Genomic DNA, 57671 nt, shown 5'->3' with positions numbered 1-57671 from the left:
CCTTGCTGTTATTGGTCCTCGATGCGCAGCGTGAAGAGGATCGCCGCTTCCAGTCTTCTTAAGGATTCAGGCGACAAGTCAGCCGTCCGAATGGTATTCGTGCTCGTTGCTTGCATGCCCCATACAGGCACCGCGTCATCTTTGTGGAAGGTACGTGGTTCATACTCGCTGAGCAGTCCCAGTGAAGTGTATTTTTTATCCCATGGGATGGTAAAGGTCATTAGGCTGGATCCAGTTGCATGGGTGATTCCGACTTTCACCTTGATCTTCTTTTCTTGTCCTTCGGATGCGTAGTAATCCGTATCCATTGATATCATGACTTCCATTTCGTTATCTTCTTCGTTCGGGCTAAAGAACAAATCCCCAATAGAGCCGGAGGAGGCTGTTTTTTTTCCGTCTTTCCATAGATCGATATCTAGATTAGCATTAGGCCTTTTCCCCTCATAACGTAGTTTGAATGCGCCGGACATGGTGCCAAGAAATGGTTTCAATTTCGCAGCGTTACCGCTGAACATGTCGACAGGCGTTAATGTGATGGTGGTAGGCCCGTTCTTGCCAGAGTCTGATGCACAGCCTGTTAATATAAACATAATGATTAGAACACATGATATGTACCGCATATCCCCACCTCTCTCCGTCATATTTTACCATTTTTAATCTATGTTTTCTATTTATTGTTTGACTTTGATCGCGCTTACCAATCTTCTCTCGCCATGCGATCGTATGTTTGCTATAATGAAGTACTCCGTTAGGAGAATACAATACACCATAGCAGAAACGCGGAGGATGGAATTATGCTTCAGAAAACACACAGCCTAGCCGGCGTGCTTGCCGCCGAAGGTGTTATGATTTATTTTCAGCAGCCGCTCATCTCTTGGGAATCTGGTGCAGCGCTGCTGATCGGATGTCTCGCCGGGCCGTTAGCGGATATCGATAAGAAAGGGTCGACGATGGCCAAGGTTTTCTTGCCTCTATCTTATTTGCTGCAATTCCTCGGCGTGAAGCATCGAACCTTAACGCACTCGATTGTTGCACTCATTGCACTCGGTTTTCTTTTATCGCCCTTACCGGACTTTTTCTATTGGACCTGTCTCTTAGCGTATGCATCCCATCCCCTCATTGACTTGTTGAATGAACAGGGTGTAGCATTATTCTGGCCATGGAAGAAGAAATTCCGTATTCTGCCGAGGTTTATGGCGATCGATACAGGGTCTTTTGGCGAAAGTGTATTCTGTATGATCTTACTGGTTGTCGTCATTGTCATCCCGTTCGTATATTTGTTACCTAAGGGTATGCTATAACTGAGTGAGGAGTCAGGAGGTTGAATAATGATTACAAATGAACAAATCAAAGCGTCGGAAGTGAAGCTGACCGGTGTGAATGGCGAGGATCTTGGAGTCGTGGCGACGGTCGAAGCGCTTCGGATGGCGAGAGAGCTGAAGGTTGATCTTGTCTGTCTCTCGTTAATGTCGAGCCCGCCGCCGTGTAAGCTCGTAGCGAAGAACGTACATAAGCAAGAGAAAAATCAACAGAAACAGCAAGAGAAGAAAGCTTCAGCACCTGCCAAAGTTAAAGAAATTCGCGTGACGTCGGCGATCGAGGAGCATGACTACGACACGAAGAAGCGTCAGGCGGAGCGCATTCTCAGCACCGGGAACAGTGTTCAGTTGACGGTACTCGTTGACCGCAAGCAGACGGACCCTGCGAAGCGGGTTGCTGAAGATATGGTCCGCGACTTGTCTGAATCCGGCCAGTTAGAGCGGGGGATTCAAGTCAGCGGCAAGCAAGTGATTGCGATCATTAAGCCAAGAGCCTAAGAAGGAAGTGACAGCGATGAGTGGACAGTTACGCGCGAATATTCGCCCGGGTCTCGAAGTGGAGATCGTGCTGAAGCAAGATCAGCGGACAGGTGCCCTGACAGCAGGGACCGTGAAGGATATTCTAACGAATTCCCCGCAGCATCCGCATGGGATTAAGGTGCGACTAACGAACGGACAAGTTGGACGCGTGAAGAACATTATATCGAAGTAAGGCATAGAGCATCGACCGAGAGGTCGATGCTCTTTTTATTTGACGTGCGAGCATAACCCATTTCCATTTGCGTGATCATGCAGTGAAGGTGATCCTTCACTTTTTTTTGCCCCTATAGATAGAATTATTGTTGAACCTACCGCAATTTTGCGATAACATCAAAAAAGAAACAAACATAAACAACAAGAAACAACATAAATAAATTGTATCACCTGTTTTAATCAGAAATTCATGAATATTGAAGAACAAGCACGCTTATAGTGAAATAAGTCTCTGCATACGAGAGTCGCAGCACCCGATCCAGTTACCGCTCTGATTCCGGGATTCACGGAGTTGGGTTGTATAGATTTAATTCTAGCGATATGGGGAGAGGTGGAAGTATGAAGTCTTGGAGAGGTATGAGATTCTTCACAATTCTTGCACTTACGGCGGCGCTAACGAGCATGACTTTACTTGCAGCTTGTTCATCAGGTACGAAGACGGGGGATGATTCGGGTTCGAACGGAAACGGAGGCAAGACGCTAACGCTGCAAGAGCTGGTACCGCTCGCGCAGAAGGAAGGGAAGTTAGCCAGCGTAGGGATGCCGGACTCTTGGGCGAACTGGAAAGGGACATGGGATGACTTGCTCAGCAAATACAAAATTGAGCATACGGATACCGACATGTCCAGCGCGGAAGAGCTAGCCAAATTCGAGACGGAGAAAGGCAACCCGCCCGATATTGGCGACGTTGGCATTGCCTTTGGTCCGGTCGCAGAAGAGAAAGGGTTAACGCTCAAGTATAAGACGGAATTCTGGGATGAAGTCCCGGCATGGGCGAAGGATGATGACGGAGACTGGATGGTGGGGTATACCGGGACCATCTCCTTCCTCTGCAACAAGACATTGGTCGATAAGTGCCCGACGAGCTGGGCCGATTTGAAGGAAGGGAATTACAAGGTTGCCCTCGGTGATGTGGGCAAAGCAGCGCAAGCGCAGCATGTCGTGCTCGCCGCGGCGCTGGCGTTCGGCGGGGATGTGACCAACCTGAAGCCTGGACTCGATTACTTCGCGGATCTGGCGTCGAAGGATCGGATCTCCAAGGTGGATGCGACCGTGCCGAATATTCAGAAAGGCGAGATCCAAGTGGTTACGCTATGGGATTTCAACTCCTTGGGGTATCGGGATCAGATCGATCCGGCAAAATTTGAGATTCATATCCCCAAAGAGGGCAGCGTAACGAGCGGTTATGCTTCCGTCATTAACAAAAATGCGAAGAATCCGAATGCGGCGATGCTGGCACGGGCTTATATTTTTAGCGATGAGGGTCAGATTAACCTAGCCAAAGGGTATGCGCGTCCGATCCGTTCCAGCGTGAAGCTCCCGGATGATGTCGCCTCCAAATTGATTAGCAGTGATGAATATGCGAACGCCAAACCGATCAGCGACTTCAAGGCTTGGGAGAAATCGATTAAGGAGCTGCCGCAATTATGGCTAGAACAGGTCCAATCCAAAATAAAATAATGCTGCTCGTCTGTCTTCCGTTATTGATTTGGATTGCCGCGTTTGAATTGCTGCCGATTGCTGGCATGCTCGTGATGAGTTTCCAAGATGATAGCGGCCAAGGGTTTTCCCTTGGCCAATACATAAGAGCCTTCACGAGCGATATCTATCTGCAGGCCATATGGAATAGTTTGAAGGTGGCGCTCATCTCGAGCATTGTCGGGATCATCATTGCCTTGGTGTGCGGGTATGCCATTACCCGTCTCTCCGAAGGGTTTCGCGATCGGATGCTGATGGTATCCAACATGATTACGAATTTCGTTGGGGTGCCGCTTGCCTTTGCTTATATGATCATGCTCGGCAACAACGGAGCGTTTACCCTGCTGTTCCAGCGGCTCGGTCTAGACACACTTGCAAAGTTCGATCTCTATACCGAGAACGGGCTTCTCTTGCTATACATCTACTACCAGATTCCGCTCGCGATACTGCTCGTCTATCCGATCTTTCACGGGATTCGTGAGGAGTGGAAGGAAGCATCGGCACTGCTCGGCGCATCCGCATGGCGGTTCTGGCGGCATATTGGGATCCCGATGATGCTCCCTAGCATTCTAGGGACATTCAGTATTCTTATTGCGAATGCACTCGGCGCCTACGCGACGGCTTACGCCTTGACCGGCAGCAATTTCAACCTCCTGTCGATTCGAATCGCCGCTCTTGTATCGGGGGATATCTTCCCGAACTTCCAGCTTGGTAGCGCACTTGCGGTGATTCTCGCGATCATCATGCTGCTCGCGATGTTCCTCAATGAGTGGATGACACGGTATTCGGGGAGGAGAGGCTTATGAGGGGATCTTCGCAGCCGGAGGCTGCTCGCAGAAAGGGAGCAGGGCCTACGATCATCATTTCTGTACTCTTACTCTATCTATTTCTGCCGATCGTTGCGACGCTGCTCTTCTCCATCGCGAAGGATTGGCAATCTAGCATTTTGCCTACGAGCTATACGCTATCGTGGTATGGGCATATTTTCAGCGATCCGAGATTTTTGTTCGCTGTGCTGCGTACGCTGCTCGTTGGCGTATTGACCGTATCTTTGGGGCTAGCGGTAATGGTGCCGGTGATTTTCGTCCTCGCCGTGTACTTTCCCAAGTGGGAGAAGCTGCTTCAGATTTCTGTGCTGCTGCCGTTCGCCTTTCCGCCTGTTGTGGCAGCGATTGGTCTGATTAAGCTTTATTCCGGCGGTCCAGTCCCATTAACAGGTACGATCTGGATTCTGATCGCGGTCTACTTCATTCTCATCCAGCCGTTTATCTATCAGAGCGTACGGAGCAGTCTGCGGACGATCCATGCACAGGATTTGATGGAAGCGGCAGAAGTGCTCGGGTCGGGAAAAATGAACGCGTTTCTCCGGATTATTCTCCCGAATATATGGTCGGGGACGCTGGTCGCTTGCCTATTATCCTTCTCGATGGTATTCGGCGAGTTCGTCATGGGTCGGATGCTTGTTGGCGGGGAGTTCGAGACGGTCCAGCAGTATTTGTATAATGCGATGAAAGTGTCCGGCCCATCGGCGAGTGCGGTTGTTGTGACGTACTTTTTATTTATTTTCTTGATCTCAGGCATCGTGCTGAAGCTGGGCAAGCGGAAGCCAAAAGGCTATCTCGCACATCCGAAACCGGGGGGAGAGGATCAATGAGCTACATTCATATTGATGCGGTGCTTAAGACGTATGAAGGACAGACCGTGCTGAGGGATATCGATTTTACGATCGAAGAGGGCGAGTTCCTCACGATGCTGGGTCCATCGGGCTGTGGGAAAAGCACGCTGCTTCGCGCCATCGCGGGTCTGATCTCGATCGACTCGGGTTCGATCATGGTCGGCGGACGCAACATCACGCATTTGTCGCCGAAGGAGCGGCAGGTCGGGATGGTGTTCCAATCGTATGCGTTATTCCCGAATATGTCCGTCTTCGAGAACATTGCCTTTGGGCTCAAGATGGAGAAGATGACGAAGCGTGACTATACTCCTCTCGTGGAAGAGATGATTGCATTAATCGATTTGCGCGGCAAAGAAAATCAATACCCTGCGCAATTATCTGGCGGTCAGCAGCAGCGGGTCGCACTCGCTCGCGCGCTTGTGAAACGCCCGAAAGTATTGCTGCTGGATGAACCTCTAAGTGCGCTTGATGCCAAGATCCGCCGGCATCTGCGGCATCAGATACGCGACATTCAGCGGAAGCTGAAGATGACGACCATCTTCGTGACCCACGATCAGGAAGAGGCGCTTACGATCTCGGATCGGATCGTGGTGATGAATAACGGCATCATGGAACAGCAAGGAACGCCGGCAGAGATCTATACGGCGCCGGCAACCGAATTCGTCGCGAAGTTCATCGGCAGCTATAATGTCTGGCGCAAGGAGGAACTCTCGAAGAGTCAGCTGGCACAGATGCCGCCTGGGGAGCTGTACGCCGTGCGGCCGGAATCGATTCGGATTGTTCCTACGGAGGAAGAAGACGGCTTGTTCGATGCGGCATGGATGCGCCTCGGCGAAGGAAGGGTGGAGCGCAGCATGATTCTTGGCAATGTTATGCGGTATTTCATTCGCGTGCAGGCCATGCAGGTGATCGTCGATCGATTGCATGATCAGGATACAAGGCGGGTTGGGGAAGGTACGAATGTACGGCTGTTCCTCCCAGTGGAGGATTGCCGTGTTTTGAATGCGTTAGCATGATGATGGGTAAAAGGGAGATGCCAGGTGAACACGACATATGATCCAATGATTTGGCACATTAGCAATCTAGAGATGACCATTCGTTTGTTGCTTGCCCTTCTGCTGGGCGGTTTGATCGGACTGGAACGCGAGCTTGGCGGCCATTCTGCGGGGTTTCGAACGCATATTCTCGTCTGTCTGGGTTCTGCTGCGATCGCGTTATTATCAATGTATGGCTTCGCAGCATTCGCGGCTGACCCGAATGTGCGTCTCGATCCCGCACGGCTTGCTGCCCAAGTGATCAGCGGGATCGGTTTTCTTGGCGCAGGGACAATACTACGGACGGGGCTGACGATCTCGGGACTTACGACAGCGGCTTCGCTATGGGTGGTGGCAGCAATCGGGTTATCAGCTGGCGCGGGGTTCTACTACGGAGCGGGCATTCTAACCCTGCTCGTCGTCGTCAGCTTGTTCTTCTTGAATAAGATGGAGAAGCGGTTCTCACGGACTAAGGCAACAAGGCAGTTGGTCCTGAAGATGGCCCGGGGGTCCTCAAGTCTGAACCAAGTTGTGGATTACTTGAGTGATAAGGGCATTCAGATGAATAAGCTGGTCGTCGAGAAAGAAGAAGGTGAAGTTGTCGATTCGGATGGATTATTGATTGTAAGACTACATCTGAAGCTGAAGCGAGTGAATCGATATGAGGAGGTGGTCGTGACTTTAGCCGAAATGGAAGGTATCTATGGACTTGAGACCGTAGGAGATTCGCTCTAATACGGCAGACAAGTCCGATGACGAATGGACAAGCGCTTAAGCGCTCAATCACAATATGAATATAGAGGAGTTATGGGGAAATGACGACACTACAATTTCGTGAGGATCGTACGTTCAAAATTGTTCAATTTACGGATATTCATATTCACCAAGGTGATGCAAAGGATGAGCAGACCTGTGCATTAATTGGCCAAATCGTCGATGCGGAGCAGCCGGATCTTGTTGTATTCACAGGCGATGTCATTGAGGCACATCATTGCGTGGATGGACAATTGGATTCATTTCAGTTGGTTGCTGAGGTCGTTGAGGAGCGTCAAGTGCCTTGGACGGTCGTATTCGGCAACCATGACACTGAAGTCAATATTACGCGGGAACAGCTGATGGAACAAGCAATGAAGAACCCGCATTGTCTCGCCGTTCCGGGTCCAGCATCCATCGCGGGCGTCGGCAACTATTGTCTGGAAGTCGTGAATGCGCAAGGCGTACCGGCAGCGCTGCTCTATCATCTGGATTCCGGAAGCGTATCGACGGTCTCTCACGTGGATGGCTATGGCTGGATTGATCGCAGCCAGATCGCGTGGTATGAGCAGGAATCAAGGGCCTATACGGCCAAGAACGGGGGCACACCATTGCCAGCGCTGGCGTTCTTCCACATTCCGCTCCAAGAATATGTCACTGCATGGGAGCAAGGCAACACGGTAGGCGATCGGTTCGAACCAGTCTGCTGCCCTCGTATTAATACCGGGTTCTTCGCCGCGATGGTTGAGATGGGGGATGTGATGGGAACCTTCGTCGGCCATGACCATACGAATGATTATATCGGTGAATTGCACCGAATCCAGCTCTGTTACGGTCGCAAGACAGGATACAACAGCTACAGCCGGGAAGGGTTCTTGAAAGGTGCGCGTGTGATCCAGCTTGATGAGGGCAGCCGTGCGTTCAAGACATGGATGCGGCTTGAAGACGGATCGGTCATTGCGCAGGAGGCGACATCCGAAGCTCAGAATACGTTGGGTTAACGAATAAAGAGAAAAAATGCGGCCTTCGTCCTGAATTTCACAGGACGGAGGCCGCATCGTTTGCGATGAGAGAATTACTGCCAGTCCGTGTGATAGACTCCAGGCAGATCACTTCGTTCATACGTATGAGCACCGAAATAATCACGTTGCGCTTGCAAAAGGTTCGCATTCGACATGCCGGTCCGATAACTATCGAAATAAGTTAGCGATGCGCTTAAACATGGCAGCGCAACGCCGGAACGCATCCCTTCACAGACGATCTCCCGCAACGCGTCTTGGTATGCCGATACCTTCTCCGCGAAGTATAGAGAAATTAATAAATTGGCAAGATCTGTTTGTGCCTCATAGGCTTCGCTGATTACGTTTAAAAATTCTGCACGGATGATACAACCGCCGCGGAAAATGAGCGCAATATCCTTCAAAGGCAAATCCCAGCCGTAAAGTTCAGAAGTCATTTTATATTGCGTAAATCCTTGCGCGTACGCACAAACCTTACCCATATATAATGCTTGTTTAACGTAGTTAATCCACAAGGTTTTATCTAAATGTAAATGCTCCTGATCCATGTTGGGACTTGCCAAGATGCTCTCCGCAATCACACGTTCTTCTTTCAATGATGAGATATACCGGGCATACAAAGACTCCGTAATAATGGAAGTCGGGATCCCGTTATCAATCGCTTGGATGCTCGTCCATTTGCCCGTGCCTTTTTGCCCTGCTTTATCCAGAATCACATCGATTAGCGGCATGCCGGTTAAGGGATCCTGCTTTCTTAGAATTTCTGCTGTAATTTCGATTAAATAGCTTTTCAGTTCGCCTTGATTCCATGTTTCAAAAATGTCAGCGACTTCATTCACCGATAGGCCTAATCTTTCTCTTAAAAAGGTATAGGCTTCGGCGATTAATTGCATGTCTGCGTACTCGATCCCATTATGGACCATTTTTACGAAATGCCCTGCGCCTCTCGGACCAATATAAACGCAGCAAGGCTCGCCATTCACTTGAGCCGCTATTTTGGTAAGAATGGGCGCGACTTTATCATATACCTCTCGATCCCCGCCTGGCATGATCGAAGGACCTAGCAGAGCACCAACTTCTCCACCGGAGATGCCGATCCCCAAATAACCGATTCCCTTGGGACGTAATTCATCGTATCTGCGTTCCGTATCTTGATAATGGGAATTGCCGCCGTCCATGATGATATCGCCGGACGCAAGAAAAGGCAATAATGAAGCAATAACGGAATCGATCGGCTTGCCCGCCGTCACCATAAGAAAGATTTTTCTTGGCTTTTCTAAGGACTGCACAAAATCTTGCATTTCGTAATAGGGATGGACCGTTAACGCATCCATTTTTTCGACCAGTTTATCGGTTAAATCTCTTGTGTAATTATAGACAGCAACGTGTTCCCCTTTACTCGCCATGTTCAAAGCGATATTACTGCCCATGACTCCCAAACCAATAACGCCAATGGTATTCAACATATGTTTGCACCTTTTTTCTAAGATTAATAGGCAGTAAAAACCCCCACTTAAGCTGAGCCTTTACTGCCTGGAAAGAACTATACGAACAAGCTTAGTAATAAAATAAATCCTAGTCCGGATACGGAAATAATCGTCTCAAGCAAAGTCCACGTCGCAAAGGTTTCTTTCATGCTTAAACCGAAATATTCTTTGAACATCCAGAAACCAGCATCATTTACGTGTGAAGCAATGAGACTGCCAGCTCCGGTTGCAAGGACGACGAGAGCTAGATTAACGTCAGATGCACCTAACATTGGAAGCACTAAACCAGTCGTTGTTAACGCAGCAACTGTAGCAGAACCTAAGGAAATACGTAAGATGGCAGCGATGATCCAGGCCAGCAAAATCGGCGATAAGGAAGTACCTTGGAAGATTTGGGCTACATAGTCGCCAACGCCGCCATTAATCAATACTTGTTTGAAGGCTCCGCCTCCGCCGATGATTAAGAGCATCATACCAATATGAGAAATCGCTGTTGTACATGACTCCATGACGGTTTTGATTGGAATCTTTCTTGCCAATCCCATCGTATAAATGGCCACTAATAACGAAATCAGCATGGCCACATCCGCATCCCCGATGAACCGGATCGCTGCGAGTAATCCGTTATCGTTTAATCCTATTGTTTTTTGCAGCAAAGTAATGATCGTTGCGATTGACATTAAGATAACAGGCAGTAAGGCGGTAAATACACTGATGCCAAAACCAGGCGTGTCCTCAAGTTTAAATACCTTCTGTTCGCCTAGCGAGCTAATATTCCCGGTTTTAGTGAATGCATTCGGCATGAGCTTTCTGGAGATCTTCGTAAATACAGGTCCGGCCAAAATGACTGTTGGGATGGCAATAATAAAACCATACAGCAGTACGTGACCAAGGTTTGCGCCAAGTTCACCTGCAATCGCGGTCGGTCCCGGATGGGGCGGCAAAAATCCGTGCGTTACGGATAAAGCTGCGGCCATTGGAATCCCGAGATACAAGATCGAAACTTTCAATTCTCTTGAAATGGCGAAAATAATAGGGATTAATAATACTAATCCAACTTCAAAAAATAAGGCAACGCCGATAATAAACGAAGCAGTCACGACAGCCCACTGAATGTTCTTCTCACCGAATTTGTCCACAAGGGTCATGGCGATACGTTGTGCGCCCCCGGAATCCGAGAGCAGCTTGCCTAACATGGCACCGAGACCGAATATGAGAGCTAGATGGCCCAGTGTACCGCCTAAGCCGGCCTCAATGGTTTTAACGATATCTCCCATCGGCATGCCAAGGGCTAGGGCGACGCCGAACGATACAATGATTAATGAAATGAAGGTATTTAATTTCAAGACCATGATTAATCCAAGTAATGCTAGAATCCCAATTGCTACAATGACTAATGGCATCGTAATTTCCCCTTATTGTTTATTCTTTGTTGTCTTTGATTAAGCTTCTTTGATAATTGGTGATTCGCGTATAATCTTCTTCTAATACTCTTGATAGACTGATAAAGATCGGCAGTAATTGTCTATACTCTTTTGCTGCTTCTTCTTTTGGTGTGTGTTGGTAGGTACTGCCAATCATGTTATTAATGATTTCAAAAGAGTCAATTTTTCCTGTGGCATAGAGACCTAGTATACATGCACCCAGACAAGAGCTTTCGTAACTTTTGGGAACAACGACTTCAGATTCGAAAATATCGGACATCATTTGCCGCCACACATCAGATCTTGCGAAGCCTCCCGTTGCTTGAATCCGGGTCACAGGACCGTCCATGCATTCCGTTAATGCTAGGAACACGGTATATAGATTATAAATAACGCCTTCCAAGGCAGCCCGAATCATATGCTCCTTTTTATGTGACAACGTTAAGCCGAAGAAGGAGCCGCGTACGTTCGGATTCCATAGTGGCGCACGTTCTCCTGCGAGATAGGGGTGGAATAGCAAACCGTCTGCCCCTGGTCTCACACGTTCAGCGATTTTCGTTAATACATCGTAGGGATCAATCCCTAGTCTTTTCGCCGTCTCTACTTCTGAGGAGGCAAGTTCATCGCGAATCCAGCGAAGGACCATCCCTCCATTGTTAACCGGTCCGCCAATGACCCAATGCTTTTCCGTCAAGGCATAACAGAATATTCTTCCTTTTTTATCGGTTTGCGGCTTGTCAATGACGGTTCGAATGGCTCCGCTTGTCCCAATGGTGACTGCAATCTCGCCTTTTCCGATGGCATTAACGCCTAGATTAGAGAGCACGCCGTCACTCGCGCCAATGACAAAAGGAGTCTGTGGATCAATGCCCATCCTTTGGGCTAAGTCCGAATTGCAATGGTTATATATGTTGGTGGTTGGCACGAGCTCAGATAATTGAGCAGGTGTTATGCCGGCGATTTGAAGTGCTTCTTCATCCCAATCTAACGTATTAAGATTCATCATCCCCATCGATGAAGCGAGGGAATGATCGACGACATACTGATCAAACAATTTCTTAAAGATATATTCTTTGATTCCGATATACTTTCTGGCTTTGGCAGCGATCTCAGGACGGTCATTCACAATCCATGTAATTTTGCATAACGGCGACATGGGGTGAATAGGTGTTCCTGTCCGTCTATACACGTCATGGCCATTCAGTTCATTTTTAATTTTATGTGCCCATGCTTCACTACGGTTATCCGCCCAGGTGATGCATGGTGTCAGCGGCTGGTCATTTTCATCCATGGCAATGACACTATGCATGGCGCTGCTAAATGAAATAAACGCTGGTTGTTTATCCGAATGCTGTTTTCTAATATTTGAAATCGTTTGCAGTACGGCTTGAAAAATCTGATCCGGATCTTGTTCCGCCGTGGACATATCCGGTGTATGAAGTGGGTAACCGATATTCTCGGTTTGAATGACTTCGCCATTGTCGGTGAACAATACCGCTTTGGTACTTGTTGTGCCGATATCTACGCCTAACATATAGCTACTCATGTTCTTGTTCTACTCCTTTTGATAACATTTGCTGCGACATCCAGAGGTCATCGACTTTCCTTTGAACATCATCAAAGTTTTGATGCAAGGACTTAACCATGAGTGCTCGATCTTTCGTCTCGATGGCTTGTATATAAAGTTCATGATTATTGATAATCCGCGCTAAGTCTTCGTACGTTTCCTTAAAGCGAGTACGCATCGATAATAGAATAAAGCTTTCCATAACGGGTTTTAAATTACTCCAAATCATCAGGACGTAGGAATGTTGAATGGAACGGATAATTGTCTCATGGAATAAGACATCTTGGTAAGAAAACTCATCCGCATCTTCATATTTAATGGCGATTTTCATCATTTCCATAATTTTATTCAATTCTTTGACCAACTCATTCGTATCCATATTCGCCAGACGCTCAAAGACAAACGTTTCTATGAGTAGACGGACATCATATATTTCGTTGATTTCTTTTTCGGTTAAACCAATGACAACGGCGCCCATTCTTTCCAAGCGAATGATATTTTCAGATGCCAGTACTTTCAATGCATCGCGAACGGGGGATCGGCTTACTGAAAAATCGGCAGCCAATTTATTTTCAGACAAAATGGAACCGCTTTCGATCCTGCCAGAAATAATGCGCATTCGAAGTTCACTTGCAACACGATCGCCAGTCGAAGCTTTTGAAAGCCATTTTTCGGGATAAATAAATTCCTTTGAATCCGCCATAACTTCACCTCTTTTGCAACCAAGTATACTTGTATACAAGTATACCCTTAATTATTAATTATGCAAGCGTTATCTTCTACCAATTCCACCCACTTTGTTTAATTCTATTTTCGAAGGTTCATGCATCGTCGTCAGACGATTGAATCGAAATAAGCCCTCGTTCCATGATGGATGGAACGTAGGGCTTATTCTGTGTGATCATCCTATAGATGGACGCTGATGTTATTTATTTTTCGCCATCGCATAAGGAAGCTTCTCCAGATCGCTTACCTCAGCAGGTGCTTGAGTGCTCATCTCGAAGGCCAGTACGCCTCCATTGGCAAGCTCTTCATGGGTTAGATAGAGCCTCGATACGGCTTCTCCGTTCAACTGGACACCCGATACATATTTATGCTCAACCGTGTTATCCGCAGCTTCAATCACGATTTGTTTGCCGTTCTCCAGATGGACCGTCATCTTCTTGAAATAAGGCGTTCCAAGCACATATTCAGGTACCCCAGGGCTGAGTGGATAGAAGCCCATCGCACCGAATACGTACCACGCGCATAGGCTGCCGTTATCTTCATCGCCTGGCAAGCCGTCAGGGCGGGAGCTGAATAAATCATCCATGGTCCGACGAACCCAGTGCTGTGTTAATGCTGGATAACCTAGTGCCGTGTAGATGTATGGGAAGTGGAAGCTCGGTTGGTTGCTGATCGCGAACTGCCCAAAATCGACATTGGCCATCTCTGACATTTCGTGAATTTCGAAGCCGTATGATCCGACTTTGAATTCAGGTTCTGCTGCGAATAGCGCATCTAGGCGCTCCTTCGCTGCCTCGCGTCCTCCCATGCAATCTGCAAGTCCGAGCAGGTCGTGCTGAACCGCCCAGCTGCTCTGGTAAGCGCCGCCCTCTGTATACGGTCCACCCCAAACGGTCGGATCGAATGGCTCAAGCCAGCTTCCATCCTGCAGTTTGCCGCGCATGAAGCCAACAGCAGGATCGTACAGGTGTTTATATTGCTCCGCACGTTTCATGAGCTGCGTGTATTCCTCATCGCGGCCCAAATGCTTCGCAATCTGTGCTATACAGAAGTCGCCATATACATAGTCGAGCGTGTTACATACGCTCTCATGTGTGTGAATATCGGCAGGCATGTATTCGAATTTCAAATACTCGCCCATGCCTTTCCGTCCGTAACGTTTGTCCGGTGATACGGTCGTCGCATGTTTGTGTAGTCCTTCGTAGGCCGTTTCGACATCGAATCCTGTGTTCCCTTTGACAATCGCATCAGCAAAGGATACATCGATAAGGGTACCCGGCATCATACTGCGTTCGCCAGGCGATGCCCATTTCGGCATCCAGCCGGTCTCCTTGTAAGCATTGACCCAACCTTGCATCATTTCATTCACGAAGGATGGATAGAGCAAGTTGTAGAGCGGGAAGGATGTCCGGTAGGTATCCCAGAAGCCGATATCGGCATAGAGCGGACCTTTCTCGATCTTGCCATTGTATGGACTGAAGTGAACCTGCTCACCATCTGCGGTATATTCATGAATCGCGTGCGGGAAGAGGGAGGTACGGTAAAGGCTAGTATAGAATGTCTTCAGCTTCTCTTGGTCGTCGCTCTCAACCTCGATGACGCCAAGCTGCTTCTCCCAAATGGCCGTTGCAGCCTGAAGGATGTCATCGAAGGACTGCTGACCGATCTCGCGATCGAGATTCGTGAAGGCTTGTTCTTGACTAATGAAAGATGTACTGAAGCTCGCTTCGACCATACCGTCTGCCGGTAATTCTAAGCCGACGTAAGCACCGAGACGCTCGCCCGTTCCGTTAAGATCTGAGTTCGTGTTATGCTTCGCATCGAATAACCCGCTGAGCTCCCCAACGATGGAGCAATTGAATCGAATTGCGAAATACATCCGGTAGTTCTCCGGCGTGCCGCCCGCTTTGGCTGTTGTGTAGCCTCTTAAGGTGTTGTTCACCGTGTCAATCTGCATGGTTGTCTCGCCTGGGAATGGCGCTAGAATGAAGCGGGCCTCATCCCGGCGTTTATAGGTCAGACGAATGCTCGCACAGCGTGCTGTTGGCGCGAGTTCCATCGTCGTCTGGTAGCGAAGTAGATGAACCTTCAAGTAGTCTGGACGCACGACCAAGTCTTTCTTGCGGAAGGAGGATGAGCGGTCATGGGCAGAGGTCTTCAGCGCACCTGTCTGTGGGATGAAAGTCATATGGCCGTAGTCGCCAATCCATGGGCTTGGTTGATGCGTCAGACGGAAGCCTTCCATACGGTTATGGTTCGGACTGAACCACCAGCCGCCGCCGGCTTCGGAGGTTTGCAGCGCCCAAGCGTTCATCGCGAAGGGCAATGAAGTTAACGGCAGTGTATTGCCATTCGAATATGGATAAATGGAATCGGTCCCTTGCAGGGGATTCACGTATTGAATTTTGTTCATGTCTACACTCCTTTTTGAACAACCTCTTTAACGGATCTGTCTTCAGGTCACGTTACCTTCATTGTAGTGAAATAGGTGTCCGGCTCGCCTATCAATATTTTAGAATATCTATCACTTTTCATGATAAAATAGATCAGGATGTAATGTCATGATGGCTGTGAATGCTAGAAAGAGGCAAAAAATGATGTTTCCGTATTATTTGCAAGGCGATGACGAGGTTCATGGCGAGTTTCCTTTTACACTGAAAATTCATCATCTTGAGACGCATATCCCTGCACATGTTCACCATTTTATTGAATATACCTATGCTTTTAAAGGACGAGGCACGGAATTAATTAATGGCGTTAGTAAGGAGTTAGTTCCCGGTACGCTCACCTTCCTATTCCCGCACCAAGTGCATGAGATCAAAATTGAGCCGGGTGAAGAGCTATATCTCTACGTCGGGGCGATTGGACTTAAAGCATTCTTCGGCGGGGACACGTTCTTTGATCTGCACCGCTTACTGCAAGGAGCAGAGTCTGATCCGAATACCACCTACCGGCTCGATGACGAGACAGCAGCCGAGATTTTGACGCTGCTCGAACAGATGCATGTGGAAATACAAGAAGGGCATCCTTGGAGCCGCGTCATGTTCGTAGCGAAGCTCATTCAGGTGTTCGTTCTCTTCGACCGTTATCGACAGCGTCATCTCGAACCAAGTCCTTCCCAACATCGAGAGGTCCAGTCCATGCGAGGGATGCGAGAGATTATCTCTTATGTGTACCATCATTTCAAGGAAGATATTACGCTTGAGACGCTCGCGAAGAAGTTTAACTATAGTGTCTCTTATATTAGCGCTTCATTCAAACAATTGGCCGGCGAGAATTATTATGCGGTTCTTGAGCAGATTCGAATCGCACACGCATGCAATTTATTGATCAGTACGAATTTGAAGATCACAGACATTGCTTATGAAGCTGGCTTTAAATCGTACTCTACCTTCGTGCGGGTATTCCAGACGCGCATGCACATGTCGCCAACGGCCTATCGGAAGAATAAAGGAATAGCCTTGGATTTATAAAGGGAAATAGGGAAGGTTGACGGAATGAAAATCCGATTGGATGGATGTTCCAGACACCTTTCTTTAGTTTGTACACAAAATCTATAGTTTGTCGACTTTTGTAAGCGTATTATTTTGTTTACTCTTAAATAGCAATCAAGATTTACCAGTAACCGCTTGAATTTCATACAGAAGGGGATTGAAACAACATGACCAAAGCAAAGAAAATGCTGCTCACGACATTTTGTCTGTTGATGCTGACATCTATCGTCTTGGCTGGGTGTGGAAGTAAGAATAAGGACCAAGTTGAAAGCGCTGACAAGGGTGCGGCAGAACAGCCGGTAGAGCTTCTCTGGTACACGATTGGTGCGCCACAGAAGGACTTGAATAAAGTCATGGAGAAAGTGAGCGAATATACCAAAGAGAAAATCGGCGTCACGATCAAAATGAAAATGTTCGATTTCGGTGATTATAACCAGAAGATGGGCGTTATCGCAGCGACAGGCGAACCTTACGATATTGCATTCACTTCTTCCTGGGCATTCGATTATGTGACCAACGCGAAGAAAGGCTTGTTCTATCCAATGGACGAGCTCATTGAGAAATATGGACAAGACATGAAGAAGGCGATTCATCCGTCTTTCCTTGCAGGTGCCAAAATCGACGGTCAGACTTTCGCGATTCCGGTGAACAAAGAGCTGCCGGCGCAGAAGGTATTCCGCTTCAACAAGCAGTTTGTTGACAAATACAAGCTAGACATTAATAGTGTGAAGACGCTTCAAGACCTTGAGCCGTTGCTTGCTAAGGTGAAAGCAGGAGAGAAAGGATTGTATCCACTTTCCGGGGACAAGAACTTCAAGTTCGGTCTGTACTACGATCTAGTCAATGAGAACTTGCCGCTAGGCGTATCGCTTAATGATGCCGGCGACCTCAAAATCGTGAACATTCTGGAGCAACCAGAGACGATGAGAGATTTCACAACGATGCACGAGTACTACCAAAAAGGTTACTTAAAACAAGACGTTGCTTCGGCAGCGAATGGCGATGAGATGAAGACGGGCAAATGGTTCGTTGATATGCCGGATACACAACCGTTCGCGGACAACCTATGGAGCCAATCGTTTGGTTATCCGGTTGTATCGGTGCCTTACACAGAAGCTTATGTCTATAACTGGTCCGTTCTAGGTTCGATGCATGCGATTTCCGCGTCGTCGAAATATCCTGAGAAAGCGATGCAATTCTTGAACTTGCTTAATACAGATAAGTACCTTCGTAACCTTGTGAACAACGGGATCGAAGGCGAGCACTACAAACGTATTGATGACCAGACCGTTGAATATTTGCCAGCGAAACAAGAGCGTTATGACATGCCTACATTCACGCTTGGTAACTTCTTCATTCTTGATAAGCTGTCAACGGATCCAAAAGACAAATGGGAGAAATTCGCTGAATTCAACAACTCGGCTAAAAATGCACCATTGCTTGGATTCTCCTTCAACCCAGACAAAGTGAAGACAGAGATCGCAGCACTTCAGAACGTAAAGGAAGAATTCTATCCTTCCCTGTTCACAGGATCTGTAGATCCGAAAGTCTATGTGCCAAAAGCGATCGAGAAATTCAAAGCTGCGGGACTTGATAAAGTTCAAGCAGAAATGCAAACACAGCTGGATGCTTGGAAAGCAAACAAAAAATAATCGATTTCTTCTGAAATCAAGTTCATAAGCAAGCGGGTATTCGATCCTCTGACCAGAGGATGGGTACCCGTTTTGTTTTGTTCCAAGATCGTAATTTCTTTGCCGTTCATTTTTATTTGACATTGATAATCATTATCAATAGAATGTGAGTATACATACACGTTCATAGAAGACCATGGGAGGGTACCGAAATGTTCATTGAGACGAAGACGATTGTCGTGAAGGAAGGATTCTCGGATCAAATCGTTCAGCGCTTTACCGGTGAAGGGATTATCGAGAAATCGGAGGGGTTCATCGATTTGAGCGTGCTCGTGAAGCGTACGCGTCGCGGCAGCGATGAAGAAGTAATCGTGCTGATTCGCTGGGAATCGGAAGAAGCATGGAAGAAATGGGAGACGAGCGAAGCGCATATTGAAGGACATCGTCAATCCAGAGGGAAGCCGCAGCCCGAATATATGGTTAGCCGATCGCATGCCACGTACGATGTGGCATCCTCGAAGAGCGGCGTGTCATCCATAGCATAGCGATAAACGAATGAAGCTATCGCCCCCATGTGCGGGGTTGATAGCTTTTTTTAACTGACAAAGGAAGTGATTCAATGACCCGAGGAGAGCAACAATCTGGAACAATGAACTTGAATGATGACAACATGATGGAAGGCCTCATGTTCCGTCTTCGTGACGCAGCCTGTCTGCAAGGGGAAGCGCTGAATATTCACCCGCAATTGACGCAGTCGCATGTGCTGATCTATGTCCGTCAGGGACAGGGCAGCGTGACGATTGATGAGACGTCGCACCGGATGCAGCCGCATGCGGTTTATTTCTGCCCTGCAGATAATACATTCAGTGTGGAATCGAATCCAGCGTCCTTTGTCGAGCTATATCTATTCCGTATCGATATCTATCAAGAGCGGGGCGGATTCAAGAGGTGCCTGCATCCTGTGCAGGGTGAACTATTGCCTTGCCGCGGCGAGGTTGCAGTCCTGCCAACAGATACCTTCGTTCCGCTGTGCGAGTCTGTGCTGCACTATCGCGAGAGCCATGATCGATTGGAGCGATTCCGAAGCCAATATACATTCGAGCAATTCATCTATCATGTTATGCAATTCTACCGACTCAAGCAGCAGCCCTCCAGCTCCACCTTGGAACAAGTGAGGTTGCATATGGAGCGGCACCTGGATCAAGGTATGACCATCGAGCAGCTTGCTCGCATGATGGATTTAAGTCCGAAATATTTTGGCGATGTATTCAAGAAACATTATGGGACGAGTCCTATGGATTATTTGACGGAGCTGCGCATGAACCGCGCCAAGCTGCTGATGGCGAGGCCTAATCTGAAACTGCGCGATATCGCGCATCAGGTTGGCTATCAGGATGAGTTCTATTTCAGCCGCAAGTTCAAGAAGGAGATTGGCGTAGCACCAACCGTCTATATGAAGCGCAAGCGCAGAAGAATCGCTGCCTATAGTCTGAACATGATCGGGCTCTTGCTGCCGCTTAGAATCATTCCTTACGCGGCCCCGCTGCATCCCAAGTGGACGGCCTATTATTATCGAACCTACCATGCGGATATCCCGGTGCATCTCCGTGCGTATCGGCAGCATGATGCCTCTTCCTCGAAGATTCAGGAGCTGACGGAGCATAGCCCAGAGCTCATTCTATGTCCAGCAGAGGCATCAAGCGAGGAGAAGGAACAGCTGGAGCAGATTGCGCCGGTCTACTATATTCCCGTACAAGGCCTATCTTGGCGAGAGCAGCTGAAGCTTACGGCGGAGCTGTTAGGAGAGACAGAAGAAGCTGAGACATGGCTGGGCAAATATGAGCAACGGGTGAACCGTGCGAGAGAGAAGCTGCATGCTGTGGTACAAGGGGGAACCTGTCTTATCATTCGCATTACGAGAAATGCGATTTATGCCTACAGCAATCGAACAATGGCTGAGATCTTCTATGGCGATTTGCAGATGAAGCCTGCAGTGGTGTACCGTGAGGCGATCTATGAGGAACGATTGTCAATGGAGGCTTTGGTCAAGCTCGATGTGGATTATTTGCTTGTGCTTGTTCAGCAAGAAGAAGAGACGCTGCAGCATTGGGAGGCAGTGCAGCATGCACCGAGTTGGCAAGAAATGAAGGCCGTCCGGCTGCACCATCTATATCGGCTGAATTCTGACCCTTGGCGACATTATACCGCGGATGCGATGGAGCGAGTCGTGCAGGAGACGTTACAGCTGCTATCAGGAAATCGTCCATGAGAATTGCCGGATAATGTCCATTGTCCATGGTTAACCCTGTCCTTATAATTAAGAATGAGAATCGTTATCAATCAGGATGAAACGATTTCTAGATGAAATGGAATAGGGAGATGGAGAAAGAACATGAAGAAGTTATTAATGATCAGTATGATTGCGATTCTCGCAGCAGCCCTTGCTGCATGCGGTTCAAAGGCAGATACAGCAACGCCAAAGGCAGAGACAACGACGACATCAACGGCTGCGGAGCCGGCAGAGAATAAGACAGACGGCGCAACGCGCGCTATTCAATATTTAGGCCAAGAGTACACTGTACCTGCCAAAGTCGAGCGGATTGCTATCACCGGCACCGTGGAGTCCATGGAAGATGCATTGGTGTTGAATGTTGAACCGGTTGGGGCGATGACGTCGGGCGGGAAATTCGCGGAGATGTTCAAGCCGATTACGAGCAAGAGCGAATCGACAGGCGAGAAAATTCAACTGAACTTCGAGAGCATTCTTATGATGAAGCCGGACGTCATTCTGAGTTCCACGAAGTTCAAGCCGGAAGTGGGCGAGAAACTGAACAAAATCGCACCAACCTTCCCGGTATCCCACTTGTCGGAGAACTGGGACGCGAACCTTCGCCTGCTGGCTGATTTGACTGGCAAGCAGGATCAAGCGGAGCAAATTCTGAAGCAATACCAAGATGAGCTGGAAGTGACGAAGGGTAAAATCCAAGCTACCCTCAAAGATAAAAAAGTCATTGCTGTTCGCGTTCGCGCAGGCAGCCTGATGCTCTACTCCGACAAAGTATTCTTCAACCCATTGCTGTATACGGATCTTGGATTTACAGCACCGGAGGAAGTGAAAGCAGCGAAAGGGCAAGAGACGCTCTCCCTTGAGAAATTGAGTGAGATGAACCCGGATTATATCATCCTTCAATATTCTGAATCTGAGAACAAGGCAACGCCTACAGTGATGAAGGATATCGAGGGCAACCCAATCTGGAAGAACTTGAAAGCTGTGAAGGACAACCAGGTCTTTGTTAACCTCATCGACCCGGATGCACAAGGTGGAACAGCATGGAGCAAGATCAACTTCTTGAAGGCGCTGGCTGAGAAGCTGAACTAATGACAATGAAGTGAGTGGTATGTATGCGACGAGTTAAAGGAATAGGGAGCCTGCTCCTATGGGGCTCCCCCCTCATCATGGTCGGCATTGTGATCGCATCGATTCTATTTGGCGCGAAGAACTTGCCCATGAGCACGGTGTGGGATGCACTCTTTCATTTTGACCCCGAGAACGTCGATCATCAGATCGTGATCCACTCACGATTGCCAAGAGCCATCGGAGCGCTCCTGATCGGAGCGTTCTTGGCTGTGTCCGGGGCATTGATGCAAGGGATGACACGGAATTATCTTGCTTCACCATCGATCATGGGGGTCTCGGACGGTTCGGCCTTTGCCATTACGATCTGCATGGTGTTCATGCCGGAGAGCAACTCGGCGATGGAGATGATCCTCTTCTCGATGATCGGCTCATTGATCGGAGTGGCGGTTGTCTTCAGCCTCGCAACACTGGTGCCTGGCGGCATGTCGCCTGTGAATATGGCCGTGATTGGGTTGATAACCGGGACGTTCCTGAGCGGTGTATCGGCGGGGCTTGCCTCCTATTTTCAGATCTCGCAGGATGTGAGCTTCTGGTATAATGCCCGGATGCATCTCATGACGCCGGAGCTCGTGAAGGTCGCGATCCCATTCGGTATTGTCGGCTTGATTCTAGCGGTGGCGATCTCGAAATCGGTGACGGTGTTATCGCTCGGTGAAGATATCTCGAAGGGGCTTGGCCAGCGCACGGTGCTGGTCAAAGTGATTGCGACGCTAGCCGTCGTCATGCTGACCGGCATTTCGGTCGCGCTTGCAGGGAAGATTGCGTTCGTAGGGCTCATCGTCCCACATATTACGCGATTCCTTGTCGGCATCGATTATCGACGGATTGTTCCGATCGCAGGCGTCCTTGGAGCGATATTCCTTGGTCTATCCGATGTGCTCAGCCGGTTCTTGAATTATCCGTTCGAGACGCCGATCGGCGTCGTTACTTCACTGATCGGCGTACCGTTCTTCCTCTATTTAATACGTAAACGAGGGGGCGGCAAGCATGCATAATCATTCCGGAACGACGCGATTCGGATTCGTACTGTTGATCGGATATCTTCTGACGTTGGCTGCCGTATATGTCAGCCTGACCAACGGTGCATTCGACATGACGCTTGCGGAAGTGGTGAAGACGCTGTTGCGGATTAACCCGGATCCATCGCATGATCTGGTCATCTTCGAATTCCGATTGCCACGAATCGTGATCGCGATGCTGGTCGGCTTCGGACTCGGGGTTGTCGGTGCGGTGGTGCAAGGATTAATGCGTAACGGACTGGCAGATCCCGGGATTCTGGGGATCAATGCGGGCGCGGGGGCAGCTATTGTTGTCTTTATGTTCTTCTTCCAAGGCAGTATTCAAGGCACGGGGTGGTTCGCGATCATGGCGAAGCCGTTATTCGGCCTTGCAGGCGGACTAGGGGCAGCCGTCCTTATCTACCTGTTCGCTTGGAATCGCGGGAAGCTGGATTCCCAGCGGCTCATTCTGGTCGGGATTGCGATCGGATCTGGTTTTGGTGCAGTTTCGCTGTATTTATCACTGAAGATGAAGCCGAATGACTTTGAGATGGCGACCGTCTGGTTAACAGGGAGCATCTGGGATGCCAATTGGACCTATATTGCCGCCATGCTGCCATGGCTGATTATTCTTCTTCCGATTATGATGTGGAAGGCTCATCTGCTCGACCTGTTCCAGCTCGAGGAGAACAGCGTGAAGAGTCTTGGGGTTGCTACAGAGAAAGAGAAAAGCATCCTATTGCTCTGCTGTATCGGGGTGGTCAGCGCTTGTGTATCGGTATCCGGCAACATTAGCTTCGTCGGACTGATTGCGCCGCACATTACGAGAAGGCTGGTCGGCATACGCCATCGTTATGTGCTGCCGATTAGCGGCGTGATGGGTATGCTGCTCGTTGTCGCCTCCGATTTCATCTCGAAGACGGTATTTCAGCCGGTGGAGCTGCCGGTCGGCATTGTCATCTCGATTATTGGTGTGCCTTACTTCATCTATCTACTTCGTCGAGCACGGAAATAGGAGGCGAAGCCATGAATGGACAGATCAGTGTACATCGATTGGAGCAGCGTGAGCTGCTCATTTATTTACCGCCCAGCTATGACCTGATGGCGACAAGGATCTATCCTGTTGTGTACATGCATGATCGAGGGGATCTGTTCGATCCGGCTATTCATCATACGCTGCCTGAGATCGAAGCGCTGTTCGCGAAGGGTACGCTTCCCGAGATGATCTTCGTGGGTATAGCGTCTCATGCGCGAATGGATGACTATACGCCTTGGACTGCATCTCGGTTATCCGACCAACGATCCGTTTCAGACTTCGGCGGTCAAGGCGATAAGTACCTCTGCTTCATCGTGGAGCAGTGTAAGCCTTATATCGATAAAACCTTTCGCACGGATGCAAGAGCCGAAGTCACAGGGCTTCTCGGTAAGTCGCTCGGCGGATTGATCTCGATGTACGGGGCCAATCGACACCCTGAAACATTCGGAAGAATCGGCTCGATTTCCGGATCATATTGGTACGAGGGGTTCGTGGAATTCATCGTCTCGCAAACGGTGGAGCGATGTGGGAATCAGAGGATTTATATGGATGTTGGGAGCCGAGAGGGTAAAGGTAAGCAGACGGTACAACGGGAAATGGTGACCCGAACACAACAAGTGTATGCCCATCTGCAGGCTGTCGGACTGGGTTCCGAGCAGCTCGCGCTAATTATGGATGAGGGAGCGAGTCATGAGGCAGGGGCTTTTGCTCGAAGATTCCCATCTGCGCTTACATGGCTTTATCGTGAATAGAAGGATGAAGGAGGCGTATCCATTCTGCATAATTCTGAAGATCGTACAACAGTAATGACCTTACCTATTCTGGGGCAGGAAGTGACGCTGCCGCGTACATGGCAGCAATATATACGCTCGAAGCAAGGGGATCGAGAATACCAGATTATGATCGCTGTTCCCCATGATCCACCACCTTCCACGGGTTATCCAATCATCTATGTGCTCGATGGCAATTCCGTATTCGGAACGATGGTGGAAGCGGTGCGGTTGCAGAGTCGTAGGCCGGAGAAGACAGGGGTTCTGCCGCATGTCGTCGTCGGAATCGGGTACCGGACGGAGGAGCCCTTCGACCCGGCACGGATGGTTGACTACTCGCTCCCGATACCGCGTGATGAATTGCCGACATTACCAGGAAGAGAAGAATGGTCCGAACACGGTGGTGCAGATACATTCCTCCGATTCTTGGAGGAGGAAGTGAGGCCGTCGATTGAGCAGCAAGTGACGATTGATCGGGCGAGACAGAGCTTATTCGGACACTCGCTTGGCGGGTTATTCGTATTGCATACGCTGTTCACGAAGCCGACAGCATTTCAGACGTATATTGCAGGCAGTCCATCCATTCATTTCGGTCGTCAGCTGCTGCGGGATGAAGAAGCGGTGTTCATGCAGCGCTTGGATCAGCAGCAAGTCGATGCGGGACTAATGATTGCTATGGGGGAGCTCGAAGAACGGCATCCGAGCCGTATGTTCGAACTTGCGGAGACGATGGCTGTACGCTTATCTTCCTTGGAGGGACAAGGACTCGAGGTGCAATTCCGGGTTTTCGCGGAGGAGAATCATACGTCGGTGCTCCCGGTTCTGATTAGTCGGGCATTGCGCTACGCAAGCAGAACGTGCACGGACAATATGAAATAAGAGAAGGTCAACCTGTGATGTCGGGTTGGCTTTTTTTGTCATTCATCGGAGTGGGTTCAATAAATGAAAATTGGCTGATGTGGTACACTATACAGATGTGCATCAAGAATCTACAACAAGACTTCGCAGGAAGTGAGGTGAATAAGGACGATGCTGTTGCAATTATTCGAACGTGCTGCCTTATTGCTTATTATATTATTTTTCATGATCCGAATTTCGAGTGTCAGACATGTGCTACAGAAAGACACGCAATCCCCGAGAGAGAACGCCGTAATTACGTTGATCTTCTGTTTGTTTGCGATTTTCGGGACCTATTCCGGGATTGATGTGGAAGGCTCGCTCGTCAATGTCCGCATTATTGTGATTATGTCCGGAGGGATTCTATTCGGCCCTTGGGTAGGGATTATTGTCGGTTTCGTGTCGGGTATCCATCGTTATCTCATTGATATCGGCGGGGTTACCTCGGTCCCTTGTCTCATTACGAGTATCATCGCAGGGTTCGTCGCGAGTTATATTCATTTGCGGATGGCCAAGTCTTGGCGCTGGCTTGCGGGGATTATCGCAGGGATGTTCTGTGAAGCATTAACGATGCTGCTTATTATTCTCTATGCGAATCCGCCCGAGCTGGGTATGGATATCGTCTCGAAGATCGCTGTGCCGATGATCGTTGGGCAGCTTAATGTGGGGCTTATTATCCTCTTAATTCAGAGCGTGGAGTCCGAGAAAGAGAATATCGCCGCCCGTCAAGCGAAGCTTGCGCTGGATATTGCGAACAAGACGCTGCCGTATTTCCGCTCGGTTAATCCCGAATCGCTGCATACCATCTGCGGTATTATTCGAGAAGATATTCAAGCGGACGCTGTGGCGATAACGGATTTACGGAATGTACTCGCCTATGTAGGGTTCGGCGAAGACCGCTATTCTATACATCATGAGATTATTACCGATCTGACGAAGGAAGTGATTCGAACCGGCGAATTTAAGATGAGCAACCATGCCATCCATGAGACAATGCCGGGCATTCAATCGCTCCTTATCATTCCACTGAAGGAACGGGACGAGGTGACGGGCACGCTCAAGATCTATTATCGCAAAGCATCTAAAATTACCTATTCGCTGCAGACGATGGCGGTCGGTCTCTCGCAGATTATCTCTACTTTGATGGAGGTTTCGCGCGTAGGAGAAATGAAGGAGATGGCCAATAAAGCAGAGCTGAAGGCGCTCCAGACAACGATCCAGCCACATTTTCTGTTCAATGCGCTGAACGCGATTGGCTCCTCTATTCGAACCAAGCCGGATCGGGCAAGGGAATTAATCGTCAATCTATCCGGCTACATGCGATATAATCTGGAGCTGACGGACGAGCAGATTGACATTCATAAGGAATTGGAACAGGTCCGTAATTACGTCGAGATAGAGAAAGCAAGATTCGGCAATCGTCTCACGGTGGAATATGACGTTGATGAAGTCGTTGTTCAGATCCCAAGTCTTGTTATCCAACCGCTCGTTGAGAATGCGATTATTCATGGTATTCTGAAGGAGAAGGGGCCAGGTACGGTGAAGATATCCGTAAAAGATCGCGGAAATGCGATACGGATCGGGGTCATGGATACAGGGATTGGCATTGATGAAGCGGTCATCGAAAATGTGCTGAATGAACGTATTGCCGCGCATCATATTGGCCTTTTTAACGTGCATAAACGGGTTCAGCTGCTCTACGGCCATGGACTGGAGATTCGTCGTCTGGAGAAGGGAACCGATATTTTTTTTGATATACCAAAGGAGACATCATGAGAGCGATAATCGTAGAAGATGAAGTGCTAGCAAGAGAGGAACTGGAGTATCTGATCACAGAGCATAGCCAGATCGACATTGTGGAACGGTTCGAGGATGGACTCGATGTCTTGAAGTATCTACAGGAGCATGAGGTGGATGCGATATTTCTGGACATTAATATTCCTTCCTTGGATGGGATGCTGCTCGCGAACAATATTAGCAAATTCGCACGCAAGCCGTTCATTATCTTCACGACCGCATACAAAGAACATGCTGCGCAGGCATTCGAACTCGAAGCATTCGATTACATTCTGAAGCCTTACGATGAACGCCGCATTGCGGCGATGCTCCATAAGCTCGAGGCAGCTTACACGAGGAACGAAAAACCATCCGATCGACGACCGGCGGCGACGCCCAGCAAACGGATCAATCTGCTCAAGAATGATAACATCATCGTGACGGATTCAGGGGAGATTTATTACGCCGAAGCGCAGGAGAAAGTAACACAAGTCTATACGAAGAGCGGGCAATACACGATGCCGATGAGCATCTCGGAGTTTCATGCCATGCTGCCCCAGGATCAGTTCTACCGCAGCCATCGGTCTTTTACTGTCAATCTGAAGCAAATTCATGAGATTGTCCCGTGGTTCAACAATACGTACTTGCTCCGTTTGCGTGATTGTGACAAGGAAATTCCGGTTAGTCGCAGTAAAGTGAAAGAATTCAGGCAGCTCATGCACCTTTAAATGCAGTTCATTCCGATTTTCCGTCATTTCATGCTGATATCCGCTGTTGTCGCGGTTTCTCTTGTAAGATGAGGCTACAACGAGAACACAAGAACAGCATGAAAGCGGGGGAATCGTGATGCAATCACCAAAAGCAAATCGATGGCTGATCGTATTAGGTACAATTATCGTTCAGATGGGGCTTGGGACAATCTATACATGGAGTTTATTCAATCAACCGTTAGAAGAACAGTTTGGCTGGGGGTTAAGCTCGATATCGATTACCTTCTCGATTACAAGCTTTGCACTTGCTTTTGCCACCCTGTTCGCGGGTAAAATTCAAGAACGTATCGGTATACGGCGGTTAATTCTTATCTCAGGGATTGTCTTGGGATTTGGACTTATGATGAGCTCGATGGCTTCATCGCTCTGGATGATCTACCTCTTCATGGGTGTTGTTGTTGGGTTCGCAGACGGTACGGCTTATATTACTTCATTATCGAACTTGATCAAGTGGTTCCCGAATCATAAGGGGCTCGTATCCGGGATTTCGGTAGGGGCGTTCGGATCAGGCAGTTTGATCTTCAAATATGTAAACGCCAGCTTAATTCAATCGGTCGGTGTGTCACAGACGTTCTTGTATTGGGGTATCATTGCGATGGTGATGATTGCGGCAGGTTCCTTCTTGCTTCGTGAGGCAGTTGTCACGACGGATGCAGTATCGCAGAATGCGAAGAAGTCAATAAAGCGCGACTACACGGTTCGCGAAATGCTGCGTACCAAAGAAGCGTATCTGTTGTTCATTATTTTCTTCACCGCTTGTATGAGTGGATTGTATTTGATCGGGATTGTCAAAGATATCGGCGTGAAGCTCGCAGGGCTCGACGTAGCCACAGCTGCGAATGCGGTCGCGATGGTCGCAATTTTCAATACGTTGGGTCGTATTATCCTTGGGGCTCTGTCAGATCGTGTCGGACGGATGAAAGTGGTCGCGGGGGCGATCTCTGCAACAGCGGTATCCGTTCTTGTATTAAACTACGTTCAATTAAACGAACTTATTTTCTTCGCTTGTGTGTCTGCCATTGCTTTCTGTTTTGGCGGTAATATTACAGTATTTCCAGCGATCGTGGCCGATTTCTTCGGTCTGAAGAATCAGAGCAAAAACTACGGCATCATCTACCAAGGCTTCGGGCTTGGGGCACTAACAGGTTCCTTCCTATCGGCATTACTTGGCGGGTTCCATGTGACATTCCTGGTGATCGCTGTATTGAGCGCGGTATCCTTGCTCATCGCGATGTTCATTACACCTCCGGGTGAGGGGCGGTTGCGGAAGAAGGAGCGTACGGTTGCTATTCCTCGCCAGCAACATGCGAATTCATAAACTATGAAATATAACGACATGCCTTCTCGCTATTCTAAGTGCGGGGAGGCATTTTTTTGCTTGTTCAAGAAGATGAGCCTCACACCAACAAACGGCAGCGCGAATCCCCTCAAAGTGCAATACGCAGACTCTTGCAGACCCCATAAGTACGGGTGGAATTGGTATTCGTCCAGGTGATGTGAATATATGTAACTTCATTTTATTGTTATAATGTACCTCTTTGCTTAGATATAGAGCAGGGAGGTATTTTATTTTAACTTCTACTCTATCATTTAACCTGGTTAATTAATGTAAAAATTTACAAATAATTATAGAATTTATATTAAACCAGTGGTAGAATCTACATACCATTTATCTACTAATTTTTGAGATAAATTGGTATAAAGGCGGAAAGGAGTTTATTTGTGTTTTTGGTAGTGTGATCAACCGATTCTATTACGAATGGAGAGTTTGTAATGAAGAGAAAACGATTATCTCGTAAACTACCGATGCTTACACTAGCTCTAGGACTGACAATCGGTACCCTTCCTGGACTTGCATCAGCCGAGAACACGGCGAATTCTCAATTACCGAGTCATCAAGTAACCAATAAGTTGGCAGACGCACTCCAGCCGACGTATGTTTCGCCGCAAATCAATACGAGGTCGACGGATAAAGTTCGAGTGATTGTTCAGCTTACCGGGCAACCTGCAGCGGTGGGAAAATATGCGGCAAAGCAAGGGATTAGTTCTCTCGCTTCGACGGCGACAGAGTCAGCGGTGAAGTCTCAACAAGCCGATGTGCTGGATGGAGCATCAGATCAAGGAATCAACTTGCAAGTGAATTATACGTACAATACGGTTCTGAATGGATTTGAAGTGACGATACCGGCCAATGAGATTCCAACACTTGCACAGATCCCTGGCGTGAAATCGATTCAAGAGAATCGGACGTGGTATGCGATGCCAATCGAGACATCCGATACTAACGCTGCGGACCCTGTCTATGATTCCTTTCCGCTAGAACAGATCGGAGCCAATAAAGCATGGGCTAAAGGTCTGACGGGTGCAGGCCTCAAAGTGGGCGTTATCGATACGGGGGTGGACTACACACACCCTGATATCAAACAAGCTTATAAAGGTGGCTATGACTCATTCTATAATGATAATGATCCATATGAAGAAGTTCCATTAACGATTGAAGAAGATGTGGAATATCATAAAGGTTTCCCAGGTACGTCCCATGGTACACATGTATCGGGGACAATTGTAGGTCAATTTGCCAACACGTCGGGAGATGTCGCGCAAAAAGGCGTCGCCTATGGCGCCGAGTTATACGTATACAAAGTACTTGGACGTAATCTGGAACAACCGACAAGAGCATCCGGCTCCTCGGCACAAGTTATTGACGGGATTGAACGTGCCGTCAAGGACGGGATGGACGTCATTAACTTATCGCTTGGCTCCGACGCCGAGAAGGATGTTAATTCGCCAGATGCAATTGCGATCAACAATGCTGTGCTGACGGGGGTCGTAGCGGTTATAGCGAACGGGAATGCCGGGCCGGACTACTTCACGATGGGAGCCCCAGCAACATCGCAGCTTGCGATAGCGGTAGGCGCTGTGACAAGCGGCACGAAAACATTCGCGGGTGAAGTTACACCAAGCATGCATTATCCGGATACTTCGGTTACAAGCGTTACATATATGACATATGGTTATAACGTGATGGCTTGGGAGACAGGGCGAGAAGATTTCGTGAATATTCTTGGAACGTCTCCTCAGGAGGTTGTCTATGCGGGGCTTGGAGCAAAGGCTGATTATGCCGGTAAGGATGTCGCAGGTAAAATCGTACTCGTATCTCGAGGATCATATGCCTTCGTTGATAAAATCAAGGAAGCAAAAGCACAGGGAGCAAAAGCAATTGCGATCTTTAATGGCAGGGCGCTAGCTAGTGCTCCTACCCAGGCCGACTTAAGTGAGAAGATCTCGCCTACCCTTGATACTTATTATGGGGGGAACTTCGGAGACAGTTACGAATTTATTCCGACGTTTGATATGAAAGGTGAACAAGGACGGGCACTTGCTAGAACGATTCTTGAGAACCCTGGAGCTTCGCTTCGTTTTGCAATCGATAAAAAGATTACGACTGGTGCGATTTCTGGTGATAAACTAGCAGATTTCACTTCATGGGGACCAAATGGGGATACGAATATGAGCATCAAGCCTGATATTATGGGGCCTGGTGTGAATGTTCTGTCGACATGGCCTGCATATGGCAAGGGCAAGCCGGAAGTGTCTTATGAGAAGGCATACAATCGGATCAGCGGGACAAGTATGGCAACGCCTCACGTGGCGGGCTTAGCTTTACTATTGAAGCAAGCTCATCCAACCTGGTCGCCTTTTGATATTCGGGCTGCACTTGCCAATACAGCAGAGGTGCTGCCAGGATACGATGTTTATCAGCAAGGCCCGGGTCGTGCTGATGTAGACCGAGCGTTGGTGACGCCTGCACTTCTGCAAGCGCTTGAACCGATTACGATTTTGGACAAAAACTACAAACCGCAGAACGTGATTAATTATAACCCATCGGCGAGCTTTGGCGTGGTGTCTCCGGGATCACAGCCATCAGTAAAGACTCTGCAATTAAAAAATATGAGTTCAGAAGAGATGACGTATACAGCTTCATTAGTATGGAATACCCCTGGCATAGATGTTAAATTGAGTCAGGATGTCATTCAAGTCTCTGCTAATCGTGCATCGCCGTTCCAACTAAAACTAACAGTTGGTAAAGACGTACCAAAAGAGAAATGGTATGGGGGGCAAGTTCGACTTACGAGCTCTGGAGCCCCTGACTTGCATTTGCCATTCGTTGTACGCGTTGGCGATTCCACGCCTGAGACGGGATTCGGTGTCCAAGAGGTTGCTGTATCGAACGCGACCATTTATCCGAACCGCAGCCAGAAATCTGCGCAGCTCTCATTTAGATTAACGACTACTGATGTGAATCTGTTGGAAGCTGAAGTAGTTGATTTGAATGACGTGACGATCGGAGTGTTTGATCGGAGTGTGAAAGATAATTTGAATGATCGGTTCGCAAAGGGTATTTACTCGTTTAATCTTACAAATGAATATTACCCCGTCGATAGCAAAGGAAAATTTGTCCTAGATGCTGCGGGTAAACCGACCAAAGCTTACTTGAAAGACGGCATATATAAAATTGCTGCGGTTGGACAGCAAGTCGACGCAAAAGGAGATGTGATTGAGGACGAGGATAGTAATCGAATCGAGTACATTGGTGTTACGTCCTTCCGGGTCGATAATTCGACGGGAGGCGTAACGACGCCTGATTCTGGCCCAAGTCATGGCTCAAGTACACCTACTCCTGCTCCTGCAACAACCGTAACAGCGGCTGCGGGTGCCATCATTGATCAAGGCTTGAAGCAGGTTGCGGTGAGCTCGAAATCGACGACGGCCGATGGCGTAACGACAGTGACGGTTGCGGACAGCGATCTGAAAAAGGTCGTTGAATCGGCGGGCAGTTCATCCGCAGCATTCATTCTCACCGGATCGGCGAATGCAGGCACAGCGACGAAGGTGATGTTGACGGCGGAACAGATCAAGCAGCTTCAATCGATGCCATCGAAGAGCGTCATTGTCGTCAGTGCAGCAGGATCGGCGATTTCGATCCCTGTCTCCGTGTTTGCCAAAGCGCCAGCAGGCCAAGGATTTGAGTTGGTCGTGAAGCAGGTTGAAGATGCAAAAGCGAAGTTCGCGGCGAAGCTGCCTGGCGCGAAGGTACTGGGTACGCCGGTTGCATTCGAAGCATCTTGGGTAAAAGATTCGACGCGGACAGTGGTTCAAGTGCCGCATGCAACATTTATCAAGCGTTCGTTCTCTATTCCAGGCACAGTGGAACCGAATACGGCAGGAGTATTATTCGAAGAGAACGGCCTAATCACACCGGTTGCATCGGTGTTCACACCGCAAAAAGATGGCACGACGATTGTCACCGTAGCACGTCCAGGCTTCTCGTTATTTGCTACGCTTAGCCGCACGGTGAAATTCGATGATATTGCTTCCTCATGGGCTGCATCCGATATTACAGCGCTCGCAAACAAGTTGATTATCGATGGAACTTCGGAGACGACCTTCGCGCCGAAGAACAACTTAACTCGCGCTGAGTTCACGGCATTGTTGGTTCGCTCGCTTGGCTTGCGGACGAACTCTGCTGCTCCGACCTTCTCCGATGTGAAGGGATCTGAGTGGTATGCCGGCGATATCGCGGCTGCATCGCAAGCCGGATTGATTCAAGGGCTAGGCAATGGACAATTTGCCCCGAATGCGAATGTAACTCGTCAAGAGTTAACGGTAATTTTAGCTCGTGCGTTGAAGTTAACGGGCGTTGAATTAAAAGCATCTAATCCGTCATTCCAAGGCTATTCGGACGATGATCAAATCTCCGATTATGCGAAGGAAAGCGTGAAGGCGTTGTCCTCGGCAGGCATTATTGGCGGAGACGATTCGCAGAAAGGACAGTTCCTTCCGACAACGGCAACGACGCGTGAGACGGTTGCCGCTGCGCTTCATCAATTGCTAACCAAAATGAAGTTTGTAGACTAATAACCATATTGAAAACAGCCTCAATCAGGATTTTTCCTGGTTCGAGGCTGCTTTTACTTTGTGGGGATATTTCTCATGTCATGACTTTCTGACATTTGTCATATGGAATCTCTGACATCGTCCACTAACGAGCATGCTTCGCAATCCACTAGAATAAAGTCATAAGGAACACGCAAGAACAACACTTACGATAAAGGATGATGAACAATGACATATGCAATCGAAGTTAAAGACTTAGTGAAGCAATTCGGTGATTTTCAAGCCGTTGACCATATCGATATGAAATTCGAAACAGGCAAGATTACAGCGCTGCTCGGACCGAACGGAGCAGGTAAGACAACGACGATCTCGATGATTCTCGGACTACTGAAGCCGACCTCCGGAACGATTCAAGTCTTAGGACAACCGGTGGGTACGAAAGCGCTGCGAGAGCGGGTAGGCGCAATGATGCAAGACGTGAAAGCGCCGGATGGGCTTCGCGTCGACGAAGTGCTCCAGTTGTTCCGCAGCTACTACAAGAAGCCGCTCTCCCTCACGCAGCTGCTCGATATTTCAGGGCTTCACGGTGAAGCGAAGCGCCGTGCTTCGTCCCTATCCGGCGGACAGCGCCGCCGACTAGCTTTTGCGCAATGTCTGGCTGGAGACCCGGAGATGATCTTGCTGGATGAACCGACCGTCGGGATGGACATTGAAGCGCGAGGCCGCTTCTGGGATACGATTCGGGCGATGGCTGCACGAGGACGCACGATTATCTTAACGACACATGACCTGGAAGAAGCGGATGCGGTGGCCGACTACATCACGATGATTGCCAAAGGACGAGTCGTAGCGGAAGGAACGCCGGCAGCCTTGAAAGCTCAAACAGCGCTGCGCACGATTTCGTTCCATGTACAGACGATCGTCACGGAGGCCGAAGTTTATTATGATGGTTGCGATTGTGTTCGCTGCCGTAACGGCGTGGGCTTCCATTCCGTATTTTGAGAAAATAGGATCGTTCATGTTGTTCATTCTGATCCCGCCGATATTCGGGGTTTGTAATTTGCCCTTCATTATACGGAATGCGGAGAAGTTCAAGACGATGGCGGAGCGGCTCAAAGCGGCAACCGAGCAGTTGGAACGGATGGCGCAGCAGGAGGAGCGGCAGCGGATTGCCCGTGAGCTGCATGATACGCTAGGACATACGCTGTCGCTGATCTCTCTGAAGGGAGAGCTGACAGAGAAGCTCATTCCCCGTGCGCCGGAGAAAGCGATGGCTGAAGCGCGTGAACTAACGGAAACGGCAAGATCAGCGCTGAAGCAGATGCGGGAGCTTGTGACCGAGATGCGTGTGGTACGTCTGGCAGAGGAATATGCCCATGCCCGGGCTCTGTGCGCCGCGGCGGGGATTGCGCTTACGATCGATGACCGTGTATATGACGTGAAAGTGGACAAGAAGGAGGCTGGAGCTGAGCTTAATTTGCAAACGGCTCGAACGCCGTTGTCTCCTTTGCAAGAGACAATCTTGGCCATGAGCTTCCGCGAGGTGCTCACGAACGTCGTAAGGCATAGCCGTGCGACAGCATGTAAGGCAGAGCTGGAAATTCAAGAGGGCAGCGTCATTCTGCACGTGATCGATAATGGACAAGGCATGGATGAGAAAGAAATCAAATCGGCGAGCGGCAGCGGTATTGCGGGCCTTAGACAGCGACTGATGCTGGTCGACGGACATCTTACGATCCAATCTGCTCCGCATGCCGGGATGCAGATTGGACTACATATTCCGAGAACGATTCGCAGTCATCAAGGAGGTTGATCGAACATGATTCGACTGATATTAGGAGAAGATCAAGGGTTATTGCGCGGGGCGCTCGCGACGCTGTTGTCGCTCGAAGACGATATTGAAGTGGTCGGACAAGCCGAGAATGGGGAAGTTGCGCTTCAATTGATTCATGAGCTGAAGCCGGATGTGGTCATTCTCGATATTGAGATGCCGCTCAAAACAGGACTCGACGTGGCGGAGATTATGAAGCGGGATAACATCCCGGGTCGCGTCATGATTTTGACGACATTTGCTAGACCGGGGTATCTACAGCGCGGCATCGCAGCAGGTATCTCTGGCTACCTGCTCAAAGACACGCCAAGTCATGAGCTCGCGAATGCGATCCGTCAGATTCATCAAGGGAAGCGGGTCATTAGTCCGGAATTATCGCTCGCCGTCTGGGAGGACCCATGTCCATTATCGCCGCGGGAACGTGAAGTATTGAAATATGCGGCACAGGGGATGACGATGCAGGACATCGGCGCTACGCTATTCCTCTCTCATGGGACGGTTCGTAACTATATGTCGGAAGCGATGGGCAAGATTGGTGCCAGCACGCGGATCGAGGCGATCAGTATCGCGCATGAGAAAGGTTGGCTGGATTAGTCATAGTTGAGATTATAGGAACGCAAATTGGATCGACAATAGATCGGATTTTAGAAGGAGGGGCGGCCGAGGGGCGGCTCCTTTTGTTATCAAGAGGTGTCGTAACCGTATAAGGCGATCAAATAACTGCTAAAAGGCAGTTATTTAGCGGTTCTATGGTGAAGGGTGGGCAGATAAGTGTTAAAAAGCAGTTATTGTACACATTGCTGGTGAAAGTTGAGTAAATAACTGCTAAAAAGCAGTTATTTCATAGACGACGCTTATAACAGCGAGCGTTGGATGCAGTTCGCGGTGCATGCCGGTCGCTAACGAACCGTAGGATGCTTATTGCGGCGAAAATCGCGGATTTGTCGCTCTAACGAATCGAGGGCACACTATTGGGCCGAAAAAGGGCTTGAAAACCTCAATTTCGGCGGAATAGCGCTCCCAGGATTCGTTACGCTGCCGAATCGCGACTTTACGTGCGAATAAGCATCGCAGGGTTCGTTAGCCGCCCCACCGAATCTGGGCGACTAGCCCGTGCACGCTAGCTCGCAGCGCGCCCTCTGCCCTCGTTCATGCATTCGTTCGATACTGCGCCCGATAAGCCGAAGGACTGTAACCCGTCTCTTTGCGAAAAATTTTACCGAGATGATTCGAGTCATCCCAGCCCGTAGCCATAGCGATCTCCCCGATCGGCAGCATGGTGGTGGTTAGCAGCCGTTTGGCGTGCTGAATTCGCTTCTGGCGCATATATTTGAGCGGCGGCATGCCGAAGTGCTTCTTGAAATATTTGATGAAATAGTTCGGGTGCAGATGGAAAGACTTCGCGATCTGGTCCACCGTAATTTGCGTATGCAGATGGCGCTCGATGTACTGCTGAATTTGGCTGAGCCGATCGATTTCTTCCAAATGGGTATGTAGAATCTCAACAGGTACTGACTCGAGGAAATAGGCGATGAGCTGCAGTAGGATTGCTTTCTCCTGAAGCCTTGCGGGCAAAGACTGCTGCCTGACCAATATCGTCAACTGCTTGAACCATGACTCGACTTGATCGTAATCTTGTACGCTTAAAATAAACGGAACATCCAGCCACTGGAACAGATCGAACGGACCGACCTTGGCCGTAAAATGAATCCAATATTTGAAATACGTATTCGCATTAATCGCCGCGTAAGATTGCTCAATATGTGCAGGCATCAGACAGAGCTGTCCCGGCTTCGGGTAGAGCTCTTGTTCCCCGATCTGCAGCCAGCCTTCTCCTTCACAAATGAAATACAACTTGTTGTAATTCGGCGTATAATGCATATCCTGCCAGTCGGGCGGACACTTCGTCAATCGTGCTTCGAGCAGGTGAATCTGCAAATTCTGTAGCAGTTCCTCGAAGACGTTATTCATCGTTCCCATGCGGTTCATCACCGTCCCACCTCGAAGTTAGTTTTATACGAAAGGAGGTTATTTTCACACCTGTCCATTATACCATAGCTCTGTTAAGCTGATTGCAACGACGAATAAGAAAAGGTGGGCGAGAACAGATGATTACGACGCAAAATAAGGTGATTCAAGAGCGTACAGAACGTACGAAATGGTTCCTGCAAGATCGGTTCGGCATGTTCATTCACTGGGGGCTGTACGCTATTCCGGCGCGCGGCGAATGGGTGCGCAATGGGGAGCGATTGACGGTAGAGCAGTATCAGCCGTATTTTGACGCGTTCAATCCACAGCGTTACAATCCAGCGGAATGGGCTCGCGCAGCGAAACAAGCTGGGATGAAATATGCTGTACTTACGGCGAAACATCATGACGGATTCTGCTTATTCGACAGTCAGTTGACGGATTATAAATCGACGAACACGCTGTGCGGACGCGATTTGGTGCGTGAGTTCTTGGATGCTTTTCGCGCAGAAGGCATCAAGGTGGGGCTCTATTATTCGATTATCGATTGGCATCATGAGGATTACCCGGCCTACGGCGATCTACATCACCCAATGCGCGATAACAAAGACTATCAACGTGATCCGCAGACGTTCCCGCGGTATCTCGAATATATGCACGGTCAAGTTCGCGAGCTGCTCACAAATTACGGCAAGCTTGACATCATGTGGTTCGATTTCTCCTATGGGGAGATGAGTGGCGAGAAATGGCGTGCGACAGAGCTAATGGAGATGATCCGCAGTATTCAGCCGCATCTAATTATCGATAACCGTCTGGAGGTGAACGATGGGCAGGCATCGATCATGACGAATAACCCATCGGTCTATTCCGGGGATTTCTGCTCACCAGAACAGATCATTCCGACGGAAGGCTTAACAGATAACGAAGGTCGTTCCCTCCCATGGGAAGCATGTATTACGCTGAATAACAACTGGGGTTATGCTGCACATGACCATACGTACAAAACACCGCAGACAGTCATTCGCAAGCTCGTGGAATGTGTTAGTAAGAACGGGAACATGCTGCTGAATGTCGGCCCGAATGCGAATGGAGAGATTCCGATGGAATCGCTTCGTATCTTGGAGGAAGTCGGCGAATGGATGCAATCGAACGGGGAGAGTATTTATGGCTCCGGAAAAGCCGACCTCCCGAAACCAGACTGGGGTCGTTACACGCAGAAGGGCAATACCGTGTATGCGCACATCTATGAGGAGAACATCGGACCGATTCATTTACCAGGCTTGGCGGGGAAAATTAAACAAGCACGCGTGCTCGCTGACGGTTCTGAAGTCTTCTTGTCACTGCCTTGGAATGCTTCCCAATATTCGACAGATGCGTTCATGAATTTCCACAGACCGGAGCATTCGACCTATCCGCTGCCGGATCCGCGCAATACTGTTATTGAACTGAAATTGATCGATTAATTCATAGATAGGGAAGACGGCTCTCGCCCTGGCGAGGGCTGTTTTCATCTGTCGATACGGTCTGCCACGCTTGCCGGAAACTTGCGATTACGATACAATGCAGGGAAGCAGTGACAATCAGCGGAGGGGGAAGGAACATGGAAGCACAGCAGCCATCGAAGAAACAGCCGAAAGCCTGCCCATCGACCTACAAAACGTTCAGCTTGTCATTACAAGCGTTAGTCATTCTTGCGAAGCATTCCAGTACATGTCCAAGCAGCGATATTGCCACTTCTATGCAATCCGAAGCCACGTTGTTGAGACGTATCCTTGCCGTCCTGGCTCGTGAGCATATTATTGAGACGCGTGAGGGACGCGAGGGCGGATATCGCCTAAGCAAATGTCCGGAGCAAATTACGCTCGCTGAAGTCTACAAGGCACTTCAGATTGATGAAGCCCGTTGCACCGGGATGACGGAAGCAACCGGAGAGAATTCATTCGGTATGAAAATGAAATCGGTGATGTTTGATATTACGTCCGAGATTGATCAGAGCGTGCTAACGGTATTGAGCAACTACACGATTGCGGATTTGGTCGAGCGAACATGCGAGCCCGATTGACATCATCGAATCGCAGGTATATACTGTGCAAATAAGAGCACAGATAAACCAGACGCATAACTGTGCAAAATATAACACAGATGAATATTTAGGAGGAGTTAACCATGTCAACGCAAGTCGAACAGCAACAGGATTTTTTCAAGGTTGTCCATGAACGCCATTCCGTACGTTATTATGATCCTGCAGTGAAAATTTCGAAGCAGGAGTTAGAAGAACTCTTGCAGGAAGCTACGCTTGCACCTTCTTCAAGCAATCTTCAGCCGTGGCGTTTTCTCGTTATCGATGATCAGGACCTGAAGGAGAAACTGCTGCCTATCGCCTATAATCAACAACAAGTCGTTGATGCATCGGCCGTCATTGCTGTCTTGGGAGACATGAATTGGTACCAAGAAGGGGAGAAAATCTACTCCAAATCTGTGGAAGCAGGTTACATGAGCGAAGATGTGAAGAAGCAAATGATGTCCACAGTGGAAAATGGATATCACCACATGGATGAAGCGCGCAAGAAGAAAATTGTCCATATCGATGGCGGTCTTATCAGCATGCAATTGATGTTGGTCGCTCGCGCGAAGGGGTACGATACGGTGCCTATGGGCGGATATGATGCTGCGAAATTCAACGAAATGTTCCAGGTTCCTGCGCTTTACGAGAACATTATGCTGATTGCTCTAGGTAAAGCAGCGAAGCCAGGACACCCGACAGTTCGTTTGTCTGTAGATGAAGTAACACATTGGAACAGCATGAAATAAACCATAAAGAAACTTGAGAAAGCAGGGTGCGCCCTGCTTTTTTTGTTTCTAAAGATATTTTTTTAAAATAAATGTTGCATCAAGGAAACTTTTTTGAATATAATTAAAAAATGAGTATAAGGTAAACTTATTTGTGTTAGACAAACAAATATTTATATACTAAAACATTTTGAAGGAGTGGGTTTTCCATGCAAACGAAATTTTCGGTGAAAAAGGCGCCGCTTAGGCGGCTGATCATGATGGTCTTGGTGCTCGGCGCAGCGATTGCGCTATCCGCATGCGGCAGTAATGAAGCCAAGAAAGGCACAGAAGGAAAGCTGAACATTGTGGCAACGATTGGCATGATCGGCGATGTGGCGGAGCAAGTCGGAGGAGACCATGTTACGGTGACCTCGCTGATGGGTCCAGGCGTTGACCCGCATCTGTACAAAGCCTCGCAAGGGGATATGAAGAAGCTGGACGGCGCAGATATCGTGTTTTATAACGGACTGCATCTAGAAGGGAAAATGGTAGACATACTTGAGAAGATGAGCTCGCATAAGACAACGGTGGCTGTCTCGAAGACGATACCGGAAGCAGAGCTTTTATCGGATCCGATAGCACCTGATTCACACGATCCTCATATTTGGTTCAACGTACAGAACTGGATGAAGGCAACGGAGGTCATTCGCGATACGTTGATTGAGGCAGATAGCGTACATGCAGAGGATTATCGCAAGAATGCAGAAGCGTATCTGACGCAGCTGAAAGAGACGGATGATTACGCACGAGAGCAGATTGGGCAGATTCCAGAGGAACGCAGAATCTTGGTGACAGCGCATGATGCGTTCCACTATTTTGGAAAAGCCTATAACATTCAGGTCATGGGCCTGCAAGGAATTAGTACTGCATCGGAGTATGGCAGTAAAGATGTAAGCGATCTGCGCGATTATTTGGTGGAGCATCACATTAAAGCCGTGTTCGTCGAATCGAGTGTGTCGACCAAAGCCATTGAAGCGGTGATCGAAGGTGCCAAGAAGAAAGGGCATACCGTCGAGATTGGCGGCGAGCTTTTCTCGGATGCGATGGGACAGCCCGGCACGAAGGAAGGCACGTACATCGGTATGGTAAGACATAATGTAGATATCATTGTTAAGGCGTTGAAATAGCAATCAGGAATGGTGAGCGGAGGAGGAAGGATGATGAATCAGAGGAATCGAGGAAGCGAAGTATCACCCTTGACGGTAGAGGGGTTGACGGTGGCCTACCAGAAGAAACCCGTGCTTCGGAATGTGTCGTTCGAGGTGCCGGAAGGCAAGTTGATCGGCATTATCGGTCCGAATGGTGCGGGGAAGTCGACGATGATCAAGGCCATCTTAGGATTACTTCCACGTGTTAGCGGAGAGACGCAGATCTACGGTAGACCGTACAAGGAGATGCGGCGCAAGGTGGGCTACGTCCCGCAGCGTGAATCGGTGGATTGGGATTTCCCGACGAATGCGCTAGATGTCGTGATGATGGGACGTTATGGACATTTGGGGTGGTTTAAGCGGCCCGGCGCGAAGGAGCGTGAGATCGCGATGGATTGCCTTCGCAAGGTTGGGATGGCTGACTATGCGCACCGTCAAATCTCCCAGCTCTCTGGTGGGCAGCAGCAGCGGGTGTTCTTAGCCAGGGCGCTTGCACAGAATGCGGATTTATATTTCATGGATGAACCGTTCGTCGGTGTAGATGCGATGACGGAGCGTGCGATTATCACATTATTGAATGAGCTGAAGGCACAAGGGAAGACCGTATTGGTCGTCCATCATGACCTCGCGACGGTCAAAGAATATTTTGACTGGGTTATGCTGCTGAATGTAGAAATGGTCGCTTACGGTCCGACAGAAGATGTATTTACGAAATCGCTGCTGCACCAGACGTATGGTGGGCGGCTGGCTGTATTTGATCATGAAGACGAGGCGATCCTCGTCGAGTCGAGGTGAGTCTAATGATGGAATTTTCTTGGTCCGTTCTTGCGGACCCGAACACACAATGGATTCTCATGGGATGTATGCTGCTTGGACTGATGAGCGGCATGATCGGAAGCTTCGCGTATTTGCGGAAGCAGAGCTTAATAGGTGATACGCTCGCACATGCGGCGCTGCCTGGCATTTGTATTGCTTTTATGCTAACGGGGGTTAAATCGCTGCCACTGTTCTTCATCGGCGCGTTCGTATCGGGGCTGATTGCGACGTATTCCATTACGGTAATTACCCGGTATACGCGGATTAAGGCGGATGCCGCAATGGGTATCGTGCTCTCTGTGTTCTTCGGGATTGGCATTGTGCTGCTCACGCAAATTCAACATTCACCGAATGGGAATCAGAGCGGGTTGGATAAATTCTTGTTCGGTCAGGCCGCTTCGATGATTCACAGCGACGTCTATCTGATGATGGGGGTATCTGCGGTGATCGTAATTGCGTGTACCTTGTTGTTCAAGGAATTTAAGCTGTTAAGCTTCGATCCAGGCTTCGCACGAGGACTGGGCTTTCCGGTAGGGCTGCTCGAGCAGCTGTTAATGTTCTTCCTCGTCATGACGGTCGTTGTAGGCATTCAAGCGGTTGGCGTCGTCTTGGTTGCAGCGCTGCTCATTACACCGGCGGTTGCAGCGAGATATTGGACGGATCGATTAGGCGTCATGGTCGTGCTCAGCGGTGTGTTCGGCGCGATTAGCGGCGTGATCGGTACGCTGATTAGTACGACGACGAGCAACTTGCCGACAGGTCCTCTTAGTGTGCTTGCTGCGACAACGGTATTCGGCTTCTCGATTTTATTCGCCCCAAGACGCGGCGTATGTGCGAAGGTGATTCGCCGTATCCGTGGCAATGAAGCGATTCGGGCTTCGGAACGGATGCGAGAAATGCAGCGGCAGGACGTTCGCCTGCGGAAGGAGGAGTCCCTATAATGGAATTTTGGATTAGCGTGACCGGTGCCTTGGTAGCGACGGCATGCGGAATATTAGGCTGCTTCCTCGTCCTTCGGCGAATGTCCTTGATCGGGGATGCCATTAGCCACTCCGTATTGCCGGGGATTGTGATTGCTTTTATGATGAGCGGGTCACGCGACTCGCTCGCGATGCTGCTAGGGGCTTCGGTTCTTGGACTGGTCACCGTGTTCTTGATTCAGCTGTTCCAGCAGAGCGGCGTGCAGGCCGATGCTTCAATCGGTGTTGTGTTCACTGCCTTGTTCGCCGTTGGTGTAGTGCTCGTCAGTCTGAACGCGAGACAGGTCGATCTGGATTTGGATTGTGTCTTGTTCGGTGAGATTGCTTATGTGCATTGGAATACGATGAGCGTGTTCGGGATTGATGGGGTTCCGAAGGCTGTGTGGATCCTCGGCATTACGCTGCTCGCGATCTTCGTCGTGATCGGACTATTCTACAAGCAGTTCAAGTTGTGCGCATTCGACCCCGCAATGGCGCTCGCTTGTGGCATTCCGGTTGCATTGTTCCACTACTTGCTGATGGGACTGGTATCGATGACAACGGTCGCAAGCTTCGAGAGTGTCGGGGCGATCCTCGTCGTCGGTATGCTGATCGTTCCCGCAGCGACGGCTTATCTGTTGACAGAGCGTCTATCGATGATGATTCTCTATAGTGTGCTCATCGGCATCACCTGTGCAGTACTCGGCTACTATGCTGCCGCTTGGCTGGATGCATCGATTGCGGGGATGATGGTTACGGTAGCAGGGCTGCTGTTCGTGATTGCACTAATTTTCTCGCCAAGCCATGGACTGCTCATGCGGTGGGTGAAGCGTCGTCGATTGGTTGGAGTCGAAGCGTAAAAGGTGATAAAAGTAAAATAGATAGGGAAGAGAAGGGAAGCGAGAGAATGCTCGCGTCCCTTTTTTTGCGGGATAGATTGGTGTGAGAAGATTATTAATTGAATGAATCATTTATCTCGTGAATGATCTGTTATTTCTGGCGAAGTGCCTTTAAGGCAGTGAAAAGCCCCTCATCTTCCTCACGCAGCTGCCCTTTCAATTTGAAACCCAAATACACGCTCCGAACGACATGCTTCAGATTAATGCCCTTGACGTAGCGTACTATGTAATCTTCTTGAGCAAGCTGCTCCGAAGCGGCCTCCACCCATGCACAGAACTGGGCGACGGAGACGTGTTCGTGCGTAATCATCGAACGAAGTGCGACCGCCATACGTTCATCTTCTTCATAGCCGAATACACCATCAGCACGCAGGATGAATTGGTAGAACGCTTGCCAGATTCGCTCACAGACATCGTAGGAAGAGAATCGGTGATAGGCCAGCTCATCGAATGCATCCGACACATGGGACACGCTGTGCGCCCAGCCATATTCTGCGATATAACCTCTTAAATCCTGTTCTTGCTCCGTATAAGTGATGAGGGTGTTTAATACGCGGGTATAGGTGTCTTCGGATAGGAATTTCTCTTGCTGGTCTTGATAGAGGATTGATGCGATGACGAGCGATGAGAAGCTTCGCATCAGCACGCTTGACGTATTCGACTCGCCGATGCGATAGAGCAGCATCTCAGAAGAGAGGGCATGATCGAGCAGGGTCAGGAGCTGATCAGACGTGAATTTGGACGACGTAATCCATTTTGCGATGAGTGAATAAGCGAGATTGTCCCGAAGTTCGGCATCGGTAGCGTGAAAACATTGAAGAACGCGCTTTGATGCATTGAGCAGTTCGTCGCCTTCAGGCATCGGAATGTCCTCGTTAAGTAATTGTTGAAGCCATTCTTTCGTTTCGATGGTACTGCTGGTTGAGCTCGGCATGATGGTGTGTGCTCCTTTTTTGAGATGTATTGACGCAAATTGTTTACGTACAGTAACGGGATATCACAGTGAACCGGACCGTACAGCCGCTATCCAGCGGTTAATTACCCAATTGGAACTTGTTTTGGACACAGATGCCGTTATTCGTTCTTTTACTCCTGTTATCATGTCAAAATCTATTGGATAAGTGCTCATGTGTCCGTTAGATGGTAGAAAGTGGCCATTTGGCAAGAATAGCGCACTTAGGGTCCGATACCCTATACATAAATTATACCATTTTGGTAAATTTGGTAAAAGTTTTTTAAGATTCTCCCCCAAGCATTGACACTAGCCCCCTTTAAAACCTAGAATAAATCATAGTAATACCACATAAAAACAGTACAAACAACCAAAAACAACATATTGATAACGATAAGGATGGAACGATCATGTCACTGACTTTTGAAGAACGGAAGAAAACGATTCTAGATTGGTTGGATAAGGATGAGAAGGTGCAGGTGCTGCCGCTCGCTGAACAGCTTAGTGTAACGACGGAGACGATTCGCCGGGACCTCGACCGCCTGGAGAAGGAAGGTCGCTTGAAGAAGGTCTATGGGGGCGCCGTTAGGACGCGGGAAAATGTGATCGAACCGCCGTTCATGAAGCGTTCACTAATGCAGCCGGACGAGAAAGCGGCGATTGGTGCCTTCGCAGCTTCGCTCGTTCAAGAGGGAGAGACGGTCATGATCGACAACGGGACGACGACGCTTGAAGTGCTCAAGGCGCTTAGGGATCGTGCTGATGTGACGGTCGTGACGCACTCTGTTCCGGTGCTGCTCTACGCCATGGAGATGTTCAAGGGACAGCTGATTTTTGTCGGAGGGCAAATGGATGTGCAGGCACAAGCAGCGACAGGGGCGATGACGGAGAACAGTCTGCAGCAATTTAAGGTACAGAAGGCATTCATCTCCGTCGGCGGCGTATCGCTCAAGGACGGCATTAGCGATTACAACGTGAACGAGGCGAGTATTTCCCGGTGCATGATGGCGCGGGCGGAGGAATCGATCGTCGTGGCGGATCATACGAAGCTGGGTCAGAGTGCTTTTGCCAAAATTGCAGATATCAAGCAGGTGTCGATGCTGGTTACGGACCGCGGCTGTTCAGCCGATTGGGCGAAGCAGTGGAGAGAGACGGGGAACGAAATATTTATCGCAGAATAGAGGGGGAGACGGACAATGAAGGTCGATTTTCACTTTCATTTGGAAGAAGGGCCATACAGCACAGGATGGATCGGGCGGACAGCACGGGCACTTGAGAACGTGCATCAAGATCGAGGGACACTGCAAGCGCCATCGCATTCTCTGGCATGGGTGAACGAATTAACGGAGCTGCTGCGGGAACGGATGAAGACGGGCTGCTTCAGTGATACGTGGCTGGCCTATTATTTTGAAGAGGGCAAAAAACGCGGGATTGAACGGTTCGGTATGGTGGATCATCTGTATCGGTTCACCGAGTTCCGTTCGTATTACGAGAAGCATATGGTACTGGACGATTCGCCGCTCGGACGGATGCAGCAGTATTGGTTGGACCGGGTTTGCGTGACGTCTATTGAACGGTATTTGGATGCTGTACGGCGTGCGAAGGCCGCGGGGTATCCGGTATCGCTCGGCGTTGAAGCGGACTTCTTCCCTGGCGGAGAAGAGGAGCTTGGTGTATTGCTGTCACAATATGAGCTGGACTACGTGATTGGTTCGGTTCACTTCGTGGATGGTTGGGGGTTCGACAACCCCGAGGCGCAAGAGTTGTTCGAGAATTGGGATTTGGTCGAATTGTATGCCAAAGGCTTTGAATACGTGAAAATGGCCGCGCGAAGCGGATTGTTCGACATTATTGCGCATCTGGATAACCTCAAAGTATTCAACTATAGACCGGATGAAAGTCAGTTATTGCCGCTCTATGAAGACGTGGCGAAGACGCTGAAGGAAGCGAACGTAGCGACGGAGATCAACACAGGCTTAGCCTATCGATATCCTGTCAAAGAGGCTTGTCCAAGTCCATCCTTCCTGCAAATTCTGAATAAACACGGGGTGCCGATCACGATGAGCTCGGATTCGCATTTCCCGGATGATATCGGAACTTTGCTCGATGAAGCGATGGATCTGCTCGAAGCAGCAGGGTACACCGAAGTGATCTATGTGCATGAGAAGCAGCGGATTACAGTGCCTCTAAGGGATTAGTGAACCGTGTAAAATGTTGTGACCCCAGTGGAGATCCACTGGGGTTGTTCGTATGTTCCTCTAAGCCGGAAATTTCGGTTCGATTTAAGGTTCAGAAGATAGAATGACGGCATATCACATTCGAACAGTGGGAGGGGTACATATGAATGATCATCATAAGTCCAGACCGAAATCGTTCACTAGACGGCAGTTCCTGGGTTCAAGCGCCCCATGATTCGATTCTCACCACGCAGCTCTATTTTCCGAACGAATTCAGAAACGACGAGGACAGGATCTTCAATGATAAACTCATCATGAATATCAGGGAGAACGTCGACGGCAGCCAATCTGTTTCATTTAATTTTGTTGTGTAGTCAGCGGTATGAGATGGGGATAGAACCCCGTCTTTTTTTATTGTTGAAATTAACTGCGCAAATGCAGTTAATTTGCTCGAAGCGGTTGATTAAGGGGTAATTAACTGCGCAAAAGCAGTTAATTTGTGTGAAGCAGCTGATTAAGGAGTAAATAACTGCGCAAAAGCAGTTAATTTGCGTGAAGCTGCTGATTAAGGAGTAAATAACTGCGCAAAAGCAGTTAATTTGCTCGAAGCAGCGTATTAAGGAGTAAATAACTGCGAAAATGCAGTTAATTTACTCGAAGCAACTGATTATGGGGTAAATAACTGCACAGAAGCAGTTAATTTGCTCGAAGCGGCTGATTAAGGGGTAAATAACTGCGCAAAAGCAGTTAATTTTCGTGAAACGGTTGATTAAGGAGTACATAACTGCGCAGAAGCAGTTAATTTTCGTGAAGCGGCGGGTAGTTTGAGCACCTGTTGTTATTTTTTTGCTGTCCACGTCCAGATAAAGATACTTTACTAGTTGGAAATTGGCGTAAATTATGAATAAGCGTGATATTGCGCAATGTTATATTCGAACTTTTGATATATAATGAGCAATTACAACAAATTTAAATAACAAGAAATGAGACCTTCATGAAAAAGAAAATTGCTTGGATTACAGACAGTACTGCCTATATTCCAGAGGATTTGAAGAATAATCCGGACGTATATGTAATTCCGATAGGGATTGTATTCGGTAACCACGTGTTCGAAGATGGCGTGGAGCTAACTACGGAGGACCTGTATCGACGGATCCGGGAAGAGAAAGAGATCCCCAAGTCATCCCAGCCTCCGGTCGGTAGGTTTACGGAGCTTTTCGAGAAGCTTAGTACAGATTATGACTGCGCAATTGCTATTCATGTATCGGATAAGATAAGTGGAACACTCGCTGGCTGCCAATCGGCCTCGCAGCTTGTTCCATTCGAGGTCGAAGTTGTTGACTCGAAATCGATGTCTTATGCGATTACAACGTTGATCTACAAAGGCATAGCGCTTGCACGGCAAGGGCTAGACAGCAAGGATATTGCGAATCAGTTACGGCTGGAGACATCGAAATCGCAAAATTATATTGTTCTAGGTTGTTTAGATCAGTTCTATAAGGGTGGTCGGATGACGGGAACACAATATTTATTAGGATCGCTTCTGCGGATTAAACCCATCATTCGGGTCAATTCCGAAGGGGTGTTCGAGCTATTTGAGAGAGTCCGTTCAGAGAAGAAGGCATATGGCCGTATGACAGAACTCCTGAAGCAAGCTTTTGATAAATATCACATTCAACAATTGCAAATTATGCATGGGAATGTCCGGGATAAGGCGGAGGCATTCAAGCAAGATATTAAGAAGCATTTTCCAAGCTTGGATATTGTCATCGGAGAGATTAGTTCTGCGATTGCAGTTCATGCGGGTGAAGGGACCTTGGCAATCATTTGGCACAATGAGCCGAAATCTATTTAGGAAAAGAATTAGAGCGAGACTCTTCGTAGACAGTGACGGGGGTCTCGCTTTTTTTTACGATCATTGATAATTTCCCATGATTATCCTTATGATAAAACTGAACCTTTTCGAACGATCGAAGCAATATAGAGGTGTAAGCTTACCGAGGAGGGCCCTTGTTCATGCAAGAAATCGAATTACAGCGATGGATCGAACGTTTGCGGGAAGGTGATCAATCTGCATTCCAGGTCATCTATGAATGGACCTTTCCCGAAATTTATCGTTCGGTCGTGTTCTTAATACCTGACAAACAAGAGATCGAGGATTTGATGAATGAAATATATTTTCAGCTATGGAGGTCGATACCGAGCTATGATTCGAGCCGACCTTTCCGATTCTGGCTGCACGGCATTGTGCTGAAGCAAATTCAGAAGTGGAGGACGCAGCGCTGGAAAAGGTTCCGGATCTTTGAGAAGAAGAGGCTCTTAGAAGTGGAAGAGCACCTATTCTCGGATCGGCCTGTTCTTGCGGCAGAGACACATCAGGAGTTGTTATCGATCGTTCATCAGCTGTCGTACAAACTTCGCATCGTGATCATTCTTCGTTATTATCACGATTATGCATTAGATGAAATCGCTGAACTGCTGGATATTCCGCTTGGTACGGTCAAATCCAGGCATCATTCAGCACTGGGTAAGCTTCGTGAGCTTAGCCCGCATTTTGAACAAGAAAAGGAGCAGAAACTTTATGTCCATTGAACAACAACTGCGCGATAAGCTACAAGATTGTGCGGAAGCAATGGAAGTTCCGTCAGAAATGCAAAAGCGTGTGGAGCGAGCTTCCTACGAGCGCTATCGGAATGAAAAGCATAAGTCTAAATCAGCTTTGAAATTTCGCCTGATTGCAGGGGCGCTTGCGGTTGTCCTGCTCACGCCTGTTGTCATCCATACCGCCCCTGTCGTCGCCGCACAGATACGAGCTCTATTGAATTTATCAGGGACGGAAGACACGCGCAGCTTCGTCACGAAAGATGAGGATTCGGATTATATCACGACCAATTTATATGAAGATGAGGTTGCCGAGAATAAAGCCGCACAAGATGTACTTGCCCGCATTTATCGCGGTTATCCCGAGGCGCGCTCTTTCGAAATTGCTAACGCACAAATTACAGAAGGGACGCGTGGCGGGGAGCCTATCCATGAATTGAACTTGGTTCTTATGGAGAAAGGGAAGACTTTCGCTGATCCACATAAGGAAATTACAACGATGGTCGATATGAAGACTGGAGCGATTCAATTCTTTCAAGCGATCGAATTAGATCCTTCGGCACATACTTCGAATTTGCGGGAGACGGAAGCGATTGAGATTGCGAATGCCTTCTTGGAGCTATTGCAAATGAATATCGAGGGATATCAACCTGAGGTTATTCGGACAAGTTCGAATAACACGCAAGAAACGGATCAATCGATCGTGATCTACAAGCGTCCTCAAGATGAGAAAAAGATGTTCCAAGTTAACCTTCGACAAGGTAGTACGAGTGTCGCGAACATCAGTCAGGAGAAGTCTTGAGGGGTCATCGACTCATCCGTCGTGAAAGTATGGTGGCGTTGACATTCTTGCTGCCAAGTGCCATCGGATTCGCGTTATTCTATATCATTCCGTTCGTGATGGGGCTTGTCTATTCGATGTTGGATCGAACCGTCGGAGGATCGTTTGTAGGGTTGGCGAATTATCAGGAGCTGCTGAGCAGCGGTTCATTTCGCAAAGCGGCATCGAATACCTTCTGGTTCACGGCGGTTAACGTTCCGCTGATGCTTATCGTATCGCTGGTTATCGCCATCCTATTGAATCGTAATCTCTATCTGCGGAACTTCCTTCGGATGGCCTATGTTCTGCCGTTGGTTGTGCCGGTCGCTTCTGTCGTGATGGTATGGCAAGTGATCTTCGATTGGAATGGATCGCTGAATGCTTGGCTGCATGGCTTCGGACTGGATCAAATCGATTGGATGAAATCGACATGGGCTAGAGGCGTCGTATCGGTCTTCTATCTCTGGAAGCATGTCGGCTACAATATCATCCTATTCCTAGCAGGGCTGCAAGGTATTCCGCGAGACTATTATGAGACAGCGAATATCGAAGGGGCAGGCAAGTGGCGCCAATTCTACAACATTACGCTCGTCTATTTGACGCCGACAATGGTCTTCGTTGTGCTGATGTCGATCATGAATACATTCAAAATATTCCGAGAAACATACTTGATCGCAGGGGACTACCCGCATGATAGCATCTATACACTTCAGCATTATATGAACAATATGTTCCTAACGATGGATGTACAGAAGCTGTCTGCGGCCGCGACACTCATGGTGATCTGCATCTTCATGATCGTCGCGATCCTGCTTCAAATCGAGAAGCGATATACACAATTTATGGATTGAACTTGGAGGAAGTATGGAGAAAAAGGGGTTCATTCGGAGCCTCATGGGAACGCTGGTGATGGCGTGCATTGGGTTAATGATGCTCTTTCCTGTTGTGATTACTTTCACAAATTCTCTGATGACAGAGAAAGAGATTCACGGCAATTATGGTCTCGTGGGCACCATGCCGACCCTTGCGCCAGGGGAGTCGCCTTCATTTGTGAATTTGAAGCTCATACCGGATTGGCTGTCTTTTGAGCAATATGGAAAAGTGTTGCTAGAGACGCCGAATTACCTGTTCATGCTGTGGAATTCGGTTGCCATGGTCGTTGTGATCATTGCGGGGCAGACGGTTGTGAGTGCACTGGCTGCGTACGCATTTGCCAAACTCCGTTTTAAGGGAAGAGAGGGTTGGTTCCGAGTCTACTTAATGACCATGCTGATGCCTTTCCAAGTGACCCTGGTTCCGAATTATATCATTGCTAATCAGTTAGGTTTAATGAATACAGCGAGCGCGATCATATTGCCTGGGATTTTCGCGGCATTCGGGGTGTTCATGCTCAGACAATTTATGCTGTCGATTCCCTATGCGCTCATTGAAGCGGCACAGATGGATGGCGCCGGACATTATCGTATTTTCTACCGTGTTATGCTGCCCTTGATGAAGCCGGGGATCGCGGCGCTCGTCGTCTTGCTGTTCGTAGACTATTGGAATATGGTCGAGCAGCCCTTGATTTTCTTGGAGGATGCCTTTAAGCAGCCATTATCGCTCTATCTATCCAGAATTAACAAGGAAGCGCAGGGCATCGGCTTCGCTGCTTCGATGATCTACATGACGCCGATGGTGCTGTTGTTCATGTATGCGGAATCATATTTTATCGAGGGTGTACAAATGTCGGGCATTAAAGGGTGATCGAGAGGAGGAATAAGATGAATACAGGGATGGCAGAAGCGATGGATGCGAGAAAAAAACGAAAAATAGTGTGGATCTCTGGTCTGTTCATCGGCGCGCTCCTTCTTCTTACCCTATCGAGCAATACATTGCTGACGATGAGTCTGCCTAAGGTTCGAACAGAGATAGGGAGACAAGGGTCGCTGACCACCCAGTGGAATGGCACAGCGCGGCTGATGCCCAGACAATTCATGACATTATCCAATCCTGCGGAATGGACGACGAAGGAAGTGCTCGTGAAGTCGGGAGACCGCGTTACAAAAGGACAGACGCTTATTACGTATGACAATCCTGCTGCTGAGCAGGAAATTCAGGATGCTAATGCGAGTCTTGCGCAGCAGCGGTTGTCGATAGAGGATTTGCAAGATGCTTATATTGAAGCGGTGCAGAACAATGATGAAATGCAGATGCGTCGCACGAAGAGGGAACTAGAGCGTGCCCGGTTGATGATGGGTGTGCAGCAGCGAAAAGTGGCGGTGATGCAGTCGGATGCGAGCGGTCACAGACGTATCGTTGCACCGTTTGACGGTGTCGTAATGCAGGTCAATGCGGCTTCGCAGCTGCCCTCAGGGAGCAACGGGCCGGATGTGAATTTAGCGAATATACAGCAAGGCTATCAATTCGAGATTGTTATACCGAATGCCGTGGGGCGGAAGTATCGTACAGGAGATAAGCTCAAAGTTCAAGTAGAGCATCAGGACGCGAACGTACCCGTTGAAGGGACGATTCGTGAAATTCGCAATACAGCGAGTACGAGTGATGGCAGTCCGTCGCAGGGGGAGTCCGGGATGAATGCGACTCCCGATACATCGAATCAACTATTCGTTGTACAAGTAGAGCATCGAGATTTTGAGGCCAACGACTTGGTAAATGTAGATATAACGCAATCGGAAGAGGACGAGGGGACCTTGCTCGTGCCGAACCAAGCGATTCATCGCGAAGGCAAGAGCAGCTACGTGCTTGTTATCGAAGAACGTAGAGGTCCGCTGGGGAATACATTTATCGTTCGTAAAGCCCCAGTCCAATTAGTAGGGACGAATGGTCAGGAGTCCCTCGTACAAGGGGTATATTTGAATGATGCCATCATTGTGGAGAGCAACGAGCCGCTAGCGGAAGGTAATCGCGTAAGAGTCTAGTGCGTTCGCTTATTATAGATTATTTTGTATGTGGAGAGAGGGAATGAGATGAGAAAAAGTTCAATAGTATGTTTGATGGTTGCATGTTCCATGAGTTTGGCTGCTTGCTCTGGCGGGCAGAGCGGCGACGAGAAGCAAGAGGGGAAGAAAACCGTCGTCTTATCCGTCTTCAGCGCTGATCCAGTCTATACACAGGCGGAGAAGAAATATGAAGCGAGCCACCCGAATGTGGATATTCAAATTAAGGCACATATGAAGGACCCGAATGCCAGTTATGAAGGGGAGGGGGAAAAATATATTAACATAACCAACACCGAACTCTTATCCGGTAAAGGGGCAGACATCATTGCCTTTGATGTGACGGGATTACCTGTCGTCAAATATGTGGATAAAAAAGTGTTGGTCAACTTGAGCGATCTGATGAAGCAGGATCAGTCTTTTGATGCAAGCCAATATGAGATGAATATTCTGGACGGTGCCAAGATGATTGGAGGCCTCTATACGCTACCTTTACGGTTCTTCTTGGACAGGCTGATGGGAGATGCTAAGGCGATTGAGGATGCAGGCGTGACATTCGACGATTCGAACTGGACGTGGAACGATTTTACAACGGTTGGTAAAAGTTTGGCAGCTACAGGGAGTCGGAAGCATGCAACGGGGAATACGCCTCCGGAGCGGATGTTGAACTATTTGTTCTCGGATAACTACGCAGGGATTGTGAAGGATGAGAAGAGTTTCGACACGAGCGCATTCACAGCACTCATGAAGCAAGTGAAGAAGATGTACGATGATCAAGTCGTCACGAACGCCGAGATTGCTGCAGATGAATCCTACTTTTTGCCTACCATGATTATATCTCCTGAGGATTATTTTGTCGGACCGGCTATGTTCTACAAGAAAGGGAAGATCTATAACAAGCCACGGGCTTTGCAGGAGCAATCGGGAGGTTCATTCATCATGAATAGGACACTAGGGATCAATGCGAACTCGAAGGTTCAGGCGGAGGCGTGGGATTTCATGAAATTCCTGATGTCTGAAGAGGGGCAGACACTGCCGGGACTGCAAGGCTTCTCCATTAACAAATCGGTGAATGAGAAGATGTTCAAGGAACTTGAGAACAAAGGCTCGGTGGAAGCGCCGACGGGATCTTCCGTACCGGTTAGTAAGGAAGAACTCGAAGTTCTTAAACAGATGGTTGTCGATACGAATACAACGGTGAGAGAAGATATGAAGATCCAATCGATCATTGAAGAGGAAGCGAAAGCCTATTTTAGCGGGCAAAAGTCGGAGCAAGCGGTTGCGGAGCTGATCGCAAATCGGATCACAACCTATTTGAATGAGTAATGAAATCATAAGTAAAGGATGATGATGGATGAAAAAATGGATAACGGTGTTATTCGTATTCGGGGTTGTGGCTAGTGTCTCGGCTTGCTCGCTCCCAAGTACACAAGAAACAAAGGCAGAAGTGAATATAGAGGCTACTCCGCAAGATCAACAGGAGAAGCAAGAACAAAAGGATGAGGAGACTGCTGAGAAGGAACAAAAGAATGAAGAAAGCCAGAAGGATGGGCAGGGCATGACAAAAGTATTCTCGGATCTGATGGCATTGAAGCTTCCGCAGGGCCTTGAGGCACAATCGTCAGGCTCCACAAATTCGAAATTGATCTATACCGATAAAACGAATCAAGTGAAGCTCGAAATGCTGCATGATCCTGAGCAACTGGTGACGGATGAGGATATCGATATGGGACGGTTGAAGATGAGAGGGATCTTCGAACAACAATATGAAGGTGTAAAGTTAGAGTGGTTGAAGGATGAGACGCAGCAAGTCCATGGGAAGCACATCGCGATTAATGAGGTCATCGTTCCATCCAAGGCAGGCGACACGTATCATCTCGTTGCTTGGGCGGAACTCGCCGGCGCTTTTCTGGAAATCACATTCACCTGTCCTGCAGATGTGAAGGAGCAATGGCAGGCGTCCGTGCATGAGATGATCGACTCGATTCAGATGTAGAAAAAAGGGCTGTTGACATGGCAAAAACGGTGCCATATACTCATCATATAACCAAAAGGTTATATGATGAGGTGGTACATATGACAGACATCTATCGAGCGATTGCGGATCCGATCCGCAGGCATATCCTTCGTAAGATTGCGCAGCATGAATGTTCTCAGCAAGAGATTGTGCGGGACTTCCCTATTTCTCAGCCTGCAGTCAAGAAGCATCTCGCCATTTTGCAAGAAGAGAATCTTCTGCTCGTTCGCCGAGAAGGCAAGTACTGCTACTATCGCTTGAACACTCCGGTATTTCAACAGGGCTATCAACAACTGCAGAGTGAGCTGGGTCTCATCTTGGAGAATAAGTTGAGCCGATTGAAATATTTTATCGAGGAGGAAGATGGGGATGGGTCTGGAATTCACGAGCGTTAAGCGAGAGATTTATATTCATGCTGCACCAGCGCGAGCATGGAGGGCATTAACGGTTCCTGAGGAACGGAATCGCTGGGAGACAAGACAGTGTAAGATTGATTTGGTTATTGGAGGCCAGGTTGAACTGGATTATGGCTGGGGTGTATCGTACACGGGAACGATTCGCGAGCTCGTGATCAATGAGCTGCTTGTCATTGAAGATGAGAATCGAGATCTGACCCGATGGACGCTTACGCCGCAAGGTGGCGGAACGGTTGTAGGAATTGAATACACTGGATTCTGGGCCGGAGATAAGGGCTTGATGAGGATGGATAACATGGCTTTCGGCACCTACCAATTCATGCGAAATATGAAGTGTGTGCTGGAAGGGGAAGCTGATATCCGGGATACGTTCTGGAATAGTTGGATCGGCGTGAATCATCGAACTCTCTATGAAGACGGAGCCTCCGGTTCTAGCGTAGTGGAAGTTATCCCTCATACCCCTGCGGATGGGATCCTACACGTCGGTGATATTTTGGTTCGTATTCAGGACAAATCCGTGATAAAGTACGACGATGCAGAGTCTCTCATTACATCTGTGCATCCAGGTACGATTCTTCGAATTGTCTTGCTTCGCGCAGGAGATCTGATCGAGCTGGATTTGATTACAGTTCCTTTCGGGAAACGAGTAGCGTCTTCGTCATAGATGGTTATTGGACTAGACAATTATTGAAAGAATTGAAGGTGGATGCTGTTATGGCAGATGTGATAACACTTGGAGAACTTTTAATCGATTTTACACCTTATGGCAAATCCGAAAACGGTCAGCCGTTATTTGAACGCAATCCGGGCGGTGCGCCTGCGAATGTGGTAGCAGCGATTGCGCGGTTGGGAAGCGCATCAGGGTTTATCGGTAAAGTAGGCAACGATGCGTTCGGACAAGGCCTTCGCGACGCGCTCGTAAGCAGCGGGGTCGATACGGCGGGACTCGTCTTATCCGACGCTGCGAATACGACGCTTGCGTTCGTGCACCTTGCGGATGACGGCGACCGTTCGTTTTCTTTCTACCGCAACCCGGGTGCGGACCAGCTGCTGACGGAGGAAGAGGTGCCGTATGAGAGCATTGCGGAAGCGCAGATATTCCATTTCGGTTCGATTTCGATGACGGATGAACCCGTTCGCTCGGCTACGTTAGCAGCAGTACACCATGCGAAGAAGCACGGTGTCTTGGTTTCTTTTGACCCTAATCTGAGACCAGCACTATGGGCAAACGAAGAGCTAGCCAAGGAACAAATCTTCGCCGGACTTCGCCTAGCCGATGTCGTGAAGGTTTCCGAGGAGGAGCTGGAGTTCCTCACGGGTACGGCGGATCTCGAGGCAGGTTCACAGATCCTGTGCGAGCAATTCCCGATTTCTC

General features: G+C 48.8%; 54 protein-coding genes (1 of these 54 cut by a window edge). 46 read left to right on the top strand and 8 right to left on the bottom strand.

The genetic code is table 11. From position 1 onward, the window contains the following. Positions 1–8: 8 nt before the first annotated feature. Complete coding sequence (locus AC3WU2_RS20465; RefSeq protein ID WP_492456907.1) at positions 9–620, bottom strand: hypothetical protein; 612 nt, start codon at positions 618–620, stop codon at positions 9–11. A gap of 174 nt (positions 621–794) precedes the next feature. Here AC3WU2_RS20465 and AC3WU2_RS20460 point away from each other — a divergent pair, with 174 nt between their 5' ends. The 9 genes from AC3WU2_RS20460 (at position 795) to AC3WU2_RS20420 (ending at position 8014) form a co-directional block, all read left to right on the top strand. Beyond that, positions 795–1301, top strand: coding sequence for a metal-dependent hydrolase (locus tag AC3WU2_RS20460; RefSeq protein WP_492456906.1), 507 nt, complete (start codon positions 795–797; stop codon positions 1299–1301). Between the two features lie 27 nt (positions 1302–1328). Further along, positions 1329–1817 carry a translation initiation factor IF-3 gene (gene infC / locus AC3WU2_RS20455; protein WP_492456905.1) on the top strand — a complete coding sequence of 163 codons (489 nt, stop codon included), beginning with the start codon at positions 1329–1331 and terminating at the stop codon, positions 1815–1817. Positions 1818–1833: 16 nt separating this feature from the next. Further along, a complete protein-coding gene (locus tag AC3WU2_RS20450) occupies positions 1834–2031 on the top strand; it encodes a YwbE family protein (RefSeq protein ID WP_492456904.1) in 198 nt (65 codons plus the stop codon). A 380-nt stretch (positions 2032–2411) separates the two neighbouring features. Further along, positions 2412–3533: an ABC transporter substrate-binding protein gene (locus AC3WU2_RS20445; RefSeq protein WP_492456903.1), complete on the top strand. Its 1122-nt coding sequence runs from the start codon at positions 2412–2414 to the stop codon at positions 3531–3533. Continuing rightward, on the top strand, positions 3500–4357 hold the full coding sequence (locus AC3WU2_RS20440) for an ABC transporter permease (protein WP_492456902.1): 858 nt from the start codon (positions 3500–3502) through the stop codon (positions 4355–4357). The genes AC3WU2_RS20445 and AC3WU2_RS20440 overlap by 34 nt, the downstream gene beginning before the upstream one ends. Next, positions 4354–5205: an ABC transporter permease gene (locus tag AC3WU2_RS20435; protein WP_492456901.1), complete on the top strand. Its 852-nt coding sequence runs from the start codon at positions 4354–4356 to the stop codon at positions 5203–5205. The genes AC3WU2_RS20440 and AC3WU2_RS20435 overlap by 4 nt, the downstream gene beginning before the upstream one ends. Then, the gene (locus tag AC3WU2_RS20430; protein WP_492456900.1) at positions 5202–6242 is read left to right on the top strand and encodes an ABC transporter ATP-binding protein; all 1041 of its coding nucleotides are present in this window, start codon (positions 5202–5204) and stop codon (positions 6240–6242) included. The genes AC3WU2_RS20435 and AC3WU2_RS20430 overlap by 4 nt, the downstream gene beginning before the upstream one ends. 24 nt (positions 6243–6266) lie before the next feature. Further along, entirely contained in the window at positions 6267–6995 is a 729-nt protein-coding gene (locus AC3WU2_RS20425; RefSeq protein ID WP_018757388.1) for an MgtC/SapB family protein, read from the top strand. A gap of 80 nt (positions 6996–7075) precedes the next feature. Next, entirely contained in the window at positions 7076–8014 is a 939-nt protein-coding gene (locus AC3WU2_RS20420; RefSeq protein WP_492456899.1) for a metallophosphoesterase family protein, read from the top strand. A 74-nt stretch (positions 8015–8088) separates the two neighbouring features. On the opposite strand, the gene gnd is transcribed toward AC3WU2_RS20420, so the two are convergent. The 5 genes from gnd to AC3WU2_RS20395 form a co-directional block, all read right to left on the bottom strand. Then, positions 8089–9498, bottom strand: a complete 1410-nt coding sequence (gene gnd, locus AC3WU2_RS20415) for a decarboxylating NADP(+)-dependent phosphogluconate dehydrogenase (protein ID WP_492456898.1) — start codon at positions 9496–9498, stop codon at positions 8089–8091. Positions 9499–9575: 77 nt separating this feature from the next. Then, entirely contained in the window at positions 9576–10922 is a 1347-nt protein-coding gene (locus AC3WU2_RS20410) for a GntP family permease (protein WP_492456897.1), read from the bottom strand. Positions 10923–10941: 19 nt separating this feature from the next. Beyond that, on the bottom strand, positions 10942–12489 hold the full coding sequence (gntK, locus tag AC3WU2_RS20405) for a gluconokinase (protein ID WP_492456896.1): 1548 nt from the start codon (positions 12487–12489) through the stop codon (positions 10942–10944). Then, a complete protein-coding gene (locus tag AC3WU2_RS20400) occupies positions 12482–13213 on the bottom strand; it encodes a GntR family transcriptional regulator (protein ID WP_492456895.1) in 732 nt (243 codons plus the stop codon). The genes gntK and AC3WU2_RS20400 overlap by 8 nt, the downstream gene beginning before the upstream one ends. A gap of 222 nt (positions 13214–13435) precedes the next feature. Continuing rightward, positions 13436–15649: a GH92 family glycosyl hydrolase gene (locus AC3WU2_RS20395; RefSeq protein ID WP_492456894.1), complete on the bottom strand. Its 2214-nt coding sequence runs from the start codon at positions 15647–15649 to the stop codon at positions 13436–13438. 181 nt (positions 15650–15830) lie between these two features. On the opposite strand from AC3WU2_RS20395, the gene AC3WU2_RS20390 reads away from it, so the two are divergent. From AC3WU2_RS20390 to AC3WU2_RS20315, 16 genes are all read left to right on the top strand, one after another. Further along, positions 15831–16709, top strand: coding sequence for an AraC family transcriptional regulator (locus AC3WU2_RS20390; protein WP_492456893.1), 879 nt, complete (start codon positions 15831–15833; stop codon positions 16707–16709). Between the two features lie 188 nt (positions 16710–16897). Then, a complete protein-coding gene (locus tag AC3WU2_RS20385; RefSeq protein ID WP_018757396.1) occupies positions 16898–18382 on the top strand; it encodes an ABC transporter substrate-binding protein in 1485 nt (494 codons plus the stop codon). A gap of 191 nt (positions 18383–18573) precedes the next feature. Further along, positions 18574–18906, top strand: coding sequence for an antibiotic biosynthesis monooxygenase family protein (locus AC3WU2_RS20380; RefSeq protein ID WP_492456892.1), 333 nt, complete (start codon positions 18574–18576; stop codon positions 18904–18906). A gap of 74 nt (positions 18907–18980) precedes the next feature. Then, on the top strand, positions 18981–20630 hold the full coding sequence (locus AC3WU2_RS20375) for a helix-turn-helix domain-containing protein (protein ID WP_492456891.1): 1650 nt from the start codon (positions 18981–18983) through the stop codon (positions 20628–20630). A 123-nt stretch (positions 20631–20753) separates the two neighbouring features. Beyond that, on the top strand, positions 20754–21740 hold the full coding sequence (locus AC3WU2_RS20370; RefSeq protein WP_492456890.1) for an ABC transporter substrate-binding protein: 987 nt from the start codon (positions 20754–20756) through the stop codon (positions 21738–21740). 23 nt (positions 21741–21763) lie between these two features. Next, positions 21764–22774, top strand: coding sequence for a FecCD family ABC transporter permease (locus tag AC3WU2_RS20365; protein WP_026263957.1), 1011 nt, complete (start codon positions 21764–21766; stop codon positions 22772–22774). Then, complete coding sequence (locus AC3WU2_RS20360) at positions 22767–23792, top strand: FecCD family ABC transporter permease (RefSeq protein WP_492456889.1); 1026 nt, start codon at positions 22767–22769, stop codon at positions 23790–23792. Before AC3WU2_RS20365 ends, AC3WU2_RS20360 begins: the two co-directional genes overlap by 8 nt. 11 nt (positions 23793–23803) lie before the next feature. After that, positions 23804–24565, top strand: coding sequence for an alpha/beta hydrolase (locus AC3WU2_RS20355; RefSeq protein WP_492456888.1), 762 nt, complete (start codon positions 23804–23806; stop codon positions 24563–24565). 54 nt (positions 24566–24619) lie between these two features. Continuing rightward, positions 24620–25462, top strand: coding sequence for an alpha/beta hydrolase (locus AC3WU2_RS20350; RefSeq protein WP_492456887.1), 843 nt, complete (start codon positions 24620–24622; stop codon positions 25460–25462). Between the two features lie 150 nt (positions 25463–25612). Further along, the gene (locus tag AC3WU2_RS20345; RefSeq protein WP_492456886.1) at positions 25613–27256 is read left to right on the top strand and encodes a LytS/YhcK type 5TM receptor domain-containing protein; all 1644 of its coding nucleotides are present in this window, start codon (positions 25613–25615) and stop codon (positions 27254–27256) included. Further along, positions 27253–27984, top strand: a complete 732-nt coding sequence (locus AC3WU2_RS20340) for a LytR/AlgR family response regulator transcription factor (RefSeq protein WP_379351265.1) — start codon at positions 27253–27255, stop codon at positions 27982–27984. The genes AC3WU2_RS20345 and AC3WU2_RS20340 overlap by 4 nt, the downstream gene beginning before the upstream one ends. 118 nt (positions 27985–28102) lie before the next feature. Beyond that, positions 28103–29344 (top strand): L-lactate MFS transporter, encoded by a 1242-nt coding sequence (locus AC3WU2_RS20335; protein ID WP_492456885.1) that lies wholly within the window; start codon positions 28103–28105, stop codon positions 29342–29344. Between the two features lie 455 nt (positions 29345–29799). Beyond that, on the top strand, positions 29800–33945 hold the full coding sequence (locus tag AC3WU2_RS20330) for a S8 family serine peptidase (protein ID WP_492456884.1): 4146 nt from the start codon (positions 29800–29802) through the stop codon (positions 33943–33945). A gap of 207 nt (positions 33946–34152) precedes the next feature. Next, on the top strand, positions 34153–34926 hold the full coding sequence (locus tag AC3WU2_RS20325; RefSeq protein WP_492456883.1) for an ABC transporter ATP-binding protein: 774 nt from the start codon (positions 34153–34155) through the stop codon (positions 34924–34926). Then, positions 34868–35737: a sensor histidine kinase gene (locus tag AC3WU2_RS20320; RefSeq protein WP_492456882.1), complete on the top strand. Its 870-nt coding sequence runs from the start codon at positions 34868–34870 to the stop codon at positions 35735–35737. The genes AC3WU2_RS20325 and AC3WU2_RS20320 overlap by 59 nt, the downstream gene beginning before the upstream one ends. A gap of 6 nt (positions 35738–35743) precedes the next feature. Continuing rightward, positions 35744–36349, top strand: coding sequence for a response regulator transcription factor (locus AC3WU2_RS20315; protein ID WP_379351271.1), 606 nt, complete (start codon positions 35744–35746; stop codon positions 36347–36349). A 555-nt stretch (positions 36350–36904) separates the two neighbouring features. On the opposite strand, the gene AC3WU2_RS20310 is transcribed toward AC3WU2_RS20315, so the two are convergent. Further along, entirely contained in the window at positions 36905–37744 is an 840-nt protein-coding gene (locus AC3WU2_RS20310; RefSeq protein ID WP_492456881.1) for a helix-turn-helix domain-containing protein, read from the bottom strand. Between the two features lie 119 nt (positions 37745–37863). On the opposite strand from AC3WU2_RS20310, the gene AC3WU2_RS20305 reads away from it, so the two are divergent. The 7 genes from AC3WU2_RS20305 to AC3WU2_RS20275 all read left to right on the top strand — a co-directional run bounded on the left by AC3WU2_RS20305 (position 37864) and on the right by AC3WU2_RS20275 (position 44338). Continuing rightward, the gene (locus tag AC3WU2_RS20305) at positions 37864–39186 is read left to right on the top strand and encodes an alpha-L-fucosidase (RefSeq protein WP_492456880.1); all 1323 of its coding nucleotides are present in this window, start codon (positions 37864–37866) and stop codon (positions 39184–39186) included. A gap of 137 nt (positions 39187–39323) precedes the next feature. Next, positions 39324–39785: an Rrf2 family transcriptional regulator gene (locus AC3WU2_RS20300; protein WP_492456879.1), complete on the top strand. Its 462-nt coding sequence runs from the start codon at positions 39324–39326 to the stop codon at positions 39783–39785. Between the two features lie 104 nt (positions 39786–39889). Next, positions 39890–40534, top strand: a complete 645-nt coding sequence (locus AC3WU2_RS20295) for a nitroreductase family protein (RefSeq protein ID WP_492456878.1) — start codon at positions 39890–39892, stop codon at positions 40532–40534. A gap of 188 nt (positions 40535–40722) precedes the next feature. Next, positions 40723–41682 (top strand): metal ABC transporter solute-binding protein, Zn/Mn family, encoded by a 960-nt coding sequence (locus AC3WU2_RS20290; RefSeq protein WP_492456877.1) that lies wholly within the window; start codon positions 40723–40725, stop codon positions 41680–41682. A gap of 33 nt (positions 41683–41715) precedes the next feature. Then, positions 41716–42498 carry a metal ABC transporter ATP-binding protein gene (locus tag AC3WU2_RS20285; protein ID WP_492456958.1) on the top strand — a complete coding sequence of 261 codons (783 nt, stop codon included), beginning with the start codon at positions 41716–41718 and terminating at the stop codon, positions 42496–42498. Between the two features lie 8 nt (positions 42499–42506). Further along, positions 42507–43460, top strand: coding sequence for a metal ABC transporter permease (locus AC3WU2_RS20280; RefSeq protein WP_492456957.1), 954 nt, complete (start codon positions 42507–42509; stop codon positions 43458–43460). Beyond that, on the top strand, positions 43460–44338 hold the full coding sequence (locus AC3WU2_RS20275) for a metal ABC transporter permease (protein WP_492456876.1): 879 nt from the start codon (positions 43460–43462) through the stop codon (positions 44336–44338). Before AC3WU2_RS20280 ends, AC3WU2_RS20275 begins: the two co-directional genes overlap by 1 nt. Positions 44339–44468: 130 nt before the next feature. Here AC3WU2_RS20275 and AC3WU2_RS20270 read toward each other — a convergent pair whose 3' ends face one another. After that, entirely contained in the window at positions 44469–45311 is an 843-nt protein-coding gene (locus AC3WU2_RS20270; protein WP_492456875.1) for a DUF2785 domain-containing protein, read from the bottom strand. A 428-nt stretch (positions 45312–45739) separates the two neighbouring features. On the opposite strand from AC3WU2_RS20270, the gene AC3WU2_RS20265 reads away from it, so the two are divergent. The 14 genes from AC3WU2_RS20265 to AC3WU2_RS20200 all read left to right on the top strand — a co-directional run. Continuing rightward, positions 45740–46510 (top strand): DeoR/GlpR family DNA-binding transcription regulator, encoded by a 771-nt coding sequence (locus tag AC3WU2_RS20265; protein WP_492456874.1) that lies wholly within the window; start codon positions 45740–45742, stop codon positions 46508–46510. A gap of 15 nt (positions 46511–46525) precedes the next feature. After that, positions 46526–47527 (top strand): PHP domain-containing protein, encoded by a 1002-nt coding sequence (locus tag AC3WU2_RS20260; protein WP_492456873.1) that lies wholly within the window; start codon positions 46526–46528, stop codon positions 47525–47527. Between the two features lie 146 nt (positions 47528–47673). Further along, on the top strand, positions 47674–47880 hold the full coding sequence (locus tag AC3WU2_RS20255) for a hypothetical protein (RefSeq protein ID WP_492456872.1): 207 nt from the start codon (positions 47674–47676) through the stop codon (positions 47878–47880). Between the two features lie 620 nt (positions 47881–48500). After that, entirely contained in the window at positions 48501–49361 is an 861-nt protein-coding gene (locus AC3WU2_RS20250) for a DegV family protein (RefSeq protein ID WP_492456871.1), read from the top strand. A gap of 161 nt (positions 49362–49522) precedes the next feature. Continuing rightward, the gene (locus AC3WU2_RS20245; RefSeq protein WP_492456870.1) at positions 49523–50098 is read left to right on the top strand and encodes a sigma-70 family RNA polymerase sigma factor; all 576 of its coding nucleotides are present in this window, start codon (positions 49523–49525) and stop codon (positions 50096–50098) included. Then, complete coding sequence (locus tag AC3WU2_RS20240) at positions 50088–50909, top strand: hypothetical protein (RefSeq protein WP_492456869.1); 822 nt, start codon at positions 50088–50090, stop codon at positions 50907–50909. Before AC3WU2_RS20245 ends, AC3WU2_RS20240 begins: the two co-directional genes overlap by 11 nt. 29 nt (positions 50910–50938) lie before the next feature. Continuing rightward, entirely contained in the window at positions 50939–51778 is an 840-nt protein-coding gene (locus tag AC3WU2_RS20235) for a carbohydrate ABC transporter permease (protein WP_492456956.1), read from the top strand. A 13-nt stretch (positions 51779–51791) separates the two neighbouring features. Next, on the top strand, positions 51792–52670 hold the full coding sequence (locus AC3WU2_RS20230; protein WP_492456868.1) for a carbohydrate ABC transporter permease: 879 nt from the start codon (positions 51792–51794) through the stop codon (positions 52668–52670). A gap of 17 nt (positions 52671–52687) precedes the next feature. Next, complete coding sequence (locus AC3WU2_RS20225) at positions 52688–53845, top strand: efflux RND transporter periplasmic adaptor subunit (RefSeq protein WP_492456867.1); 1158 nt, start codon at positions 52688–52690, stop codon at positions 53843–53845. Between the two features lie 48 nt (positions 53846–53893). Continuing rightward, complete coding sequence (locus AC3WU2_RS20220) at positions 53894–55189, top strand: ABC transporter substrate-binding protein (protein ID WP_492456866.1); 1296 nt, start codon at positions 53894–53896, stop codon at positions 55187–55189. 28 nt (positions 55190–55217) lie between these two features. Then, positions 55218–55859, top strand: coding sequence for a hypothetical protein (locus AC3WU2_RS20215; protein ID WP_492456865.1), 642 nt, complete (start codon positions 55218–55220; stop codon positions 55857–55859). 80 nt (positions 55860–55939) lie between these two features. Next, positions 55940–56275 (top strand): ArsR/SmtB family transcription factor, encoded by a 336-nt coding sequence (locus tag AC3WU2_RS20210; RefSeq protein WP_492456864.1) that lies wholly within the window; start codon positions 55940–55942, stop codon positions 56273–56275. After that, a complete protein-coding gene (locus tag AC3WU2_RS20205; RefSeq protein WP_492456863.1) occupies positions 56250–56960 on the top strand; it encodes an SRPBCC domain-containing protein in 711 nt (236 codons plus the stop codon). The genes AC3WU2_RS20210 and AC3WU2_RS20205 overlap by 26 nt, the downstream gene beginning before the upstream one ends. 50 nt (positions 56961–57010) lie before the next feature. Further along, positions 57011–57671, top strand: the 5' portion of a protein-coding gene (locus AC3WU2_RS20200) for a carbohydrate kinase family protein (protein WP_492456862.1). It continues 299 nt past the right edge of the window; the window shows 661 of its 960 coding nt (coding positions 1–661); its start codon is at positions 57011–57013; its stop codon lies beyond the right edge, outside the window.

It is taken from the genome of Paenibacillus sp. EB106-05-06-XG162, from assembly GCF_058791655.1.
Note: the sequence above shows the minus strand (reverse complement) of the source record. Positions and strands in the feature narration are given on the sequence as shown.

Bases quoted from the DNA above. Each gene is read 5' to 3' on its own strand.
- AC3WU2_RS20465 (WP_492456907.1), bottom strand. From the start codon at position 620: ATGCGGTACATATCATGTGTTCTAATCATTATGTTTATATTAACAGGC.
- AC3WU2_RS20460 (WP_492456906.1), top strand. From the start codon at position 795: ATGCTTCAGAAAACACACAGCCTAGCCGGCGTGCTTGCCGCCGAAGGT.
- infC (WP_492456905.1), top strand. From the start codon at position 1,329: ATGATTACAAATGAACAAATCAAAGCGTCGGAAGTGAAGCTGACCGGT.
- AC3WU2_RS20450 (WP_492456904.1), top strand. From the start codon at position 1,834: ATGAGTGGACAGTTACGCGCGAATATTCGCCCGGGTCTCGAAGTGGAG.
- AC3WU2_RS20445 (WP_492456903.1), top strand. From the start codon at position 2,412: ATGAAGTCTTGGAGAGGTATGAGATTCTTCACAATTCTTGCACTTACG.
- AC3WU2_RS20440 (WP_492456902.1), top strand. From the start codon at position 3,500: ATGGCTAGAACAGGTCCAATCCAAAATAAAATAATGCTGCTCGTCTGT.
- AC3WU2_RS20435 (WP_492456901.1), top strand. From the start codon at position 4,354: ATGAGGGGATCTTCGCAGCCGGAGGCTGCTCGCAGAAAGGGAGCAGGG.
- AC3WU2_RS20430 (WP_492456900.1), top strand. From the start codon at position 5,202: ATGAGCTACATTCATATTGATGCGGTGCTTAAGACGTATGAAGGACAG.
- AC3WU2_RS20420 (WP_492456899.1), top strand. From the start codon at position 7,076: ATGACGACACTACAATTTCGTGAGGATCGTACGTTCAAAATTGTTCAA.
- gnd (WP_492456898.1), bottom strand. From the start codon at position 9,498: ATGTTGAATACCATTGGCGTTATTGGTTTGGGAGTCATGGGCAGTAAT.
- AC3WU2_RS20410 (WP_492456897.1), bottom strand. From the start codon at position 10,922: ATGCCATTAGTCATTGTAGCAATTGGGATTCTAGCATTACTTGGATTA.
- gntK (WP_492456896.1), bottom strand. From the start codon at position 12,489: ATGAGTAGCTATATGTTAGGCGTAGATATCGGCACAACAAGTACCAAA.
- AC3WU2_RS20400 (WP_492456895.1), bottom strand. From the start codon at position 13,213: ATGGCGGATTCAAAGGAATTTATTTATCCCGAAAAATGGCTTTCAAAA.
- AC3WU2_RS20395 (WP_492456894.1), bottom strand. From the start codon at position 15,649: ATGAACAAAATTCAATACGTGAATCCCCTGCAAGGGACCGATTCCATT.
- AC3WU2_RS20390 (WP_492456893.1), top strand. From the start codon at position 15,831: ATGATGTTTCCGTATTATTTGCAAGGCGATGACGAGGTTCATGGCGAG.
- AC3WU2_RS20385 (WP_018757396.1), top strand. From the start codon at position 16,898: ATGACCAAAGCAAAGAAAATGCTGCTCACGACATTTTGTCTGTTGATG.
- AC3WU2_RS20380 (WP_492456892.1), top strand. From the start codon at position 18,574: ATGTTCATTGAGACGAAGACGATTGTCGTGAAGGAAGGATTCTCGGAT.
- AC3WU2_RS20375 (WP_492456891.1), top strand. From the start codon at position 18,981: ATGACCCGAGGAGAGCAACAATCTGGAACAATGAACTTGAATGATGAC.
- AC3WU2_RS20370 (WP_492456890.1), top strand. From the start codon at position 20,754: ATGAAGAAGTTATTAATGATCAGTATGATTGCGATTCTCGCAGCAGCC.
- AC3WU2_RS20365 (WP_026263957.1), top strand. From the start codon at position 21,764: ATGCGACGAGTTAAAGGAATAGGGAGCCTGCTCCTATGGGGCTCCCCC.
- AC3WU2_RS20360 (WP_492456889.1), top strand. From the start codon at position 22,767: ATGCATAATCATTCCGGAACGACGCGATTCGGATTCGTACTGTTGATC.
- AC3WU2_RS20355 (WP_492456888.1), top strand. From the start codon at position 23,804: ATGAATGGACAGATCAGTGTACATCGATTGGAGCAGCGTGAGCTGCTC.
- AC3WU2_RS20350 (WP_492456887.1), top strand. From the start codon at position 24,620: ATGACCTTACCTATTCTGGGGCAGGAAGTGACGCTGCCGCGTACATGG.
- AC3WU2_RS20345 (WP_492456886.1), top strand. From the start codon at position 25,613: ATGCTGTTGCAATTATTCGAACGTGCTGCCTTATTGCTTATTATATTA.
- AC3WU2_RS20340 (WP_379351265.1), top strand. From the start codon at position 27,253: ATGAGAGCGATAATCGTAGAAGATGAAGTGCTAGCAAGAGAGGAACTG.
- AC3WU2_RS20335 (WP_492456885.1), top strand. From the start codon at position 28,103: ATGCAATCACCAAAAGCAAATCGATGGCTGATCGTATTAGGTACAATT.
- AC3WU2_RS20330 (WP_492456884.1), top strand. From the start codon at position 29,800: ATGAAGAGAAAACGATTATCTCGTAAACTACCGATGCTTACACTAGCT.
- AC3WU2_RS20325 (WP_492456883.1), top strand. From the start codon at position 34,153: ATGACATATGCAATCGAAGTTAAAGACTTAGTGAAGCAATTCGGTGAT.
- AC3WU2_RS20320 (WP_492456882.1), top strand. From the start codon at position 34,868: ATGATGGTTGCGATTGTGTTCGCTGCCGTAACGGCGTGGGCTTCCATT.
- AC3WU2_RS20315 (WP_379351271.1), top strand. From the start codon at position 35,744: ATGATTCGACTGATATTAGGAGAAGATCAAGGGTTATTGCGCGGGGCG.
- AC3WU2_RS20310 (WP_492456881.1), bottom strand. From the start codon at position 37,744: ATGAACCGCATGGGAACGATGAATAACGTCTTCGAGGAACTGCTACAG.
- AC3WU2_RS20305 (WP_492456880.1), top strand. From the start codon at position 37,864: ATGATTACGACGCAAAATAAGGTGATTCAAGAGCGTACAGAACGTACG.
- AC3WU2_RS20300 (WP_492456879.1), top strand. From the start codon at position 39,324: ATGGAAGCACAGCAGCCATCGAAGAAACAGCCGAAAGCCTGCCCATCG.
- AC3WU2_RS20295 (WP_492456878.1), top strand. From the start codon at position 39,890: ATGTCAACGCAAGTCGAACAGCAACAGGATTTTTTCAAGGTTGTCCAT.
- AC3WU2_RS20290 (WP_492456877.1), top strand. From the start codon at position 40,723: ATGCAAACGAAATTTTCGGTGAAAAAGGCGCCGCTTAGGCGGCTGATC.
- AC3WU2_RS20285 (WP_492456958.1), top strand. From the start codon at position 41,716: ATGAATCAGAGGAATCGAGGAAGCGAAGTATCACCCTTGACGGTAGAG.
- AC3WU2_RS20280 (WP_492456957.1), top strand. From the start codon at position 42,507: ATGGAATTTTCTTGGTCCGTTCTTGCGGACCCGAACACACAATGGATT.
- AC3WU2_RS20275 (WP_492456876.1), top strand. From the start codon at position 43,460: ATGGAATTTTGGATTAGCGTGACCGGTGCCTTGGTAGCGACGGCATGC.
- AC3WU2_RS20270 (WP_492456875.1), bottom strand. From the start codon at position 45,311: ATGCCGAGCTCAACCAGCAGTACCATCGAAACGAAAGAATGGCTTCAA.
- AC3WU2_RS20265 (WP_492456874.1), top strand. From the start codon at position 45,740: ATGTCACTGACTTTTGAAGAACGGAAGAAAACGATTCTAGATTGGTTG.
- AC3WU2_RS20260 (WP_492456873.1), top strand. From the start codon at position 46,526: ATGAAGGTCGATTTTCACTTTCATTTGGAAGAAGGGCCATACAGCACA.
- AC3WU2_RS20255 (WP_492456872.1), top strand. From the start codon at position 47,674: ATGATCATCATAAGTCCAGACCGAAATCGTTCACTAGACGGCAGTTCC.
- AC3WU2_RS20250 (WP_492456871.1), top strand. From the start codon at position 48,501: ATGAAAAAGAAAATTGCTTGGATTACAGACAGTACTGCCTATATTCCA.
- AC3WU2_RS20245 (WP_492456870.1), top strand. From the start codon at position 49,523: ATGCAAGAAATCGAATTACAGCGATGGATCGAACGTTTGCGGGAAGGT.
- AC3WU2_RS20240 (WP_492456869.1), top strand. From the start codon at position 50,088: ATGTCCATTGAACAACAACTGCGCGATAAGCTACAAGATTGTGCGGAA.
- AC3WU2_RS20235 (WP_492456956.1), top strand. From the start codon at position 50,939: ATGGTGGCGTTGACATTCTTGCTGCCAAGTGCCATCGGATTCGCGTTA.
- AC3WU2_RS20230 (WP_492456868.1), top strand. From the start codon at position 51,792: ATGGAGAAAAAGGGGTTCATTCGGAGCCTCATGGGAACGCTGGTGATG.
- AC3WU2_RS20225 (WP_492456867.1), top strand. From the start codon at position 52,688: ATGAATACAGGGATGGCAGAAGCGATGGATGCGAGAAAAAAACGAAAA.
- AC3WU2_RS20220 (WP_492456866.1), top strand. From the start codon at position 53,894: ATGAGAAAAAGTTCAATAGTATGTTTGATGGTTGCATGTTCCATGAGT.
- AC3WU2_RS20215 (WP_492456865.1), top strand. From the start codon at position 55,218: ATGAAAAAATGGATAACGGTGTTATTCGTATTCGGGGTTGTGGCTAGT.
- AC3WU2_RS20210 (WP_492456864.1), top strand. From the start codon at position 55,940: ATGACAGACATCTATCGAGCGATTGCGGATCCGATCCGCAGGCATATC.
- AC3WU2_RS20205 (WP_492456863.1), top strand. From the start codon at position 56,250: ATGGGTCTGGAATTCACGAGCGTTAAGCGAGAGATTTATATTCATGCT.